This is a genomic window from Alkalimonas sp. NCh-2 (assembly GCF_039631345.1).
GTDB lineage: Bacteria > Pseudomonadota > Gammaproteobacteria > Enterobacterales > Alteromonadaceae > Alkalimonas > Alkalimonas mucilaginosa.
This window is the reverse complement of record NZ_JBDIUV010000005.1, coordinates 230,686-288,356: the sequence shown is the minus strand read 5'-3', so window position 1 is coordinate 288,356 and position 57,671 is coordinate 230,686. Positions and strand designations below refer to the sequence as shown.

General features: G+C 47.9%; 54 protein-coding genes and 1 pseudogene (1 of these 55 running past the window's edge). 43 read left to right on the top strand and 12 right to left on the bottom strand.

Annotation, left to right across the window (positions count from 1 at the left end; all coding sequences use genetic code 11):
* The 6 genes from yidD to ABC502_RS14140 all read left to right on the top strand — a co-directional run.
* Positions 1 to 172: the 3' portion of a membrane protein insertion efficiency factor YidD gene (gene yidD, locus ABC502_RS14165; protein WP_228612074.1), read on the top strand. The gene continues 80 nt to the left of window position 1, outside the view; 172 of the gene's 252 nt are visible here — the last part of the coding sequence; its start codon lies off the left edge, out of view; it ends in the stop codon at positions 170 to 172.
* 3 nt (positions 173 to 175) lie between these two features.
* On the top strand, positions 176 to 1,837 hold the full coding sequence (yidC, locus tag ABC502_RS14160) for a membrane protein insertase YidC (RefSeq protein ID WP_345916320.1): 1,662 nt from the start codon (positions 176 to 178) through the stop codon (positions 1,835 to 1,837).
* 69 nt (positions 1,838 to 1,906) lie between these two features.
* A complete protein-coding gene (gene mnmE / locus ABC502_RS14155) occupies positions 1,907 to 3,271 on the top strand; it encodes a tRNA uridine-5-carboxymethylaminomethyl(34) synthesis GTPase MnmE (RefSeq protein ID WP_345916319.1) in 1,365 nt (454 codons plus the stop codon).
* Positions 3,272 to 3,447: 176 nt separating this feature from the next.
* The gene (locus ABC502_RS14150) at positions 3,448 to 4,587 is read left to right on the top strand and encodes a site-specific integrase (RefSeq protein ID WP_345916318.1); all 1,140 of its coding nucleotides are present in this window, start codon (positions 3,448 to 3,450) and stop codon (positions 4,585 to 4,587) included.
* 650 nt (positions 4,588 to 5,237) lie between these two features.
* On the top strand, positions 5,238 to 9,473 hold the full coding sequence (locus tag ABC502_RS14145; RefSeq protein WP_345916317.1) for an ATP-binding protein: 4,236 nt from the start codon (positions 5,238 to 5,240) through the stop codon (positions 9,471 to 9,473).
* A 528-nt stretch (positions 9,474 to 10,001) separates the two neighbouring features.
* On the top strand, positions 10,002 to 10,865 hold the full coding sequence (locus ABC502_RS14140) for a phage integrase N-terminal domain-containing protein (protein WP_345916316.1): 864 nt from the start codon (positions 10,002 to 10,004) through the stop codon (positions 10,863 to 10,865).
* A gap of 443 nt (positions 10,866 to 11,308) precedes the next feature.
* Here ABC502_RS14140 and ABC502_RS14135 read toward each other — a convergent pair whose 3' ends face one another.
* Entirely contained in the window at positions 11,309 to 11,578 is a 270-nt protein-coding gene (locus ABC502_RS14135) for a helix-turn-helix transcriptional regulator (protein WP_345916315.1), read from the bottom strand.
* 124 nt (positions 11,579 to 11,702) lie between these two features.
* Here ABC502_RS14135 and ABC502_RS14130 point away from each other — a divergent pair, with 124 nt between their 5' ends.
* Together ABC502_RS14130 and ABC502_RS14125 are read left to right on the top strand one after the other, a co-directional pair.
* On the top strand, positions 11,703 to 12,476 hold the full coding sequence (locus ABC502_RS14130) for a hypothetical protein (protein WP_345916313.1): 774 nt from the start codon (positions 11,703 to 11,705) through the stop codon (positions 12,474 to 12,476).
* A 57-nt stretch (positions 12,477 to 12,533) separates the two neighbouring features.
* Positions 12,534 to 12,740 carry a hypothetical protein gene (locus ABC502_RS14125; RefSeq protein WP_345916312.1) on the top strand — a complete coding sequence of 69 codons (207 nt, stop codon included), beginning with the start codon at positions 12,534 to 12,536 and terminating at the stop codon, positions 12,738 to 12,740.
* 83 nt (positions 12,741 to 12,823) lie between these two features.
* Here the strand turns inward: ABC502_RS14125 and ABC502_RS14120 are convergent, their stop codons facing one another.
* Complete coding sequence (locus tag ABC502_RS14120; RefSeq protein ID WP_345916356.1) at positions 12,824 to 13,753, bottom strand: WYL domain-containing protein; 930 nt, start codon at positions 13,751 to 13,753, stop codon at positions 12,824 to 12,826.
* 207 nt (positions 13,754 to 13,960) lie between these two features.
* Here ABC502_RS14120 and ABC502_RS14115 point away from each other — a divergent pair, with 207 nt between their 5' ends.
* The 6 genes from ABC502_RS14115 to ABC502_RS14090 all read left to right on the top strand — a co-directional run bounded on the left by ABC502_RS14115 (position 13,961) and on the right by ABC502_RS14090 (position 18,577).
* Positions 13,961 to 14,134 carry a hypothetical protein gene (locus ABC502_RS14115; RefSeq protein WP_345916311.1) on the top strand — a complete coding sequence of 58 codons (174 nt, stop codon included), beginning with the start codon at positions 13,961 to 13,963 and terminating at the stop codon, positions 14,132 to 14,134.
* 449 nt (positions 14,135 to 14,583) lie between these two features.
* Positions 14,584 to 14,961 (top strand): hypothetical protein, encoded by a 378-nt coding sequence (locus ABC502_RS14110; protein ID WP_345916310.1) that lies wholly within the window; start codon positions 14,584 to 14,586, stop codon positions 14,959 to 14,961.
* A 166-nt stretch (positions 14,962 to 15,127) separates the two neighbouring features.
* Positions 15,128 to 16,822, top strand: a complete 1,695-nt coding sequence (locus tag ABC502_RS14105; protein WP_345916308.1) for a DUF927 domain-containing protein — start codon at positions 15,128 to 15,130, stop codon at positions 16,820 to 16,822.
* 49 nt (positions 16,823 to 16,871) lie between these two features.
* Complete coding sequence (locus ABC502_RS14100) at positions 16,872 to 17,201, top strand: helix-turn-helix domain-containing protein (RefSeq protein WP_345916307.1); 330 nt, start codon at positions 16,872 to 16,874, stop codon at positions 17,199 to 17,201.
* Between the two features lie 267 nt (positions 17,202 to 17,468).
* Positions 17,469 to 17,741, top strand: coding sequence for an XRE family transcriptional regulator (locus ABC502_RS14095; RefSeq protein ID WP_345916306.1), 273 nt, complete (start codon positions 17,469 to 17,471; stop codon positions 17,739 to 17,741).
* Positions 17,738 to 18,577: an 8-oxoguanine DNA glycosylase gene (locus tag ABC502_RS14090; RefSeq protein ID WP_345916305.1), complete on the top strand. Its 840-nt coding sequence runs from the start codon at positions 17,738 to 17,740 to the stop codon at positions 18,575 to 18,577. Before ABC502_RS14095 ends, ABC502_RS14090 begins: the two co-directional genes overlap by 4 nt.
* Positions 18,578 to 18,585: 8 nt before the next feature.
* Here the strand turns inward: ABC502_RS14090 and ABC502_RS14085 are convergent, their stop codons facing one another.
* From ABC502_RS14085 to ABC502_RS14075, 3 genes are read right to left on the bottom strand one after another with little or no spacing between them, the layout of a single operon-like run.
* Entirely contained in the window at positions 18,586 to 19,182 is a 597-nt protein-coding gene (locus ABC502_RS14085; protein ID WP_345916304.1) for a 7-cyano-7-deazaguanine synthase, read from the bottom strand.
* The gene (locus ABC502_RS14080) at positions 19,175 to 20,419 is read right to left on the bottom strand and encodes a PfkB family carbohydrate kinase (protein WP_345916302.1); all 1,245 of its coding nucleotides are present in this window, start codon (positions 20,417 to 20,419) and stop codon (positions 19,175 to 19,177) included. Before ABC502_RS14080 ends, ABC502_RS14085 begins: the two co-directional genes overlap by 8 nt.
* Positions 20,416 to 20,769 carry a hypothetical protein gene (locus ABC502_RS14075; RefSeq protein ID WP_345916301.1) on the bottom strand — a complete coding sequence of 118 codons (354 nt, stop codon included), beginning with the start codon at positions 20,767 to 20,769 and terminating at the stop codon, positions 20,416 to 20,418. The genes ABC502_RS14080 and ABC502_RS14075 overlap by 4 nt, the downstream gene beginning before the upstream one ends.
* Before the next feature lie 538 nt (positions 20,770 to 21,307).
* Here ABC502_RS14075 and ABC502_RS14070 point away from each other — a divergent pair.
* Positions 21,308 to 21,448 (top strand): annotated as a pseudogene (locus tag ABC502_RS14070) (IS256 family transposase); the annotation flags it as partial.
* Between the two features lie 268 nt (positions 21,449 to 21,716).
* Here the strand turns inward: ABC502_RS14070 and ABC502_RS14065 are convergent.
* Together ABC502_RS14065 and ABC502_RS14060 are read right to left on the bottom strand one after the other, a co-directional pair.
* On the bottom strand, positions 21,717 to 21,875 hold the full coding sequence (locus tag ABC502_RS14065) for a hypothetical protein (protein ID WP_156420341.1): 159 nt from the start codon (positions 21,873 to 21,875) through the stop codon (positions 21,717 to 21,719).
* On the bottom strand, positions 21,868 to 23,394 hold the full coding sequence (locus ABC502_RS14060) for an anti-phage dCTP deaminase (RefSeq protein ID WP_345916300.1): 1,527 nt from the start codon (positions 23,392 to 23,394) through the stop codon (positions 21,868 to 21,870). The genes ABC502_RS14065 and ABC502_RS14060 overlap by 8 nt, the downstream gene beginning before the upstream one ends.
* A gap of 451 nt (positions 23,395 to 23,845) precedes the next feature.
* Between ABC502_RS14060 and ABC502_RS14055 the strand changes: the two genes are divergently transcribed.
* A complete protein-coding gene (locus tag ABC502_RS14055) occupies positions 23,846 to 24,319 on the top strand; it encodes a hypothetical protein (RefSeq protein ID WP_345916299.1) in 474 nt (157 codons plus the stop codon).
* A gap of 50 nt (positions 24,320 to 24,369) precedes the next feature.
* The gene (locus ABC502_RS14050) at positions 24,370 to 24,699 is read left to right on the top strand and encodes a helix-turn-helix domain-containing protein (RefSeq protein WP_345916298.1); all 330 of its coding nucleotides are present in this window, start codon (positions 24,370 to 24,372) and stop codon (positions 24,697 to 24,699) included.
* A 59-nt stretch (positions 24,700 to 24,758) separates the two neighbouring features.
* On the opposite strand, the gene ABC502_RS14045 is transcribed toward ABC502_RS14050, so the two are convergent.
* On the bottom strand, positions 24,759 to 25,421 hold the full coding sequence (locus ABC502_RS14045) for a hypothetical protein (RefSeq protein ID WP_345916297.1): 663 nt from the start codon (positions 25,419 to 25,421) through the stop codon (positions 24,759 to 24,761).
* A 229-nt stretch (positions 25,422 to 25,650) separates the two neighbouring features.
* Between ABC502_RS14045 and ABC502_RS14040 the strand changes: the two genes are divergently transcribed.
* Positions 25,651 to 25,842 (top strand): hypothetical protein, encoded by a 192-nt coding sequence (locus tag ABC502_RS14040; protein ID WP_345916296.1) that lies wholly within the window; start codon positions 25,651 to 25,653, stop codon positions 25,840 to 25,842.
* Between the two features lie 97 nt (positions 25,843 to 25,939).
* Here the strand turns inward: ABC502_RS14040 and corA are convergent, their stop codons facing one another.
* Both corA and ABC502_RS14030 read right to left on the bottom strand, forming a co-directional pair.
* Positions 25,940 to 27,001, bottom strand: coding sequence for a magnesium/cobalt transporter CorA (corA, locus tag ABC502_RS14035; protein WP_345916295.1), 1,062 nt, complete (start codon positions 26,999 to 27,001; stop codon positions 25,940 to 25,942).
* A 95-nt stretch (positions 27,002 to 27,096) separates the two neighbouring features.
* Positions 27,097 to 28,308 carry a hypothetical protein gene (locus tag ABC502_RS14030; RefSeq protein WP_345916294.1) on the bottom strand — a complete coding sequence of 404 codons (1,212 nt, stop codon included), beginning with the start codon at positions 28,306 to 28,308 and terminating at the stop codon, positions 27,097 to 27,099.
* A 126-nt stretch (positions 28,309 to 28,434) separates the two neighbouring features.
* Here ABC502_RS14030 and ABC502_RS14025 point away from each other — a divergent pair, with 126 nt between their 5' ends.
* On the top strand, positions 28,435 to 29,745 hold the full coding sequence (locus ABC502_RS14025) for a DASH family cryptochrome (protein WP_345916293.1): 1,311 nt from the start codon (positions 28,435 to 28,437) through the stop codon (positions 29,743 to 29,745).
* A 141-nt stretch (positions 29,746 to 29,886) separates the two neighbouring features.
* Positions 29,887 to 33,066, top strand: coding sequence for a DEAD/DEAH box helicase (locus tag ABC502_RS14020; RefSeq protein ID WP_345916292.1), 3,180 nt, complete (start codon positions 29,887 to 29,889; stop codon positions 33,064 to 33,066).
* Here the strand turns inward: ABC502_RS14020 and trxC are convergent.
* Both trxC and ABC502_RS14010 read right to left on the bottom strand, forming a co-directional pair.
* A complete protein-coding gene (trxC, locus tag ABC502_RS14015) occupies positions 33,063 to 33,488 on the bottom strand; it encodes a thioredoxin TrxC (RefSeq protein WP_345916291.1) in 426 nt (141 codons plus the stop codon). The two genes, ABC502_RS14020 and trxC, sit on opposite strands and share 4 nt — an antisense overlap.
* A 106-nt stretch (positions 33,489 to 33,594) precedes the next feature.
* A complete protein-coding gene (locus tag ABC502_RS14010) occupies positions 33,595 to 35,358 on the bottom strand; it encodes a DEAD/DEAH box helicase (RefSeq protein WP_345916290.1) in 1,764 nt (587 codons plus the stop codon).
* A gap of 295 nt (positions 35,359 to 35,653) precedes the next feature.
* Here ABC502_RS14010 and mioC point away from each other — a divergent pair, with 295 nt between their 5' ends.
* From mioC to ABC502_RS13895, 23 genes are all read left to right on the top strand, one after another.
* The gene (gene mioC / locus ABC502_RS14005; RefSeq protein ID WP_345916289.1) at positions 35,654 to 36,091 is read left to right on the top strand and encodes an FMN-binding protein MioC; all 438 of its coding nucleotides are present in this window, start codon (positions 35,654 to 35,656) and stop codon (positions 36,089 to 36,091) included.
* A 434-nt stretch (positions 36,092 to 36,525) separates the two neighbouring features.
* Positions 36,526 to 38,415, top strand: a complete 1,890-nt coding sequence (gene mnmG / locus ABC502_RS14000; RefSeq protein WP_345916288.1) for a tRNA uridine-5-carboxymethylaminomethyl(34) synthesis enzyme MnmG — start codon at positions 36,526 to 36,528, stop codon at positions 38,413 to 38,415.
* Entirely contained in the window at positions 38,415 to 39,050 is a 636-nt protein-coding gene (gene rsmG / locus ABC502_RS13995) for a 16S rRNA (guanine(527)-N(7))-methyltransferase RsmG (protein ID WP_345916287.1), read from the top strand. The genes mnmG and rsmG overlap by 1 nt, the downstream gene beginning before the upstream one ends.
* Positions 39,051 to 39,073: 23 nt before the next feature.
* Positions 39,074 to 39,880, top strand: a complete 807-nt coding sequence (locus ABC502_RS13990) for a ParA family protein (RefSeq protein WP_330087759.1) — start codon at positions 39,074 to 39,076, stop codon at positions 39,878 to 39,880.
* A 14-nt stretch (positions 39,881 to 39,894) separates the two neighbouring features.
* The gene (locus ABC502_RS13985; protein WP_345916286.1) at positions 39,895 to 40,773 is read left to right on the top strand and encodes a ParB/RepB/Spo0J family partition protein; all 879 of its coding nucleotides are present in this window, start codon (positions 39,895 to 39,897) and stop codon (positions 40,771 to 40,773) included.
* Positions 40,774 to 40,899: 126 nt separating this feature from the next.
* Positions 40,900 to 41,277 (top strand): ATP synthase subunit I, encoded by a 378-nt coding sequence (locus ABC502_RS13980; RefSeq protein WP_091342748.1) that lies wholly within the window; start codon positions 40,900 to 40,902, stop codon positions 41,275 to 41,277.
* A gap of 15 nt (positions 41,278 to 41,292) precedes the next feature.
* A complete protein-coding gene (gene atpB, locus ABC502_RS13975; protein WP_345916285.1) occupies positions 41,293 to 42,135 on the top strand; it encodes a F0F1 ATP synthase subunit A in 843 nt (280 codons plus the stop codon).
* Positions 42,136 to 42,193: 58 nt separating this feature from the next.
* The gene (gene atpE, locus ABC502_RS13970) at positions 42,194 to 42,433 is read left to right on the top strand and encodes a F0F1 ATP synthase subunit C (RefSeq protein WP_091342752.1); all 240 of its coding nucleotides are present in this window, start codon (positions 42,194 to 42,196) and stop codon (positions 42,431 to 42,433) included.
* Positions 42,434 to 42,470: 37 nt separating this feature from the next.
* On the top strand, positions 42,471 to 42,941 hold the full coding sequence (gene atpF / locus ABC502_RS13965; RefSeq protein ID WP_330087755.1) for a F0F1 ATP synthase subunit B: 471 nt from the start codon (positions 42,471 to 42,473) through the stop codon (positions 42,939 to 42,941).
* A 12-nt stretch (positions 42,942 to 42,953) separates the two neighbouring features.
* Complete coding sequence (atpH, locus tag ABC502_RS13960) at positions 42,954 to 43,487, top strand: F0F1 ATP synthase subunit delta (protein WP_330087754.1); 534 nt, start codon at positions 42,954 to 42,956, stop codon at positions 43,485 to 43,487.
* Positions 43,488 to 43,501: 14 nt separating this feature from the next.
* Positions 43,502 to 45,043 carry a F0F1 ATP synthase subunit alpha gene (gene atpA, locus ABC502_RS13955; RefSeq protein ID WP_330087753.1) on the top strand — a complete coding sequence of 514 codons (1,542 nt, stop codon included), beginning with the start codon at positions 43,502 to 43,504 and terminating at the stop codon, positions 45,041 to 45,043.
* A 56-nt stretch (positions 45,044 to 45,099) separates the two neighbouring features.
* Positions 45,100 to 45,963: a F0F1 ATP synthase subunit gamma gene (atpG, locus tag ABC502_RS13950; RefSeq protein ID WP_345916283.1), complete on the top strand. Its 864-nt coding sequence runs from the start codon at positions 45,100 to 45,102 to the stop codon at positions 45,961 to 45,963.
* 32 nt (positions 45,964 to 45,995) lie between these two features.
* Entirely contained in the window at positions 45,996 to 47,384 is a 1,389-nt protein-coding gene (gene atpD / locus ABC502_RS13945) for a F0F1 ATP synthase subunit beta (RefSeq protein ID WP_330087751.1), read from the top strand.
* A gap of 17 nt (positions 47,385 to 47,401) precedes the next feature.
* Positions 47,402 to 47,821 carry a F0F1 ATP synthase subunit epsilon gene (locus ABC502_RS13940; protein WP_330087750.1) on the top strand — a complete coding sequence of 140 codons (420 nt, stop codon included), beginning with the start codon at positions 47,402 to 47,404 and terminating at the stop codon, positions 47,819 to 47,821.
* 202 nt (positions 47,822 to 48,023) lie between these two features.
* Positions 48,024 to 50,897 carry an insulinase family protein gene (locus ABC502_RS13935; RefSeq protein ID WP_345916282.1) on the top strand — a complete coding sequence of 958 codons (2,874 nt, stop codon included), beginning with the start codon at positions 48,024 to 48,026 and terminating at the stop codon, positions 50,895 to 50,897.
* 114 nt (positions 50,898 to 51,011) lie between these two features.
* Entirely contained in the window at positions 51,012 to 53,180 is a 2,169-nt protein-coding gene (locus ABC502_RS13930) for a winged helix-turn-helix domain-containing protein (protein WP_345916281.1), read from the top strand.
* 162 nt (positions 53,181 to 53,342) lie between these two features.
* A complete protein-coding gene (locus tag ABC502_RS13925) occupies positions 53,343 to 53,597 on the top strand; it encodes a hypothetical protein (RefSeq protein ID WP_345916280.1) in 255 nt (84 codons plus the stop codon).
* A gap of 27 nt (positions 53,598 to 53,624) precedes the next feature.
* On the top strand, positions 53,625 to 53,759 hold the full coding sequence (locus ABC502_RS13920; RefSeq protein WP_281248658.1) for a hypothetical protein: 135 nt from the start codon (positions 53,625 to 53,627) through the stop codon (positions 53,757 to 53,759).
* Positions 53,760 to 53,775: 16 nt separating this feature from the next.
* Positions 53,776 to 54,561, top strand: coding sequence for a CPBP family intramembrane glutamic endopeptidase (locus tag ABC502_RS13915; protein WP_345916279.1), 786 nt, complete (start codon positions 53,776 to 53,778; stop codon positions 54,559 to 54,561).
* Positions 54,554 to 54,928 carry a hypothetical protein gene (locus ABC502_RS13910; RefSeq protein WP_345916278.1) on the top strand — a complete coding sequence of 125 codons (375 nt, stop codon included), beginning with the start codon at positions 54,554 to 54,556 and terminating at the stop codon, positions 54,926 to 54,928. Before ABC502_RS13915 ends, ABC502_RS13910 begins: the two co-directional genes overlap by 8 nt.
* A 64-nt stretch (positions 54,929 to 54,992) precedes the next feature.
* Entirely contained in the window at positions 54,993 to 56,366 is a 1,374-nt protein-coding gene (glmU, locus tag ABC502_RS13905; protein WP_345916276.1) for a bifunctional UDP-N-acetylglucosamine diphosphorylase/glucosamine-1-phosphate N-acetyltransferase GlmU, read from the top strand.
* Between the two features lie 116 nt (positions 56,367 to 56,482).
* Positions 56,483 to 57,055 carry a winged helix-turn-helix domain-containing protein gene (locus tag ABC502_RS13900; protein ID WP_345916275.1) on the top strand — a complete coding sequence of 191 codons (573 nt, stop codon included), beginning with the start codon at positions 56,483 to 56,485 and terminating at the stop codon, positions 57,053 to 57,055.
* Between the two features lie 142 nt (positions 57,056 to 57,197).
* Entirely contained in the window at positions 57,198 to 57,575 is a 378-nt protein-coding gene (locus ABC502_RS13895) for a hypothetical protein (RefSeq protein ID WP_345916274.1), read from the top strand.
* Positions 57,576 to 57,671 lie beyond the last annotated feature (96 nt).

Sequence of the window (57,671 nt, the reverse complement as noted above, 5' to 3'; positions counted from 1 at the left end):
TGGACCTAGTTGTCGGTTTCATCCCAGTTGCTCCCACTACGCCATTGAGGCCATCACCCGCTTTGGGGTGCTCAAAGGGACTTGGTTAGCAGCGAAACGTCTATTAAAATGTCACCCCTTACACCCAGGGGGTCACGATCCCGTTCCTGAAAAGCACAATGAGAAAAGCTAACCTATGGACTCGCAACGTAGTATTTTAATCATCGCGCTCGCTTTCGTCAGTTTTTTGCTATGGAAACAATGGCATCAAGACTATGGACCAGAGCCTGTCACTCAACAGCCGCAGGCTGAGCAACTGGATCATTCCGGCGATCTGCAACTCTCTGCTGATGCGTTTGGTCCCCAACCAACAGCCACAACGCCTGTAACAAGCCAGGCTACAGCTCAGTCAGAGCAAGTGGTGCGGGTTGAAACCGATGTACTTCAGGTAGAAATCAGCACTCGGGGCGGTGATATTATTGGCCTGAAACTCTCTGAGTACGAGCTGACCAAAGACAGCCAAACCCCTTATGTCATGATGCGCCGCCAAACCGGTTTTGATTTTATTGCCGAATCCGGTTTGATTGGTCGGCATGGTCCGGATGACAAGAACAATACCGATGGGCGTCCACTGTATCAGGTCAGTCAATCAAACTTTAAGCTGACTGCAGACCAACAAGAGTTGATCGTACCGCTGCAATATCAGCATCAGGGCTTGCAGATTGAAAAACGTTTTATCTTCCGGCCAGGCCAATACGATGTTGGCGTTGAATACCATATCAGCAACCAAAGCGATGAAGTACGGGTGGTGCAAAACTACCAGCACTTGCTGCAAACCATTGATGGTGGCAAAGACAGCAGCTTCTTTATGCCTATCTACCGCGGTGGAGCTTATGGTACCGACGCCGATCGGTATAAAAAATATAAGTTTAAAGACATGCAAAAGCGCAACCTGTCGATCCCAACTCAGGGTGGCTGGGCTGCGATGCTGGAGCATTATTTTGTAACTGCCTGGATACCGGATCAACAGGCCGATAATAAGTTATACAGTCTGATTGACCGTGGTCGAGGCGTTATAGGTGTGCTGGGCCCAGTTATGCAGTTGCAACCGGGCGAGCAGACTGTGATCGCAACAACTTTCTATGCAGGTCCGAAAATCCAGGATAACCTGGCCGAGCTGGCCAATGGCTTGGATTTGACCGTCGACTATGGTTTCCTGTTTTTTATATCCCAGCCACTGTTCTGGTTACTGACCTTGATCCAGGGCTTTGTGGGCAATTGGGGTCTGGCCATTATTTTGATCACCATCATTGTAAAAGGGGTGATGTACCCGCTGACCAAAATTCAGTACGAGTCGATGGCGAAGATGCGCAACCTCAAGCCTAAAATTGAGGATCTGCAGGCCCGTTACAAAGATGATCGGCAAAAGCTTGGCCCAGCCATGATGGAGCTGTACCGCAAAGAGAAAGTGAACCCAATGGGTGGCTGCTTGCCATTGCTGCTGCAAATGCCAATTTTCCTGGCACTGTACTGGGTCTTTGTCGAAAGTGTTGAGCTGCGCCACGCGCCCTTTATGCTGTGGCTGCAGGATTTGTCGGCGCCGGATCCATGGTTTGTGCTGCCAGTATTGTTTGGTGCCAGCATGTTTATGATGCAAAAACTGACACCTATGACGGTGACCGATCCGATGCAGCGCAAGCTGATGATGTGGATGCCAGTCGCTTTCTCGGTGTTCTTTATCTGGTTCCCAAGCGGTCTGGTACTGTACTGGCTGGTCAGTAACCTGATCTCACTGGCCCAAATGCTCTATATTTACCGGGGCATGGAGAAAAAAGGCCTGCATAGCCGGAAGGCGTAAGCCAAGCAATGCAGAAAAAAGCCTGTGATTCACAGGCTTTTTTTATAACTCTTTGTGAGGATACTCAGCATGTACAGCACCGATACCATAACCGCTATCGCCACTGCGACCGGCCGCGCCGGAGTGGGCATTATCCGTATTTCCGGCCCGGCGGCCAGCCAGGTTGCCAAGGCAGTGCTTGGCAAAATCCCGAAAGCCCGCTATGCCGATTATCTGCCATTTTTGGACAGTGATGGTTCGGTGCTGGATCAGGGCATCGCACTGTATTTCCCGGGGCCTAACTCCTTTACCGGTGAGGATGTGCTGGAGCTGCAAGGCCATGGTGGCCCGGTATTGCTGGATATGCTGCTACGTCGTGTCATTGCCCTGCCCCAGGTCCGCATTGCCCGGCCAGGCGAGTTCAGCGAGCGCGCCTTTTTAAACGACAAACTGGATCTGGCTCAGGCCGAGGCCATCGCCGATCTGATTGATGCCAGCTCCGAGCAGGCGGCCCGCTCCGCCATGCATTCCTTGCAGGGCGAGTTCTCTGCCCGTATTCATGCGCTGGTGGAAAAAGTCATTCATCTGCGGATCTATGTCGAAGCCGCCATTGATTTTCCGGATGAAGAAATTGATTTTCTGTCCGATGGCAAAGTGGCAACCGATTTGGCCGACATCATTGATGACTTGGCGAAAATACGCCGTGAAGCCAACCAGGGCAGTATTTTGCGTGAAGGCATGCGGGTGGTCATTGCCGGACGGCCCAATGCCGGTAAATCCAGCCTGCTGAACGCTTTGGCTGGCCGTGAAGCCGCCATTGTCACCGATATTGCCGGCACCACCCGGGATGTGTTGCGTGAACACATTCATATTGATGGCATGCCACTGCATATCATCGATACCGCCGGCCTGCGAGAAGCCAGCGATCAGGTGGAGCAAATTGGCATTGAGCGTGCCTGGCAGGAAATTGAGCAAGCCGACCGGGTGCTCTTTATGGTGGATGGCACCACCACAGCAGCGACCGACCCCCACACCATCTGGCCGGATTTTATCGACCGGCTGCCAGCCAAACTGGGCATCACTGTCATTCGAAACAAAGCCGATCTGACCGGCGAGCCGATGCAAGCCGAGCTGAACCAGGCGGTGCCGGTCTTTCGGTTATCGGCCAAAACCGGTGCTGGTATCGAGGCACTGCGGGAGCATTTAAAGCAATGCATGGGCTTCGAAGGCACCACCGAAGGCAGCTTCCTGGCCCGTCGCCGCCACCTGGATGCACTAGAGCGCGCCCATGAGCACCTGCTAACAGGTAAGGAGCAACTGCACAGCTTTATCGCCGGTGAGATCCTGGCCGAAGAGCTGCGCTTAACCCAGCAACACCTGAATGAAATCACCGGTGAATTCAGCTCCGATGATTTATTGGGACGGATTTTTTCCAGTTTCTGTATCGGTAAATAGCGCGGTAAAACAAAGGAAAGAATCATCCAATAAAAGGAAATATTTCTAATATATTCATTAATTTAGGATAGCTTAAACCTTTCTTTACTTTCCGATAGTTGCTAAAAGTGGGCCTTGGATGGCCCACCAGCTGTGTTTGCTAGGGCCACCAGTGGCCCACTACACAGGAGTAACGCATGAAGTTATCTATTGAGAAAAAACCAGCAGACCGTGCCGGTCGTCAACAACTGCTGTTAACCCGTAACTATGGTTCCTATACCGACGAATCGGGCAAGCGTATTAAAAAGCGTAAACGCCAATCCCTAAATCTTTTTATCTATGCCACGCCAAAAGATAAGGCTCAGCGAGATTACAATAAAAAGACATTAGAACTGGCTGAGCGGATCCAAGCCCAAGCCATTATTGACCTGGCCAATAACAAATATCACTTTGAAGACGAGGCCAAGCAACAACAAAGCTTCATCGACTACATGCAGCAAATTATCGAGGAGAAGAGGAAAACTGACAGCAAATCAAACGTGTCCATTTGGGAGTCAGTGCTGATTCACTTACAGCGATTTTCTGATGGCTACCAGCTATCGTTTGTCAACTTTAACGCAGGATTGTTGCAGGACTTCCGTATTTACCTGACAACGACAGCCACTACCAAGTCAGGTAAAGCTCTGTCATCTAATACCGCATCTTCGTACTTTAACAAAGTAAGAGCGGCACTAAACCAGGCATTTCACGAGGGCATCATTCGCAGAAACCCGGTAAATGAAGTTAAAAGTATTAAGCCAGAGCAAAATAAGAGAGAGTATTTACTTGAGGATGAACTGAAAGCCGCGTATCAGGCCGAATGTCGGTACGACGTGCTAAAACGGGCTTTTCTGTTTGGATGTACCACAGGTCTGCGCTGGAGTGATATCCAAAAACTTAAATGGCAGGATGTCTATTTAAGCGACGGTATAAACAGGATCATATTTAACCACAAAAAAACCAGCAAACTTCAATATCTGGATCTGCCGCATGATGCTATTAAGCTTATGGGTGAACGGCAAACACCTCAGGAGAGAGTATTCAAATCGCTCAGATATTCATCCTACACAAACGTAGCTCTCTTGCAGTGGATGATGCGCGCTGGCATAACCAAGCACATTACGTTTCACTGTGCCCGCCATACTTTTGCGGTAAGGCTACTGACTAACGGTGCTGATATCTATACCGTATCAAAGCTCCTGGGGCACTCTGAGCTTAAAACCACCCAGGTATATGCCGACATCATTGAGAGTAAACGAAAAGCGGCCATGGAGTCGCTACCCAGCCTATGGCATTAACAATCAAATTGGGAAAATAGGGAAACAGGGAAGCATTTTAAATATCAGTAATTTAAGAACTCTATATCTGTCTTCCCTTCCCATTAATTGGCTTAGATTACCACACAAAAACTTGATTTCAGCGTTGAAGTTACCATACAAAGCTTTTCGTTTCGGGTGATCCAGAATTGACGCTTTTCGCCAGACTGAACTAAGTAGCATTGGTCTGTACTTAGTACCTGATTTAGCAGTACCTGGCTGACAGGCTGCTCATTCCTGGCAATTTGGCCAAAACTCGTCTTTCTAGCTCTTTTCATAAACTCAGATTTTGTCATGTTAGCCCCTTATGGATATGTGGTTGGTGAGCCTATAGGCGCTTGTCGCCTACAGGCCCGCCATACCACATGGCCAACATGCACTGCGCAGAGAAATGCCAGTCAAGCTATAAATCGCCCGAAGGGTTGCGCAGCAAGGGGGCCCCACCGCGTGGGGTTCCGATTTATGGCTTTACTGGATTTGAACGGAGTGGTTTAGGGAGATTAATTAAGCAAAGTTTTTTGACGTGAAAGATAGCTTCACTAAAAATCTATGGTAAAAATGGCTATTAGCTTGAACATATAATCAATTGATCTCATTCAAGCTCTATTGCAGCTTCAAAGGGAATAAAAATAATGGCAATAAACTGGAACAACATACGTCCACTTGAGAACTCACAAAATGAAGGCTTTGAAGAAATTGTCTGCCAACTAGCACGCAATGAAATTGCGCCAAATAAAAAAAAATTCGTGCGAAAAGGTAAGCCAGATGCTGGAGTTGAATGCTTTTGGATCTTTGAGAACAATGATGAATGGGCTTGGCAAGCAAAATATTTCACATCGAGCTTGGACAATAGTCAGTGGGTGCAACTAGACAAGTCAGTAAAAACGGTTTTAAGCAAACACCCAAACCTTACAAAATACTACATTGCCATACCCAATGACCCTCCTGATGCTAAGCTTTCAGGTCAAAGCTCCATGCTGGACAAATGGAATAAACGAGTTAAAAAGTGGGAAGGCTGGGCTTCTGATGAAGGGTTAAGTGTCGAGTTTGTTGCGTGGTGGAGCTCAGATTTAATCGCAAGGCTTAGCAAGCCTGAAAATCAAGGATTAATATTCTTTTGGTTTAATCAAGAAGAGTTTACCGATAGTTGGTTCATAAATAATACTGAACAATCCATAGCAGATTTGGGCAAAAGGTATACACCAAATTTTTATGAAAACTTAAATGTAAATCTGGATATATCAAAGATTTTTATTGGGCTAGAAAGAGGCGAAAAGCTAAAAAGTCATATTGAAGCAGCCATTGATGAGCTTCTCCAACTTGGAAGAAAGGCCATTCCATCTGACGAACTGTTGAAAGATGAAAAAAGGAAGCTAGTTCAATCACTTGATGACCTAGAACAATTATTTGTTTCGGTAGAGTTTGATGGTATCGAAGCGATTCCGCAGAAAAGCTTTAAACTTTTAATCGAAGAAGCAAAACTTGTTCTGAATAGAATCAGTGAATTTTATTATGCCGAAGAAGATAAAATAAGGCATAAAACACCTGACCCTCACAACAGATTTCAAAAATACGACTCAGAGATACACTATGTATCTAGGGCCGAACATGCTATTTACGCAGCCCTACAAGTGATATCAAGCGACGAGCTGACTCTGGCTAATAACCCTTACTTGATACTAAAAGGTGAAGCAGGAGTCGGTAAATCACATTTATTGGCCGATGTTATCACTAGAAGAAACGAAGCAGGATCTCAAAGCTTGTTTTTACTGGGTCAACACTTTGTAACGGATGAGGACCCGTGGACTCAAATAAAGAAAAAATTAGATGTTAATTGTTCGTCACATCAATTCTTTGGTGCACTTAGTGCTAAAGCCGAAGCGAGCAAACAACGAATAATTTTGTTTATAGATGCTATAAACGAAGGCAAAGGCCGTTATTTTTGGCCTGAACATATCCGTGGTTTCGTACAAAAAATAAAAAAGTATCCATGGCTTGGGTTGGTGCTGTCTGTTCGTTCAACGTATGCAGATTTACTGGTATCAGAAGAGTTACTGCCAGAGGATGAGTTTATTTGTGTTACTCATTTCGGATTTACAAATGTAGAGTACGAAGCCTCAAGAATATTCTTTGATAACTTCGGCATTGAGCTACCGTCAATTCCATTGCTTCATCCAGAGTTTCAGAATCCATTATTTCTATTATTATTTTGCGAGGGGTTAAGTAAAGCTGGTTATTCAAGAATACCAAAAATACAGGGGCTAACGGATATCATTGGTTTTTTTATAAACAGCATTAACATTAAACTGTCAAAACCGAATCAGCATAATTATTCAACTAACTTAAACGTAGTAGATAAAGCTATTAATGCAATAATTTCTAAAAAATTTGATGCGCCTGACAAAGTCATAACTTATGAAGAGGCGTTTATTGAATTAAATATGCTCTCGCAAAAGTACGGGATCAAATCTGGACTGCTGGATAGCTTAATATCCGAGGGGGTCTTTTCTAAAAATATATTTTGGATCAGCGAGCTGAAAGGCTACCAAGAAGGAATTTACTTGTCATATGAGAGATTTGAAGACCATATGATGGCAAAGTTCTTACTTGAAAAATACCCAAATGTTGAAGAGGAATTTAGAGAAGGCGGCATTTATTATCAGCTTTTTAGCGATCACCACGCTTGCTTCCAGAACAAAGGGATGTTAGAAGCTTTATCGATTCAAATTCCTGAATTAACTGGCATAGAGCTATACTCGTATGCTCAACACATCAAAGGGGAGCTTCCGGTCGTTGAGAGCTTTGTTCAAAGCCTGCTATGGAGAAATTTAAAGCATACTGATCAAAGTATGCTTGACTATATAAACAAAGAAGTTTTTTCGTTTAATGGAACAAAAAATCTATTTTTGGATACCATTATTTCTCTTGGCTCAAACCCAGAAAGTGTGTTTAATGCTTATTTTTTACACAATAACCTTTATAAAAAATCTTTAGCTGAAAGAGATAGCTGGTGGACTGTATACCTCAGAGATGTTTATGAGGACAACAGTTCAATTAGAAGACTAGTCGACTGGGCGTGGAGTAACTGTGATAAAACACATATATCAAATGAATCAATAAAGTTGTCTTCCATAACTATTGCTTGGTTATTTACCAGTACTGACCGAAAATTACGTGACGAGGCCACTAAATCTTTGGTATGTCTCTTGAAAGGGAACGTCGAGATATTAGTTGAAGTATTAAGGGATTTTGAAGAAGTTAACGACCCTTATGTTTATGAAAGACTCTTTGCAGCAGCCTATGGCTGCTCTTTACTAACAAACGATCATTCTTCTCTAAAACCATTGGCAAACTATGTGTATGAAACAATTTTTGATGTCGGAGATGAGGATGTATACCCACATATTTTACTTCGAGACTATGCGCGTGGTGTAATTGAGTATACACACCAAGTAGTTGGAGGCTTAGATTTCGACATTAATATGTGCCGCCCTCCTTACAAAAGCGAATTCCCTACTAAATTTCCAACCAATGAAGAGCTAGATCAAAAATATAAAGTCGAATTTGATAAAGAGAAAAATTACCTTTATTCACAAAGCAGAATTTTAAGTTCGATGACCACAGAGTATGGTCGAGGCACATGCAACTATGGAGACTTTGGACGTTATACATTTCAATCAGCACTTAGCTCATGGGATGTTAACGCTGATGAGCTAAGTAATGTGGCTGTTGAGTGGATATTTGAAAGATATGGATATGACGCGGAATTACACGGTGAGTTTGATAGAACCGTGGGCTCTGGTAGAGCTAGAGCTTCTCGTAGCGAACGCATTGGTAAAAAGTATCAATGGATTGCACTACACGAGGTTTTAGCACGGGTTTCTGATAATTTTGATATGAAGTCAGAGCAAGATTGGCAAAGTAAAAAAACAGAGCCATACCAAGGTACTTGGCAGCCAAATGTTCGAGATATCGACCCATCAATGCTTTTTAGATATTCAGAAGGAGAAAGTAAAGGAGCTCCTGAAGATATGTGGTGGTTCAGTGAGAAAAATGAAAGCTGGCATTTAAGTAACAAAGAATGGATTCAAGATACTAACGGCTTACCTTACCCTGAATCCCTTATTTCAGTAATTGATGATAAGAATGAAGAATGGTTGGTACTCGAAGGATACCCTGAATGGGTAGAGCCTAAAAAAATAGGTAAAAAGCAGTGGAATCACCCCCACAAAAAAATGTGGTATCAAGTTAAAAGCTATATCGTTTCAGAAGATGGATATCAAAGCTTATTTGAGTGGGCAAAAAAGCAAGATTTTATGGGCAGATGGATGCCTGAGGCATCAGATAGGTATCAAGTGTTTGACCGTGAATACTATTGGTCTCCAGCTCATAAATATTTTGACAACTATTACTATGGTGGCGTAGAACACCACAAGATAAATTTAAAAGATCCTGATGACAGAAAAATTGAAGTTACATTAACAACATGCAATTACTCTTGGGAAAAAGGACGTGACGGTTCAATCGAAGGATCATTTAATATATTGAAGCCATCTACTTTCATTTATCATGGTATGGGGTTAAAGCCTACGAGCAATGTATCTGAGTTTGTTAACGGTAATCAAGAGCGATGCTGCTTTAGCCCATCATTAGGCAAAAGGGATAGCGCATTCTTGTTGGTTAACAAAAAGCTTTTTTTAGAGTATTTAGAAGCTCATAAACTTAAGGTTATTTGGACGATTCTAGGTGAAAAAAATATAATTGGCGGCCATAGTAATAAGGGGCATTCTGGTCGCTTAGAAATTAGCGGAGCGTATAAGCTTAGTAATGATGGTTTTGAAGGAATAATAAATACAAAATCAATGTAACTTTGATGAAAAAACGCTTCAATTAGGGAACGAGTCGTCCCTACTGCCAAGGTAGGGACGACTCGGAGAGTCGCTACGCAAGGCCCTTGCTCATGATGCCTTGCAACAGAATCTGCTCTATAACGATCTTGGGCCAGAAGAGGGACGTTGATTTTTCCTGTTGCAATCGCTGATCAATATGATATCTTTTGAATTGTACTCGCTCGCCAAGAGCAAAAAGAAAAAGGGCGCTTCAGCTGCCCGCAACACGCCTCCAGAAGTGCTACGTCCGTAGCAACGGGTCGCAAGACCAAACCCCAATATCTACAAAACCACCGTAGTCTGGTATTGCCTTCAACAGAAGCCATCCAGCTCAGCTTGTATTGCTTTAGATCAGTTAGCCCTTGTGTCTCTGTGACAACATTCCCGGTTGCGACCGTGCATGTGGCTTCAAAACTTACCTATTCTTGGTTAACACCCCCTGATCTTCGGTTTTGATTTTTTCTCTCGCTTTAAAGCACTTTCGTTAATCAATTAGAGGAAAAAAACATGAGCCAATTAGGTTATCGTTTGCATCAAATGGTCAATGTCCAACACAAAGAGGGCAGCTATGGTACCCGCAACAGCCGGGGAAAAATCTTAGATATGGCGGCAAAACAGCTGCTTACAGGTGGCTTTAAGCTGCGAGACCCTGGAGGGTTAAAAACTAAACATGTCGATTTTCTGGTATCGAAGTGGCAAAGCGATGGCATTGCCGATAAAACAATTAAAAATCGCTTAGCGGCCGTTCGGTGGTGGGCGGATAAAATCGGTAAACGCAACATCGTCGCTCGTGACAATGATAGCTATGGTATTGCTACAATTCGCAATAACCCGCTAGGTAAATCCAGGCAGCTGGATATGGAGAAACACGCCAAGGTCAGTTGCAGTCTGATTAAACTATCACTCAGGCTTCAGCAGGAGTTTGGCCTTCGCCGTGAGGAAGCCATTAAATTTAATCTCTCCTATGGATGGCAAAATGATTATATCCGGTTAAAAGGTTCCTGGACCAAAGGTGGCAAATATCGGGAAATCGCTATTACCAATCAATCACAGCTAGCACTATTGAAAGAAATTGCCACAACGACCAAATCAGCACTAATACCGGCAAGCAACAATTACGCTCAGCAACTTGGACGGTATGAACGGGAGACATCCCGTGTTGGTTTAAGCAAGAACCATGGGTTACGCCATCATTATGCCAGGCAGCGATTTTTGGCGCTCACTGGCTGGCAATGCCCAGCAGACGGTGGCCCTAAAAGAAACACTTTAAATGCTGAGCAGCATGAGCTTGATACATCAGCGCGACTACAGATCAGCAAAGAGCTTGGGCATGAAAGGCTAAGCATCACATATTCTTATTTGGGCAGCTAAATTTGGCATGCCAAATTAATTTGGGTACGCGAATTTAGGTTTATCATTGATGAAATAATTACATCAATGAGGAAATATAGATGATTTACAACAATCCAGATGAAGTGGCAATTCAGCGGTATCACAAAACTATCAATAACTTAGGAGGGGCTATTAGCATTGGTTCGGGGTTAACAGTGCTGACTGCAGATATAAACCCTGTTGCATGGGCATGGCTAATTTCCGCTGTAATAATGCTTTGGTGTGCATGCCAGGGTAGAGATGTTCGACAGCTAAAAAAGCGAAGCCCAAAGCTGCCAATTCTATGGAGCAGTTTCGTCCAAAATTGCTTGTTATTGCATTTTGGTATGGCACTACTAGCTATGATAGGTCTGGAGCTACTCTAAGTTTAACTCGCGAATCAACATAGTGTTCGGAAGCTAAAAATTAGGCATGCCTAATTTTTAGCTGTTACCTTTCCAATCAATGATAGCAGCAGCTAGCTCATCTTCAATGCAGTAAAAGAAGGCTGTAGGCACATTCAGTACCTTACTTAAAGCAATCACCGTCTTGAAATCAGGCGAGTGAACACCACGCTCATACTGGTTCATTCTGGCTGAAGCAGCAAAACGATCCATACCGGCCAAAATACCCAGTTGCTTCTGAGATAGCCCTTTCCGTTTTCTTGCCTGCTTTAACCGCTCAGGGAGCGGCGAACCATCGTTAGTATTCAATCTTAGTGTAAGACATTGGCTATTGAAAACTAAGATTGTCTTAGCTTTAATAGAGGCTGGATACTAAGGAATCCTTAGCAAATTTGGCATGCCAAATTTTTTAGAGCGAAAACGAGGGCTATGAATGAAAATTACCTTATTAAGCTTAACCTGTGCGGCATTGCTGGCAGGCTGTGTCACGGTAACCAACAGCAAAGGCGAGCGATACGAGCTAACCAGGGGCGGTTTAAATACTATCGGCCCAACAAATACGAATCGGTATGCACAAGCTAAATTTTGTACCGGGCAAGTTGGATTAGAGCAAGTACAAACTAACCCTCAATTTACAGATGGAGCGTATGTAGGCTATTACAACGAGCATAACAATGCAGGTATCAGCCTGGATGAGTTTATCAATGCAAAAACCGCGAGAATGAATGAGTTCGACCGAGCACGAAGTGAGCGTGCTTACCTGGAGTACTATAACGAGCGCCAGTACATTCGGGAGTATTACCTTACAGGATTTGCAGAACTCGGTGAGTATGACTTTGATAAAGAGACCTTCCCTCTTCACTTTTACAATCGTTATGAGATTGACCTTGGAGCAATGGGAGAGCATATATTCTGGTTACAGTTGGAGAAATTTGCAGAGCTAAATGTGCCCACCAAACATGCTGAGGATTTCCTAAAGCAATTCACTAAAAAACGGCTTGGCCAATACGAGATTGATCCATCCTTATCGGTTGCCCTGGGTGGCCGAAGCAACCAACAAGCCAACTCGAATAGACGGGTCCGATACTATGCGTCTTTTTCACAAGCGGAAATGCAGGATAGCGAACTGCATTTTAAACCAACCAAAGTGATCATCGAAAATATCGTTGGCGATTGCAGCTATGCATTACCACAAGCAAAAAACTAAGTAATTCTTAGTAAAAAATTTGGCATGCCAAATTTTTTTGATAAATCGGAGGCAGGAATGTGGGGTAAAGTATTAAAAGTAACTGGCTTGGTGGCCCTTGGCGTCCTTGATGTTGTGCTATCAAGCGATGATAGTGACGATCAACACCAGCTGGATATGCTTAACGATGGTATGGGTAATATTCATGCTGATGGTGAAAGTATGACCCGGCAAGAGGCGGAGGATAAACAAGCCCTTGGTGAGCTGTACGATACCTACTATTGATTTGAGATGGCGAAAATTTTCACCTGAAAACTAAAACCTACAACCAGTTTTCAGGTGAAAAGCATATAGAGGAGATGAAAACACTAAGCTTTAAACACATTTTCCATACATTTGAGATGCTGAAGCATCTCCCCATTTTTCAAAAGAAAGTTAAATGCCTTAACTCTTTCTGGCTCTATGGCCTGAACATCAATCTTCCATAAATGTACCAAGTAGAAGAATAAGACGGCCTTGACGTTAATGACAAAGCTGTTAGTGCTTTCGTCTATATCGAACTCATAACGAAGCCTAGATTTATCTGCCTCACTTAGACCTGGGTGAAGCTCCAAATGTATTGGCGTCGTGATATGCCAATCTGCATCTTGCTCAATCTTTTCATTAGTTGCTGCCGGTAATGAAGTAAGCTCCTCGACCGAAGCTACTCTAGAAAAATCGAAACACTTAAAACTCCCGCCATTACCGCTCATATCTTTATGGTAAGCCCTAAACATCCAGTTGTTACCATCGTAAAAAAAAGCTGTTGGGAAGAGTAGCCTTTCGCTATGTTTGCCACTTCCTGACAAGTAGTGGCATTTGATCGCAATCTTCTCACTAATCGCGCGGGTAACTTTAGAGACGATATTTACATCAAGCCTTTTAGGCCTCAAGCCAACTCTTGCAAAAGGCAGTAAAGGCACATCTTTTAACTTATTTTTATTAAATCCGCTTGCTAGCATGCTCAACGCTACCTCGGCATCCCAAGTAATTAATGGCTGGTATGTAGCTCTTAAAATGACATTTTTTGCTGGTCGTCTATCGTACTCAACATTTTTAGGACGAATAGAGCGGTACTCTGTTATGGCTTGTGACGCTGCAGCCTCTTTAAGTCCAAAGAACTCGAAAAGCTCTCCTCGACTAAGACCACCTTTAAAAAACAACAAAAAATCTATATAGGCCAATCGCTCAGCCATTTGAACGCCTTTCTCTCTGACTAAGTGATCATAGGTGAAGTTTTCCATCATCGCCGCCCCCATTTCTTCCAACTCATACCCATACTACTCGATTTATCAACCCTGGCAAAGATGATTAATATTCATCGAGATCAAGCTTGCCATCTATGGCACATACGATTATTATACATGCAAGGTCACAAAACGACCTTAGGCACTATATATAGGATTCAAGAGGTAGTGATGAACTATATATAGATTTTCAAACTTTAGTTTTTTATGGAGGTGGCAATGGCTACCAATGGTATTTCAGGTGATAACAGACGACATGGGGCTGTGCGTAAAAGATCTCAAACTCAAACCCAAAGTGGACATTGGGTAAAACGAGATTCAAACACTGGTCGATTTATGGATGTCAAAACTTCAAGCAAAACCCCATTTAAGGGGGTAAGAAAAGAAAAATAGGCATTAGCTTCACACTAATGCCTACTCTGTGGAACTGGAAAATTGTATTTCGCACATACAACTTTCGGACTCTATATCGGAGGTCTCAAGTCTCTCAGATATAATGTCAACTCTACTAAAATCGAGCTTGATATCTTATCTGGGCTTGTTCCACATTACAAGAGATTCCTCCCTCACGAGTATGAGGATTTGATCATGGCAAAAGCTAAAGTTGTCCATGTTACAAATTATCCACGATTCCGCTTTGGACGCTGGGAGCAAGTTTGTTCCCATTGGCGCTCGTTGCCTTCGTAGGATAGCTTTCTAATTCAGGTGCCCAACTTAAGGGCACCTTTACGAAAAGATGTCCTTATAAATCAGAAAGCTAAGGTCTTTCTTAAGTTAAAATTTGGCATGCCAAATTCCTTTCTTAGTTAGAAATGCGAAGCCGACCAAAACTTGGAGTTAGAATGAACCTTGAAGACCTGCAACAAGTTGCTGAATTAAGGCCTTTTATTCCGGCTATTAAAGAGTTACGGCAGCGAATGGAAGGCATTGAGCTGTACAGGGAGCCATTGGCATTTCAGCTGGCCAATAGCTATCAGAGGGAAGAACAGCTTTATTTAGACCTGATGAAGCAAAAAATCTTTGCTTTTCAGGTCAGCAATGAACGAAATGAACATTGGGATATCTTGAAGGAATCATTTAATCAATTCGCTAGCAGAAGCACTGAGCTAATCTTTGCTGCCAAAGGTGCATCCTCGGACAGGCTGCAGGCCATCAATCAATGGCTGATCGATTTGTGCGACTGGGGGCAAACTGGCTTCTCGAATATCACCCGCCATTAGCCTCACACATCAATTGAAACGCACAACACAAAAATTTGGCATGCCAAATTTTTGTGTTAAAAAACACGATCCTAAAAACCCCCTTCAACTCGACCTAGTTTTTCTCTGAAAAAAATATTTCCTAGCGCTACCGTAGATATATCGGAAGCAATCGGAAATCAAAAGCATGTATGAATCATTAAGTAGTGGGCTGTATATCAATCAACAAGATGGTGAATCGAAATTTCTCTGTGGTCCGATTCGGGTACTGGGAATTACTCGCGATTCTGATAATCGCAGAAACTATGGCCTATTTATTGAGTGGATAAATCTGGATAACAAAACCATTCGCCAAGTTTTTCCCCGCAAGCAAATCATCAGCGAAAATGGCAGGCAACTGAAAGAAGTTCTTGTAGATACCGGGCTTGCAGTATCAAACAGAGCCCGTACTTGGGAACAAATTATTACTTTCCTGAATCAATCCATCCCGAAAGCTCGTCTGATCAGTTCATCGCGGACAGGTTGGCTGAATCGAAGTTTCATTACGCCAGATTGGTGCATTAGCAAAGAACATGAGCCCGTTATTTATTCTGGTAGCCGAACAGAGCTAATGTCTTCAAAAGGCTCACTTGAAAGTTGGCAAACTTCTGTCGCCCCACTGTGTTTGAACAATCCTATGCTAATTTTTAGTATTTGTTCAGGATTAGCCGCACCACTACTTTATTGGCTGAACTGGCCTAGCTGTGGTGTACACCTATTTGGCAAATCAAAAATAGCAAAAACTACCGTACTTAACCTCGCGGCCAGTTTGTATTCAAATCAAGACTATGTAAACAGCTGGCGGTCAACGGCCAACGGCTTAGAGATAATTGCGTCAACCCACAACGATATGTTGCTTTGCCTGGATGAACTGCACCAGGTGAATGCTGAAGATGTCGATCAGTCTATCTACATGTTGGCAAATGGGATGTCGAAAACCCGCAGTAACCAAGACGGCACCCTCGGAGAAAAGAGAAAATGGAGGCTTCTATATCTCAGCACAGGTGAAGTTGGGTTAGAGGAAAAACTATCCGCTATTCAGAAAAACCTTAAAGCGGGCCAAGAGATTCGTTTTCTGGAAGTGCCGGCAACCAGAAAGTTCGGTATTTATGACGATCTCCATGGCTACTACTCTATTCATGAACTCTCCCAAGCCATTTGGAATGGTATCAGCCTTAATCACGGGTCCGTATTCAAAGCATGGGTCGAATATCTTAGCAAAACTGAAAATCTGCCATTGCTCCTAAGCAACCAAATAACCCAAATGCTTAATCAATGGCAACAAGCCGGTGACGGCAATCAGGTAACCGAAGCAGCAAAACGGTTTGCCCTACATGCGGTAGCTGGTGAGCTGGCTATTTCTGCTGGTTTGCTTCCGTGGCCAACAGGCACCGCGGAAGAAGCCGCGCAAATTGCTTTTGAGGCTTGGCCGGATACCAGGGGTAGCAATGTTGACTCGGAGGACAAAAAAATAGAAAAACACCTGCCAATAGCATTAAAACGTTGGCGTAAAAAACTGCTGCCTGAAGGCCGACCATTACAAGATCAATATGGCTACATCATTCAGGAAAAGAATATTCAGGCTTGGTACCTGACACGTGATGCCTTTAAAGAAGGGCTTGAACTCAACTTCAAAAACCAAGTTTCTCAATCAGTGCAGTACATGGCCAGCCAGGGCTGGATGGAAACCAGTGAAGGCAGAGACACATTCAAACGTGTGATTCCTGGTGGCCCAGCTGGAGGCAGATATTTCAAAGTGCTACCTCACAAGATAGTGAGCGATTTAGCGCTAGACGAAATACTTTCCCAACCAATATTCCCAAGTTATGGACATGATTCATAAGGGGTTTCCCTTATTCCCTATTTCCCACGAGATTTAAAGGAACCCGACAATGACAGAAAAGAATGAAAATTTTGCTTTACGTGATAACACCCAACGAAATAATTCAAACACTGCTGTGGAGGTAATGATGCACGGTAACTTAAATAACAAAGCAGTATTAAATGTAGCTGAGTGTTCAGCTTTCACTGGGTTGAGTGTCAGCTATATCTACAAGCTAACGCATACCGGTAAAATTCCTCACTCTAAACCCAATGGCAAGTTAGTTTTTTTCGACCGGAAAAAGGTTGAGGAATGGCTACTCAGCAATCCTATCGAAACTGAGGCCGACAGATCTCATGTAATCACACAGAAAATCAATTATCTAAAGCTAAGAACATGATGAGATTTCTGGCAGATTTATTAGGTAGCTGCGAATAAATCTGCCCATTTATTGCCTTTATCCTGAGTAAGGATTCGTTATCCATATCAACCCCAGTAGAACAACTAACAGCCTGTTAAAACTGTCCGAACCAACAATGCTAGTGATCCATTCTTTAGCAACTTTGAGCTTAACCCTGTTGAAATCAGACCAGAAAAACACATTAAAATATGTACTATACACATTAATTTATGTATTTATCCATTGTAAGTGGTATCATGCTCCTCGATGAGATACGAAGAATTTAAACGGCAAATTGCGAAAGCAGGACTTACAGTTCGCGCTTTTGCAGAACTGATAAAGCAATCACCTAACTCGATTACAAACTACGCAGGTACAGACAAAGTTCCAGCGCACTTATCAATCATTGTGGTATTACTTGCTGAAATGAAAGAGGCAGGTATCGAGTATAAAACGGCTATTCAGAAGCTCGATTTACAAACAAATAAGCCACGTGGTCGCAGTATCAACAAAAAGAAAAAAATTGGAGAGCGGGAGTGATTAATCAAATAGTTAGTTACTGGATTGAAAATAAACACTACATCCGCGAAATACCTCCCGCAGATTATGAAGTGATGCCAGGATTAAGATGGGGAAGTCATGGAAACATTTTCACACCCGCATATTGGCTATCTCAGTATTGGATGGCCAAACTGGATGAAGCTGAGTTCTCACCTTACAAAACAGAAACCAACATTCTGGACGAGATAGTATTTTGTATGCTGGGTGGCTTTGGGGTTACAGCAGAATTATCAATGGCGGCCTTTCAGCATTGTAAATCGGAAGGACTAATTGACAACAAGGTCACTGACGTGTCGGAGTGGGAAAGAACCTTGAGTGAGAAATTAAATCTCAATGGACGTCTTGTTAAGTACCGCTATCCAAAGCAAAAGTCGAAATACCTTGCATCAGCGATGCAATTTATTAGCAATAATGATGTTGTGTCATTCCGAGGCAAGCAACTTAGAGATGAGCTATTAAAAATTAATGGTGTTGGCTACAAAACTGCCGGTTGGATAGCGCGAAACTTCTCTGATGCTGATGATGTAGCGATACTTGATATTCACTTGGTTAGAGCTGGCGTAATCTGTGGTTTCTTCGATAAAGAACAACGTGTAGAACGTGATTACATGGCTATGGAAGAGCAGTTTATAAATTTCTGCAATGCCATTGGAGCACGACCATCTGTACTTGACTGTCTTGTTTGGGATCAGATGAGAGATTTTGGTGACTTTGCTCTCGAGATATATAATTCAGTTATGAACACAAAAACAACTGTGGTAAAACCGTTGCAAAATAAACCAAGTCAGCTTCAACTATTTTCAAATGTAATGTGAATTTGGCATTACCTCAACACACCAAACTGAGATAGCACTCCTGAATGTTTGTAACAGCCCTGACACTGGCCACAACTCAAATCTGCTTTGTGACATGAATGTGACCACCCTAAAATATCCATAGGTATTTTGGAGCTCTCAATTAGCTCAGCTGTTGTCATATGTAAGGCTGGAGCAATAACAGACAATTCACCTTCTTGAATCTTTAGTAGGTGGTTCATTGCTTCAACAAACTCTAAACTACCATCTTTGTGCCGAAAGTCAGTAGCAACACTACCTATAAGGATACGTTTCAACCCCATTTTTATTGCAACCATGGATGCAATGGTTATTAAGTATTGGTTCCGGTATGGCCAAAATTCTGGATGCTCAGATTGATTAGTGTATTTATTATTCGGCGCCATATCGCCAAAACCGAATTCACTAATGTCAGCTTGATAAGCTAAATGTTTCAAACCTAACAAATGACATATTTTAGTTGCAGAGTTGAGTTCAGCCCTTGCAGCTCGTTGCCCATAGTCAATTGTTAAACAAAGGTCTGGTTTACAAAGAGCAGCTAACGCTGTCGAATCCAGTCCACCAGACATCAAGAGTAAGTCAGACATCGCCCATCAAGTGCCAGCAGGTAGAGTAAATTGCCGTTGCAAAATCATCAGTCACTTCACAGCCCGAACCTATTATCATGGTCAGATCTGACGCAGAAACATTTTCAGCAGCAACAACTACTGGAATTTCTAATGCACGAGCATAACCTATTTCAAAAATTGTTCCAGGATCCAAACCATCAAGCAGCGCGATAACAATACCTGACTCCTGTAATGCTTTAAGATCGGCAGAAGCAACAGCATTGACATCTCCCTCTCCTACATCATGGATAGGTGAGAAAACATTAAAGCCAAAGTCCCTTAATATACTTCGAGCTTCATCAATTAACCATTGCTGGGCAGTATTGAAAAATGGACCTGCAAGGTAAATTTGAGTGCTGGGGATTGCTCGAATACCCTTTTGAGAACGACTTACTTGGCTTTGCAATGATTCAACCAGCATGTCATCCAATAAAGCAGGTGAAATAATGTCTATTCCTGTTTCTACGTATTTAGAAACAGCATAAGAGGAAAACCATGCAGCATCGAAGGGATCTACATTCTTCAGCAACCAAGCATAACCAAATGAGGCAGTGAAAATATCACCGGAACCAATTTTGAAAACTCTTTTAGACGGAAAAGGTGAAATCCATTGGCTTTGTGTTTTCGTTGCAACTAACGCACCTTGAGCTCCGCATTTGATAATCACAACATCCGCTGTTTTAAGTAATTTTGAAACTATTTTTTCAGGTTCGGACTCGCCTGTTAAAGCAATACCTTCAGAAAGTGATGCAACTATCGCCAAAGACTCAGCTGAAGAGCCATTAATATCGAATGGATCAGCATTGCATCCGTCTTGAGGATCATAAACGACCTTTTGACCGTGCAATACTGGACGGCCCTCTAGCATGCCAAATACTATTGCCTTAGTTGAATGAATTTCAGTGGTTTTTTTACAACTGGAGGGGGAAGATTTATTAAGTTTGAATATCCGTGGGGTTGATAATGGATGTCGATATCTGAACCAACAGTCATACTCTGCGGACGAGTAATTAAGCTGAAATTTAAACGTTTCGGATAGTCTTCGAAACTCTGATTCAAATTGCGTACCTAAATGAGAGTTTAATGTTACTGAAACGCCTCCACTGGCCAAAAATATAGAGGCTCTACCGCCACTACCTCGAGTCAATGTTACCCGAGGATAGCCGCACTCCTCGCCATAAACGCCTCCAACCACTGTGAGCTGATTCGCATTCATATAGAGTGAACCTGTACAGTACAAAGGCCACCATTTAACGCCACAACATCGGCTTCAAAAATAAAACCTTGCATCATACATTGTATTAAACGAGGTACATTAGGCCCAGTCAAAGTACCAACAATACTTGCTTGATTCAACACATGTACAGATGGAGAAGCACCCTGAATCAGGCTTAACGAAAGCTTTTGACCCACTTGCAATGAGCTAATAGTTGCTGGTTGCGGTGAGGCAATATCCGCACGAAATGCCAATCTCTCGCATGGATTACTAGGTGCAGTAGGTGTCCAACCACCACCAGATCCGCCCATAAAACTCTCCTTGTTAAAAAATTGAACAGTAATCAACATATCTGATTTAGGTAATAACTACAACTCTATATATGAACAAGTATTTTCATACAGATAAGTTGCGGAAAAGTTTAACATTATGATTGAATAGGAATTCTCGAATGGACACTTGCACAATTTTTTTTAATGCGAAAGCAGCCCACTGATGGGCCACCAAAAAAATCATTAGTTATTGATAAATAAATATTTTTTACTTTATGTATCGGGGAAGTAACAAAGCACAACAAACGTATTACTTCTAAAATCCTCGGACGGCATCCTATTGTGCTGCTGAGTCACTGATTTCAAACAATACTGAACTGATGATTTACCTTACTGAACCATGTAACACCTCTCTTTGATTAGTACCTGAGTTAGTGGTACCTGGCTGACGAGCTGCTCAATCCTGACTATTTGGTCAAAACTCGACTTTCTAGTTCTTTTAAAAAATTCAGATTTTGTAATTTTAGAACCTTATGTATATGTCGTTGGTCAGCATATAAGCGCTTGTTGCCAAAAGGCTTACCATATGAAGCCATACTACATGGCCAACATGCATTTCCCAAGTGATGATGCAGTACTCAAATTGCTGTATCTGGCTTTACACCAGATTGCTAAAAAGTGGACAATGCCACTGCGAGATTGGAAGCCAGCCATGACGCAGTTTATGATTATGAACGGTTACCAAGTATCGTTATGATAAACAGCCACTTACACAAAAGATTTTATAGTCTCGGGTTAAACGTTTCAATTAATGCCCTTCGAAATTTGGCATGCCAAATTCCTATCTAAAATACGAATATCATTATCTGTTTTACTATGTGAGCAATCACGTTGTTTTGCCCGCTCCTGTAAAGCAGTACCTGACTCCGAATGTTTACGTCCCATGTTACTAAATACTTGAGAGGTTGGATAAAACCGAAGATAAAAAAAGCTGCATCAAGCAGCTTTTTTTAAAACCTCTCCAATCAAGCGCTTTCTGCAACAAGTTTTTTCTCATTTGTGCTTTTTTGAGGAGATGAGACTTTGGCTCTAAAAATCTGCTGTTGCCACTGCGGCCATACTGAGACCTTTTGGCTAACAAGCTCCATATGCTCAGCTAAGGTTCTATTGTCTTTTTTAGTCATTTTTTTCCTCTCCGCTCACCTTCATATAACTCTTTAGATGTGCATTTGCTATCGCCGTTGCAAACTCCTCTCGAGCAATATATTGCAACTCGTCAGGAGTAAGTCTCAGTGTAGCGGATTCTCGAGACCAGTCTACAGTTTCGCCATTAGATTTTTTTCGTTTTATCTCCCGACCATTACCCAATTTTAGCGAAAATAAATTCAAAAAACTGCGGGGACCAACTCCCACAAATGGTTCAAACGATAACTTACCATCGGATGCTCCCTCAGAAATCGCATCGTCGTGAAAATCAAAAGCTTTACTTTTAGAGTAAGGTTCAACATACACAACTCGAGCGACACCCGCAGCAATAATATGTTTCGCACAGTTATGACAAGGAAACGTAGTGCAATAAAGCGTAGTTCCAATAGTACTGTTATTTGACCTTCCACAAGAGAGTATTGCTTCCATTTCTGCGTGCACGACTCGGCCATACTCAGTGATATCACTAAGCTTTGTGCGTTTAAACTTATTACGCACTTCGACCGAGTCTTCTAAACCTAATTTTAAGATCAGGTCATCGACAATATCTTGGATTTCACGTTTGTTAGCATCAAATCCCCGCTTGTAATCCCGCCCCTGATCAACATCCACGATCTCTGACTGAGATAAAATAGGCCAATACAAGCCGCCCATCGGCTTCGGTACATCATTTGCTCCAGTAGAGATAATATTTTTGTCTTTAGCGAGCACCGCTCCAACCTGTCGAGATAAATCAGCAGAACGAGTAGAGGCAGAAAATGCCATGTACATTGCATACTCGTCAAATGTTGGAGTAAGGAACGGAAAACCAAAAATCAGCTTAAAGACCCTTTCTACATCCGCTTTATTCTTATCCATATTTTGATCTTCATCTATGAAAAAGTCTGACAGATGAAAGGTATCCCGAGTATGTTGCCCATGACCACTATCAGGGCCTTCGTCAGCATCTCTCGCTATAAGTTGCTCTACTAATGTCTTAGGTTCCGCTTGCCTTAACTTTTTACAAAGTGTCTGATACCTCTTTTCGTAACTAGCATGAATACCTATTACAAACAAACTATTACCATAAGTTTCTCTCAGTGCTTTGACTTCTTCAGGATGCTTTAATGAGCGAATTACCCACGCCTTCTTACTTAACGGTCGAGGCTCCTCTCCTTCCAAGATACTTGCTCTTCTTTTAGAAATTTCTGCAATAGCAGAATAGGCTAATGCAGCATTGTTTTCAGTAATATCTCTGTATTTGTTCCCAACTTCCATATAGTGCTGTATGGTTTTTATTCTAGAAAGGCCAGTGGGCTTTTTGTTTAACTCGTTCAATATATTTTCTGAGACTCGTATAACATCAGGCTTGAAGTCATATAACTCCAACTCTTCGGTGATCATGGTAATAAATCTATTAAGATCAGTACCTACAGCACACACGAGTGCAATGACAACTTCAGAAAACTCATCAGATTCAGGGCTAACTTTGGAAATGTTAGATTTCTTATCTTTCATACTCGTTCCATCTTTTAAACCGTTCTCTTTAACTGAATCTAACAGTAATACTTTGACCAATCTAGAATATATTGTGCAAATTCAACTGCCAAACGATAAAAAATGCGGCTGGCCACCAAGCAACTTACTTAAAGCAAAGGCAGTTTTAAATCTGCTGTATTTACTCAGCACTCATACTGGTTCATCCAGGCAGAGGCAGAAAACTAATTCATTTCTGCCAGAATGCCCTACTGCTTTTGTCATAAGACACGTATCAGCCTTAATCACGGGTCCGTATTCAAAGTATTGGTCGAATATCTTAGCAAAACTGAAAATCTGCGCCGCCCTAAGCAACCAAATAACCCAAATGCTAAATCAATGACAACAAGCCGGTGACGGCAATCAGGTAACCGAAGCAGCAAAACGGTTTGCCCTACATGCGGTAGCTGGTGAGCTGGCTATTTCTGCTGGTTTGCTTCCGTGGCCAACAGGCACCGCGGAAGAAGCCGCGCAAATTGCTTTTGAGGCTTGGCCGGATACCAGGGGTAGCAATGTTGACTCGGAGGACAAAAAAATAGAAAAACACCTGCCAATAGCATTAAAACGTTGGCGTAAAAAACTGCTGCCTGAAGGCCGACCATTACAAGATCAATATGGCTACATCATTCAGGAAAAGAATATTCAGGCTTGGTACCTGACACGTGATGCCTTTAAAGAAGGGCTTGAACTCAACTTCAAAAACCAAGTTTCTCAATCAGTGCAGTACATGGCCAGCCAGGGCTGGATGGAAACCAGTGAAGGCAGAGACACATTCAAACGTGTGATTCCTGGTGGCCCAGCTGGAGGCAGATATTTCAAAGTGCTACCTCATAATATAGTGAGCGATTTAGCGCTAGACGAAATACTTTCCCAACCAATATTACCAAATTATGGGCATGATTCATAAGGGGTTTCCCTTATTCCCTATTTCCCAAAGAGATTAAAGAACCCATAATAATGGCAGTAAAAAACAATAATTATGCTTCATCAGATAATAACCCTTCAGAGAAATCTAGATCCGCTACGGAGGTAATGATGCAAAGCAACTTGAATAACAAGGCAGTATTGAATGTAGCGGAATGCTCAGCTTTCACCGGGTTGAGTGTCAGCTATATCTACAAACTGACGCATACAGGTAAAATTCCTCACTCTAAACCCAATGGCAAGTTAGTTTTTTTCGACCCGAAAAAGGTTGAAGAATGGCTTCTAAGTAACCCGATTGAAACTGAAGCTGACAGTAATAATTTTATTGCCACGCAAGTAAGAGCTCAGAAGCTAAGGCCATGATGTCAAATCGGGGCAGATTTAGCGGTTTCAAACTGCCATATCTGCCCAGCCTATCAGGATTAATACCTAAATCCGACTACATTTCCATTGCTATCTCTCGTAGGTAATGAGTGAGTATCGATTAGGCAACCTCGATATAACATCATATTTGGTAACCAGAAACACCTGTCTTGGACTATCTTCAAAGCCTGTTTAAGTGATCGGAAATATACACTGGGGGCAACTCGATAAAAGTCCATACCTTCAACTTCATCAGATATAAACAAATCCAACTCCGAAGCTGTATGAGTATCTTTCATAAGCAATCTATCTTCACTATCTTCATCTATGAGCTGGCCATATAGTTTTCTTAGCTCTTGCTCAAACAGGTATGCAAACGCTGAACGATCAATTTCAATAATTGAACCATCGTCAATATCAACTTGCTCACCAGAGTCAAAAGCCATAACACAACCCTTGTGAAAAGCCCATTCAATTTCTTCAGACTTTTCACGCCAAGATAATAAATGTTTCCAATGATTAAATTTCATCTGAACAGCAATAGCATCTAATGCCTGCTGGTGAGAGATCTTTTTTTCTCGTTTAATTTTTCTAGCTTGCTGCTTAAATTTCTCTATGTCTATCTTGGATATGACAAAACTTGTGAAGTATTCGACTGGAATTGAATCAAAATTAAAGCTGGATAGATTTACGCCTTTAGGGGGCTTAACGTGAAATAACATAGTCTGTGCTCCGTTACACGAGCAGACCGGTGCCCACTGCCAGATAGCTCATGAATGATCACAAACTTTAAATTGAATTGATAAACCGTCCCGTCCGGGTTCGCCAAGGTGGGCAGCAAGCGCCGGTAGCGCTCTGTTTCAAAATAGCCAACTAAATAGATATGTGTCAATATCTAATCCCTAATATCTGTAGTATTGGGGATTAAAAGTTAATTTTTTTGAGGTGAAAATGAGCGAAGCGATAAAAGTCAGTCCAGACACCAAGGATAATGGTTTATTCTGCGTAATTAAAAATGGTACGCCATTTCAATGCGGATTGAGTCATAAAGATGCACTAGATTTAGCAGCGCATTTGAAGAAAATAGAATTTGATACACAACAGGCTGATGAGCCAGCACTTTCACCTCCAATGAAACCATGATAATTTTTAATCCGAGGCTGGCCCTTAACTGGGCCACCTAAAACAAGCTTAACTACTGTTTTATAATGAAATTTCACTTTCTGTATCGGTAAATAACCTACCACCACCCTTTTCTACGGAAATACCACAGCAGGCCGCCGGCGATGGCGGCCATCAGACCAAGGATCAAGGCATAGCCATATTGCCAGCTGAGCTCTGGCATGATTTCAAAGTTCATGCCGTAAATACCAGCAATAAACGTCAGCGGAATAAAGATGCTGGCCATCATGGTCAGAACTTTCATCACTTCGTTGGTGCGGTTACTGACGCTGGTCAGATACAGGTCCAGCAAACCGCCCAGCACATCGCGCAACGTTTCCATGGTATCGATGATATGCACGCAGTGGTCGTAGACATCACGCAGGAAAATACGGGTTTCTGGCTTAATCAGAGCATACTCATCGCGCAGCAGGCTGCTGAGCAACTCCCGCAGTGGCCAAACCGCTTTACGCAGCATCAGCATTTCACGTTTAAAGTGGTGAATTTTAGCCAACACAGCGGTGGAGGGCGCTGTCATTAGCTCATTTTCCAGTTGCTCTATATGATCACCGCACTGCTCAAGCAGAACAAAATAATGATCCACGACCGAATCCAGCAACGCATAGGCCAGGTAATCGGCGCCAAACCCCCGCAAACGCCGACCTGCCTGCAGTCGCTGCAATACCCCTTCAAATACATTCCCCGGCCTCTCCTGCAAACTAATCACTGTGTTATCAAACAAAATCAGACTGATTTGTTCGGCGCGGATCTCGCGGTTATCCGGATGAAAGTGCAGCATTTTAAAGACAATAAACAGATAGTCAGGATGCGCCTCAACCTTAGGCCTGTGATCGGTATTGAGCATATCTTCCAGCACCAACGGATGCAGGTTGAACTGTTTTCCCAGCTGTTCTACTGGTGCAATGCCCGCTAAGCCACATAGATTCAACCAACGCACCATGCCAACAGGTTGTGACGGAAGTTGCTGAAGATCTGTCAGGGTATCGTCCTGCAACAGATTGCTGTTATATTGGACCAGTTGCCAGCTGACATCCTGACTGGATGCGTTACCGGTATACACCAGAGTCCCGGGTGCAGAACCTGCTTTTTTGCCTTTTTTACGAACCAGTCTGCCTGCCATTACACGAATCCTTTTGCAAAATACCAGCTGCATGTTAAGCAACGCTCTCGTTGAAGCAACCCCGGTTTGGATAACCGGGTATCAGTATGCAGCCATTAAAACGGAATATGCACCTGTACATTGCCGCCGCCAAACGACAGATTGTGCAGCTCGATGGTTGGGTTTATCCGGATCATAGCACCACTTTGCTGATGCAAGTGCAGCTCGACCACCGGCACCAGCTTGGCCAGAATACCACTAAAGTCGAGTGGATCTTCATCATCCGGCCGGGCACCCTGGATATCGGCATAGCTTAGCATCAGAGCTGGCTTGAGACGGATCCAGGGACGCCAATGCCAAGCCATGCCGGCGTAGAGCGTCCATTCATTCCGGTGTTCTAACAGTGCCTGCCCGGCGGCCATAGTTTGATCGCGCTCACGCAGGGTCAAATAGCGCAGCCCCCCCCAATAATCCACCGCCTGAGCACCACGCGATTGCAACTCCAGACTGGTGTCACTAAATTGCCGCAGCAGCTCAAATGCCAGTGCATCGCCCTGCCACTGTTGCCGCAGACCATAAAGCCCCTGTGTCTGCAGCCCAAGTTGCCAGCTGCTGCTCACAGGATACAACCAGCCCAGGCCCGCCGAGTACTGTTTGTCGGTCCATTGCTGCGCCAGATCCGGCTGATGGTATTCCATTTGCCGGTTCACATTGGTAAAGCCATACAGCTGCTGGCCAGCAGAAAAGGTGCTACCGGCTGCCAGATGCACGGTTAAAGGCTTCTGCTGATAAAAGCTGCTGTCGTAGGTTTTGCTGTTGTACATCGCATCCGGCGACACCAGGGTCAAGCGCCACCACTGCCGATCAGTCGGTTGCCAAAAAGCTTCCAGCTGCAGATCGATTTCATCTTTACCACCACGCACATCACCCCAGATCCCCAGCTCCACACTGCCATCGGCATTGGTATAGCCACTGCCGAACAGGGTGCGATCAAAACGGCCGTCTAAATCTTCATCGCGGCGAAAACGCACCCCGACAAACATAGGAACATCGAATTGCACCCGCTTTTGCAGATGCGATTGCACAAAGAACTCGCGGCTCCGGGTACTGCCGGCAGTGCCATACCAGCCGTCTTCAGCCCAGCTATCGTGCATTTTTACCACTGGCATCGACTGAAAACTGGCTCGGTGTAGAAAGCTTTCCTCAGTCAAGGTAAAACTACGGCCATCCAATCGTTCCAGCCGAAATGGCTCGGGTCCACCCCAGCCATAAGCCAGCACAGAACTACTAAGAACAAGGGTCGTGAGAGCCGCCAGTTTACAGTGCATGCATCTATCCTTTTGCAAAATTGAACGCTGTAACAGCCTAGCATAGCAACCAGCACAGAGGCGATTACAACTGGTCTGATAGCATCAACTAAACGTACCATAATGCCTTACCTGCAGGAGAGAACTATGCATCGGCTGGGATTATTTTGGTTTCAACAGGATTTACGACTGAGCGATCAACCGGCGCTGACACAGGCCTGCGCCGAGTGCGAGCAGTTAATTCTGCTGTACTGCGCAGAGCCTGGCTGGTTTAGCCCCGGCCGTTATGCCAGCAAACGCATGGGCATGCAGCGCTGGCGCTTTGTATTGGATAGCCTGCAGGAGCTCAGCCATCAGTTGCAACCCTATAAGCAGCAGTTAGTGCTGCGATTCCAGTCACCGGTTGAAGCCATCAGCCAGCTGATCAGCCAATACAAAGTCGATGCCATTTACCAAAGCCGTCAGCCCGGCTATTACGAAGCACGGCAATGGCAGCAACTGCAGCAGCGCTTTCCTTATCTTAGCTTTCAAAACCCGGACAGCAATACACTGTTTACCGAACAGCAATTACCCTTTGCGCTGACAGAGCTACCCGCTAGCTTTAGTCAATTTCGTAAGCAGGTTGAGCAGTTACCTCTGGCTGCAGCCATAGCAGCGCCACAGCACATTCCGCCTGCGCCAACAGGCGTGCAGAGTGAGCCATTGCCTGGCTATCCAAGCTGGCTTAGCTCATTATTCTCTGGTGGCGAATACAGTGGGCAACAGCATCTAAAGCGCTACTTTAACAGTACCCTGCCCGGTTTTTATAAGGAGGTACGCAATGCGCTGGATGGTTTTGATAATTCCACCAAATTTTCGCCCTGGCTGGCGGCCGGTTGCGTATCTGCCCGCCAGGTGGTCACAGCTCTGCATGGCTATGAAGCACGGCATGGCCGCAACGACTCCAGTTACTGGATCTACTTTGAACTGCTATGGCGTGAGTATTTTCATTGGTACAGCCACCGTCATGGCAACGCTTTGTTTCTGCGCCAGGGCATTAAACAAAGTGCGCCACTGACCAGCTTTTACCCGCAACGCTTTCGCGCCTGGTGCGAGGGCACCACCCCTTACCCGCTGACCAATGCCTGCATGCGCCAGCTCAATCAAACCGGCTACCTTTCCAACCGGGGCCGTCAGCTGGTCGCCAGTTGCTTTGTGCACGAGCTGCAACTGGACTGGCGCTATGGCGCTGCCTGGTTCGAGCAGCAGTTGATCGATTACGATGTCGCCATCAACTGGGGCAACTGGCAATATCTGGCCGGGGTTGGCGCCGATCCCCGTGGCCATCGCCAGTTTAATCTGGAAAAACAACAGCAACTGTACGATCCGGATGGCAGTTACATCCGTCAGTGGCAGGGCGATAGCCGTGTACTGGCGCTGGACAGTGTCGATGCTGCCGACTGGCCTGTGCTGGGCTAACCGGTTTTGCTGGCAACAGTGCTTTTCAGTGCAATAGATGATGCAACTCAACTTTGGTGGCAATAACCGCTAAAGCGCTGGGGAAATCAACGCAAAACCGTTACAATAGTCGTTTGCAAAAAATTCGTGGACCCTTGTTTCATGCCCGATCCCCAGACTCAGCTGTTCCCACTGTCGGATTACGAACTCAAACTGCGTTATGGTGCCGCCGTCTATCAGCGTGCGCAGCCCTATCTGGAGCAAAACAAGGTATTTAGGCTGGACGTAGCCGATGACTACAGCCGGATTGATGCCCAGGTCTGGGGCAATTCGCTGATCCCCTACCGCCAAACCATCCGACTGCTTCGTCAGGGCCGGGACTGGCAACTGCAGGCACGCTGCAGCTGCCCGGTGGCGGTTAATTGCAAACACACCCTGGCGGTGCTGCTTAAGGTTATTCAGTTGCAACAGCAACAACATCAGCAACAGCAAGACAAAGTCCAGCTCTGGCTCAATAGCTTGCAGCAGTTGGAGCAACAGCCGGTCGAGCTGGAATACAAAGATCGGGTGTTGTTTTTACTGGATCTGACCGAGCAAGGCCTTAGTGTCAGTCCGCGCCGGGCCAGACGACTGAAAAAAGGTGGCTTTGGTCAGGGCAGCCTGCTTAGCGAGCACGATTACCGCCAGGGCTATATCCCGCACTGGGGCTGCAGCGAAGATTTTCGCCTGCTCGGCCTTATCAGCAGCCAGAATCGCTTTGGGCAGATGCTGTTAAAAGAGCGCTGGGGCGCACTGGCGCTGCAAAGCATGCTGCAAAGTGGCCGCTGTTTCTGGCAAAAAGTACAGCAAGAAGTAAAACCAGGCCCGGGCCGGCAACTCCAGCTCAGCTGGCAGCAACAAGATGAACACCATCTGTTGCAGTTAACACTGGAAGGCTTACCAAACTGGCGGTTAATTGATACCACACCCCCGATGTACCTGGATGAAAGCCGCTTCGAAATGGGTCCCATCCACACCCGGTTAAGCGGCGAACAGCTGCAGCACCTGCTGAATATTCCCAAGGTACCGGAAGCAGAGCTGGCTCAGCTTTGGCTGGGCATGCAACAGGCGTTGCCAACCGAGCAATTACCACCACCGGCCGATATCCAGATTGAAAGCATTCAGCAAGCGCCTCAAGCAGTGCTGAAGCTTGGTATGCAGCAAAAAGGCCGGCGTAACCTGCCGGTGGCAGAGCTTTGTTTTCGCTATGGCCCGGTAGAACTGGCGGCCATGGCAGTCGATGCGCCCAAACTCCATCACCACTGCCAGGGCCAGCAACATTTCGCCATTGAGCGCCAGCCCGAACAGGAACAGGCTGCGATTGAACAATTACAAGACACTCAGCTGTACCCTGAACACGCCCACCACAGTGCGGTGCGTTATTTTTCGGTAGTAGACGACAGCCCGGTCGCCTGGCTGGAATGGCTGGAACGAGACAAACCCTGGTTGCAACAGCAGGGTTGGACTATCCAGCAAAGTGCCGACTTTGATCTGGGCATCATTGAAGCCGACACCGAATTTGAGGTGCACAGCGATCAACCGGGTTGGTTCCAACTGGATATGCATGTGCAACTGGGGGATGAACGGCTGCCGATGCTGCCATTGGTGCAGCAGTGGCTGCAGCAGCACGGAGAACCCGAACCAGACAGCATCCTCTGGCTACCCTTACCGGATGGCCGCACCCTGAAGCTGCCAGCCAATCAACTGCAACCGTTATTTAGTACCTTGCAGGAATTTTTGCAGCAAGGCAGCGATGCCAGCAGCCTGCGCTTGCCTTCATACCGCAGTGCCCTGTTGCAGCAACTGCCTGGGGAGCAACTGAGTTTTCATCAGGCCAGTGATATCCGGGCGCTCAGTCAGAAATTACAAAACTTCCAGGGCATTGAAAACATTACGGTACCAGCAGGTTTAGCTGCCGAACTTCGCCCTTACCAACAGCAGGGCCTGAACTGGCTGGTCTTTTTGCAGCGCTACGGCTTTGGCGGCATTCTGGCCGATGATATGGGGCTGGGTAAAACCCTGCAAACGCTGGCGTTTTTGCTGCAACAAAAACAGCAAAGCCGGCTGCAGGCGCTGGTGATTTGCCCTACCAGTCTGATAGGCAACTGGCAACAGGAAGCCGAACGCTTCACGCCGGAGCTGAGTGTGCAGGTGATCCATGGTCAGCAACGTGGCAAAGCCTTACAACAACTGGCCGAAGCGGAGCTTATCATCACCACCTACCCCTTGATGGCACGGGATCTGAAGCACTATCAGCAGCATCAGTTCAGTCACATCGTACTGGATGAAGCCCAGCAGATTAAAAACAGCCGCAGCCAGACCACAGCGGCTATCCGCAAATTGCAGGGCCATTTCCGCTTGTGTTTATCCGGTACCCCGCTGGAAAACCATCTGGGCGAACTGAAATCCCTGTTCGACTTTGCCCTGCCGGGTTTGCTGGGCAGTGATGCTTTTTTTCGCAAACAATTTCGCCGGCCAATAGAGCGCGAGCAACACCCGCAGCGCGGGCTGGAATTGCAGCAACGGGTGGCGCCGTTTTTACTGCGGCGCACCAAAAGCGAAGTGATGAGCGAATTGCCAGAGAAAGTCGAAATCGACCAGTATCTGGCGATGGAAGCCGACCAACGCCAGTTGTACGACAGCATTCGCCTCAGTATGGAAAGCCATATCCGTCAGTTGTTTGCGGAAAAAGGCCTGGCCAAAAGCCAGATTGAGTTCCTGGATGCGCTGCTGAAATTACGCCAGGCCTGCTGCGATGCGCGCCTAGTTAAACTGGCCAGTGCCCAGAAAGTACAAAGCAGTGCCAAACTGGACTGGCTGACGCAAAATGTACCGGAGATGATCGAGGAAGGGCGCAAAATCATTATTTTCAGTCAGTTCACCAGTATGCTGGCGCTGATAGAAGAAGTGATGCAGCAACAGGCCATTCCTTACGCCAAACTGACCGGTCAGACCAAAAAACGTCAGCAGCAAATCGACAGTTTCCAGCAAGGCGAAGTGCCGCTGTTTTTGATCAGCTTAAAAGCCGGTGGTACCGGTTTGAATTTAACCGCTGCTGATACGGTGATTCACTATGATCCCTGGTGGAACCCGGCCGTGATGCAACAAGCCACCGACAGGGCACACCGCATAGGGCAAGACAAAAAGGTCTTTGTCTACAAACTGATCGCCAAGGATACGGTGGAGCAAAAAATACAGCTGCTGCAACAGCAAAAGCAGGCCCTGGCCGATAGCCTGTTTAGTGGCAGTCAGCAAGGCGTCTGGCAAGGCAGCGCCGACGAATTGCTGCAGCTATTTAGTTAGCGCAAATTTTGCCGTAACCACTGCAGCAGTTGCTGTTTTGGCATGGCTCCACTTTGCTGCGCCAGTACCTTGCCCTGCTGAAACAGCATTAGCGTCGGGATTGAGCGAATAGCAAAGCGACCAGCCAGAGCTTGCTGCTGCTCGGTATTGATCTTCGCCAGCCGCAGTCCAGGTTCCAGTTCGGCAGCCAAGTCGGCAAAAACCGGGGCAAACTGCACGCAAGGCCCGCACCAGGGCGCCCAAAAATCAATCAGCAAAGGCAGCTCGGATTTTTCCGCATGCTGCGTAAAGTTAGCCGAAGTCAGTTCCACAACCTGGCCGGTAAAAAGCGGTTGCTTGCACTGGCCACAACTGGGCTGAGCGTTCAGGCGCTCCTTAGGCAGGCGGTTTAAACGATGGCAATGTGGGCAGGCCAGGATCATAGCAAACTCCATCAAAAGGGTATGGACTGGATCTATGGGGCCAAACGGTATTTTTCAATAAAAAAAACCTGCCACGAAGAGCAGGTTTTCAGACAAAAAAGCGCGATTATGATTGCGAGCGGCGTTTAGGCGCAGCTCCAGGGCGCGGACCTGCGCCCGGACGAGGCCCTGGACCACTTCGGCGCTCGCCAGCACCCGAATCGACCGAGATATTCAGCTTTTGCTTGCGCACATACACCTTCTTCAGGTGCTGGAAAATCTCCTGCGGCATGCTGGCTGGCAGCTCAACGGTACTGAACTGATCAAACAATTTAATGTTACCAATGAACTGGCTGTCGATATTGGCTTCATTGGCAATAGCACCAACGATATCGCCGGCACGCACCCCGTGCTCTTTACCTACTTCAATGCGGTAGGTGGTGTAGTCGCCTTTCATCTCACGACGCTGACGAGGGCCACGCTCCGCGCGATCAGGCCGGTCACCGCGCTCGCGTACCGGGCGATCACTGCGCTCACGATCGCGTTTGCTGCTTGGTTCACGCAGCGCCGGGAACTGAGCGGCTACATTCAGTGGCTGATCTTTTTGCGCCATATAAAGCAGAGCAGCAGCCAGCTCATTGTCGCCACAATCCAGCGTTTCCTGCCACTTGGCAATCAACTCCTGGAAGAAAGTAAGATCCTGGGTTTCAATCGACTGCGCCAATTCCGCCCGGAAATTTTGGATCCGGCGCTGTTCAATCACGGCGCCGGTAGGCAGTGTCATCTGCTCAATCGGCTGACGGGTCGCCTGCTCAATGCTGCGCAATAAACGACGCTCGCGCGGCGAAACAAACAAAATCGCCTTACCTTCACGGCCAGCACGGCCGGTCCGGCCAATCCGGTGGACATAGGCTTCACTGTCGTACGGAATATCGTAGTTGACCACCAGGCTGATGCGCTCCACATCCAGACCGCGGGCAGCAACATCGGTCGCTACAATCACATCCAACTGACCATCCTTGATTCGACGGATGGTTTGTTCACGGTGGGTCTGGTTCATATCGCCATTTAAACTGGCCACTGCGTAGCCGCGGGCACCCAGTTTTACCGCAATTTCTTCGGTGGCACTTTTGGTCCGCACAAAGACGATACTGGCATCGTAATCTTCGCCTTCCAGCAAACGGGTCAACGCATCCAGTTTTTGATTGTTCTCCAGCAGCACAAAACGCTGGGTAATACGCTCTACTGTGCTGGTTTTAGTTACAATTTTGATCTCATACGCATTGCTTAAATGCTTCTGCGCAATGGCACGGATTTGCGTTGGCATGGTCGCCGAGAACATCGCCACCTGACGACCTGGCGGTGTTTGATCCATGATGGTCTGCACATCATCGATAAAGCCCATTCGCAGCATTTCGTCAGCTTCATCCAGCACGATGGCTTTTAGTTTATCCAGTACCAGGGTACCACGCTCCAAATGGTCCATAATACGGCCTGGCGTGCCCACCACCACCTGACAACCACGTTTTAATGAACGCAACTGGTTGCTGTAGCTCTGGCCACCATAAATCGGCAGTACATGAAATTGTGGCAGGTACTTGGCGTAGGACTGAAACGCTTCTGCCACCTGGATCGCCAGCTCACGGGTAGGTGCCAGCACCAGAATTTGTGGCTCACGTTGGCCAGCTTCAAGCCGAGCTAACAGAGGCAAAGCAAAAGCTGCTGTTTTACCAGTACCTGTTTGCGCTTGGCCAAGCAAATCATTGCCCGCCAAAAGTTTTGGGATCGACTCCGCCTGAATCGGCGATGGCGTTTCATAACCCAGTTCAGCCACAGCTTTTAATACTGCTTCGGGCAGATCCAGTTCAGCAAAAGATGTCACTTCAGACATAAATAATAAAACCTCAATACACAGGCAGGCAGCATGGTTGTGCTATTCTGGTCTTTACCTTGCCTGCCAGGCAGTAAAAACACCAAAAATCCGGCAATGCCCAGTGCACCGCCAAATCATCTTCCAATGGCATACCCAATGGATTTCTAAATGCGCGTAGGTGGCAAGACCGTTCATCCCCATGAGCTTAGCAGTACTAAGTGATTGGGGTGAACGATCGCAGCCAACACCCGTGCATTTTGAAAGACGACGGGTATAGTATAGTCAAACATTCAACAAACCTAAGGACAGATCAATGATCAAAATCCTTGTCGGCAGCCAGATGGGTGCAGCGGAATATGTGGCAGAACAGGTTGCGGAAACCATGGCTTTAGGAGGCTTTGAAGCGCAGCTTCAGTTAACTCCTGAATTGGATCAACTCAACGACAGCAATAGCTGGCTGGTGATCACGTCCACTTATGGCGCAGGGGATCTGCCTGATAATATTCAACCCTTCGCGGATCGATTAGCACAAGATCAGCCGGATCTTACCACAATTTCCTTTGCTGTGATCACTTTAGGTGATTCCAGCTACGATACTTTTTGTCAGGCCGGCCGAACCATGGCAACTTTATTGCAGCAATTGGGGGCCAGACAACTGCTGCCAGCACTGGAAATTGATGTGCTAACTGAGGAGTTACCCGAAGATCAAGCCTTGAACTGGCTGCCAAATTATCTGGCAACACTCAGTTAGCAGGATCCTTTGATCACTGCTTACACGCAAGTTATAAACAGCTTTAGCCTATTAAAAATAATATTGTGAATAAGTAAGGTATAACATCAGGTATAAACTGTAGTTATCCTCTTTATAGAAATCATGAAACCTTAGCCTGTGGATAAAAACCATGGTTATCCATAGGTTGGATCCGATCGGATCCTGGCTTGATCACAGGATCCGATCGGATCTAACGCAATGATCTTCCGTAGTAAATTTACCTTACACACTGAAAACAAGCTGCTTAGTAGTAACAGTAATAAAAGATCTTTAAAAAGATCCTTTAATTAGATCCTTAGTGATCTTAAGGATCCAAGCTAATTTTCAGGTTGGTTCCATCCTGTGAAACAGGGTACAATACGTGCCCTTTTTGCTTAGTAGCGAATTAATAGCAAAATCATTTGAGGCACCCAATGCATTACCAAACCACCTTTGATGTGATCGTGATTGGCGGCGGCCATGCAGGCACTGAAGCTGCCCTTGCTTCAGCACGCATGGGCATGCAAACGCTGTTGCTGACACACAATATTGATACGCTGGGACTGATGTCCTGTAATCCGGCGATTGGTGGTATTGGTAAAGGGCACCTGGTCAAAGAAATTGATGCCTTAGGCGGGGCTATGGCTCAGGCAGCGGATCTGGCCGGGATCCAGTTTCGAACCCTGAATGCATCCAAAGGGCCGGCAGTTCGTGCCACCCGGGCACAGGCCGATCGTCAGCTTTATAAAGCCGCGATACGGCACAGATTGGAAAACCAACCCAATCTGGTTATTTTTCAGCAAGCTTGTGACGATTTGATTGTCGAGCAGGATCAGGTCAAAGGCGTGATCACTCAGATGGGCTTACGCTTTATGGCCAAAGCCGTGGTGTTAACCACAGGAACTTTCCTTGGCGGTCAGATCCATATTGGCTTGCAAAACTACAGCGGTGGACGCGCCGGCGATCCTCCGGCTATAGCCTTGGCCAAACGCTTACGAGAATTACCATTTCGGGTGGATCGGTTAAAAACCGGTACCCCGCCTCGTATTGATGCCAGAAGCATCGATTTTTCTGTGATGCAACCACAGCCTGGTGATACACCTTTGCCGGTGTTTTCCTACATTGGCTCGGTCGAGCAGCATCCAAGGCAGATCCCTTGTTACATTACCTACACCAATCAGCACACCCATGATGTGATCCGCGGTGGTTTGGATCGTTCACCGATGTATTCCGGTGTGATTGAAGGCATTGGCCCCCGTTATTGCCCGTCAATTGAAGATAAGATCATGCGCTTTGCTGATAAAGATCAGCATCAGATCTTTGTTGAGCCAGAAGGACTGACGACGCACGAAGTCTATCCAAACGGCATTTCCACCAGCTTGCCGTTTGATGTACAAATCGAGCTGGTACGCTCTATCAAAGGCTTTGAAAACGCCCACATCACCCGGCCTGGCTACGCTATTGAATACGATTTCTTCGATCCGCGTGATCTGAAACACTCGCTGGAAACCAAATTTATCCGTGGTTTGTTCTTTGCCGGCCAAATCAATGGCACTACCGGCTACGAAGAAGCCGGCGCCCAGGGGTTATTAGCAGGGTTGAACGCTGCCTTGCAGGTACAAGGCAAAGACAGCTGGGCTCCGGGGCGTGAACAGGCTTATTTAGGCGTGTTGGTAGATGATCTCACCACTTTAGGAACCAAAGAGCCCTACCGCATGTTTACCAGCCGGGCGGAATACCGGCTAATGCTGCGGGAAGACAACGCCGATGCCCGTTTAACCGCCAAAGGCCGTGAGCTTGGCCTGGTGGATGATCTGCGCTGGGCCCGGTTTAATGAAAAAATGGAGCAGATTGCGCTCGAGCGGCAACGGTTGCAGCAGCAATGGATCCATCCGCAGCATCCGGCCCTTGAAAAGGTCAATGCCCTGCTGAAAACACCACTCAGCCGTGAAGCCAGCCTGGAAGAATTGATCCGCCGTCCTGAAGTGACTTATCACGATCTGGTAGCGATCGAAGGACTGGCTGCAGCCAGCATTGATCCGTTAGCCGCTGAGCAGGTCGAGATCCAGATCAAATACCAGGGCTACATTGAACGGCAGCAGGACGAAATAGACAAACAAAAACGCCACGAACAAACCCGCTTACCAGCTCAATTTGATTACAGCCAGGTGAAAGGGCTGTCGAACGAAGTAGTGGCAAAATTAAATCAGACCCAACCGGAAACGGTCGGTCAGGCGACCCGCATTTCCGGGATCACGCCGGCTGCCATCTCGTTGCTGCTGGTGTACTTGAAAAAACAGGGTTTGCTAAGGAAAACGGCCTGATGCTGCGTGCTGAACTCGATCGTTTGCTGGCGCAAACCAGCCTGAGTGTCAGTGAGCTGCAGCGTGAGCAACTGATCGGTTTTTTGCAGTTACTGCACAAATGGAATAAAGCCTACAACCTGACCTCAGTGCGTGAGCCAATGCAGATGGTTGGTCGGCATTTGTTGGATAGTCTGGTGGTGGGACCCTTTCTGCATCAACCCGACTGTCAGCGCATCATTGATGTTGGGACAGGTCCGGGCTTACCTGGGGTACCGCTGGCAATTTTATTTCCTGAAAAACACTTTGTGTTGCTCGACAGCCTGGGCAAGCGCATTCGCTTTTTAAATGAAGTGAAACGTCAGCTCGGGTTAAGCAATATCGAGCCATTGCAAAGCCGGGTGGAAGAACATCAACCGCAGCCAGGGTACGATGCTGTATTGAGCCGCGCCTTTGCCAGTTTGAATGATATGCTGCACTGGTGCCGGCATTTGCCCGCTGAAAATGGCCGTTTTCTGGCCATGAAAGGCGCTGCGGTGGAAGAAGAAATTGCAGCTTTAGCGGATTTTGTTAGAGTAACGGCTGTGCATACACTGAAACTGCCAGAGCAGGATGCGGAGCGCTATCTGGTGGAACTGAAAAAAATTACCGCCTGACAGCAGGCATACAAGGGGTTGGTGTGGGAAAAGTCATCGCAATTGCTAACCAGAAAGGTGGGGTTGGAAAAACCACTACGGCGGTGAATCTTGCTGCGTCGATGGCAGCAACCAAGCGCAAGGTATTGCTGATCGATTTGGATCCTCAAGGCAATGCCACCATGGGCAGTGGCGTCGATAAATACGAGGTACCTGCTAGCGCCTACGAGTTGTTGGTGGACGAAAAACCATTGGATCAGGTGGTGGTCAAAGAAACCAGCGGTGGTTACCATTTGGTGGCTGCGAACTCCGATGTGACTGCTGCAGAAGTACGGCTGATGGATGTGTTTGCCCGTGAACTCCGGCTGCGCAATGCCCTGAAACCCTGGCGCAATAGTTACGACTTTGTTTTTATCGATTGCCCGCCTTCTTTGAATATGCTGACGGTTAATGCCATGGCTGCCGCCGATTCGGTGCTGGTGCCGATGCAGTGTGAGTATTATGCGCTGGAAGGCTTAACCGCATTAATGGACACCATTCGTCAACTGGCTGCTGTGGTCAATGCCGATTTGAAAATTGAAGGCATTTTGCGCACCATGTACGATCCACGCAACCGGCTGGCCAATGATGTCTCCGAGCAGTTAAAGCAGCATTTTTCAGACAAAGTGTATCGCACCGTGATCCCACGCAATATCCGGCTGGCAGAAGCGCCAAGTTTTGGCTCACCAGTGATGTATTACGACAAAAGCTCAACCGGTGCCAAAGCCTATCTGGCACTGGCTGGAGAACTATTGCGCCGGGCTGATAGCAATACCAGCCAACAGCCGAAAAGCACACTGACAGAATCATAAGGAATGACAAACCGATGGTGGTAAAAAAACGAGGGCTTGGCCGGGGATTGGACGCACTTTTAACTGCCAGTCAGCCAGTCGAGCAGGGCAACCGCAGCAACAGCACTGAACTGCAAAAGCTGGCCATCGAGTTTCTGCATCCTGGCAAGTACCAACCGCGTAAAGACATGTCGCAACAGGCGCTGGAAGACTTGGCACTGTCCATTCGTGCCCAGGGCGTGATTCAACCCATAGTAGTGCGTAAAGTTGCGAACGACAGCTATGAAATCATTGCCGGGGAACGTCGCTGGCGCGCATCCCAGCTGGCGCAACTCAGTGAAGTGCCCTGTATTGTGCGCGATGTTCCTGATGAAGCTGCGGTTGCCATTGCTCTGATTGAAAATATTCAACGTGAAGATCTCAATGCGATGGAAGAGGCTGTGGCGTTGGAACGGCTACTGACCGAATTTGAACTGACTCATCAGCAAGTGGCGGATGCGGTGGGCAAATCCCGTACCAGCATCACCAATTTATTGCGCCTGAATCAACTGAATGATGAGGTCAAAGTACTGCTGGAGCATGGTGATATCGATATGGGCCATGCCCGGGCGCTGCTGGCTCTGGATGGCGAGCAGCAATCGGAGGCCGGCCGTCTGGTGGCCGCTAAACAACTAACTGTGCGCGAAACGGAAAATCTGGTGCGCCGTTTGTTGCAACCACCGGCAGAAAAAACCGTTGTACGAAAAGATCCGGATGTAGCGGCGCTGGAAACCCGGCTTAGCGAGCATCTGGCGGCGCCGGTGCAGATTGATTACAACCGCAAAGGCAAAGGCAAAATGGTGATTGCCTATTCCAGCCTGGCAGAGCTGGAGCAAATACTCAGTAAAATGCAATGGCAAGGCCAGACAGATTAAGGCGTACAGGCTTTGTGCTTATCCTCGGGACTACGCCGCTTTTGGTTGCAAATTAAGGCGAGATAAGTATACTTACGCAGGTTTTTTACCCCTGAAACCAGTACTGTGGTCAACAATGGAGCCAGGATGCAGCCGACAGCACGTCAGGTACGAGTTTCTGCCTACCAATTGATTGCTGCACAGGTGCTGGTGGCAGCCTTAATGTCGCTGCTTTTTTTGCTGTTGCAGGGGGCTCAGGCGGCTTATTCCGCCTTGCAGGGTGGCCTGATTGCTGCCTTGCCGAATTTAGTATTTGCACTCTTTGCGTTTCGCTACTTAACGCAAGGCAGTGCCGATCAGGCCCGCACATCGTTTATGCGTGGTCATGCGCTAAAAATTTTGCTGACGATTGGTTTATTTATCGGGGTAATGCGACAGGATGATGTGGTGGCCTCTGCACTACTCACCAGTTACATCGTCACCCTGCTAGCGCAATGGTCGGCCGTTTTTTTCTTTAAACATTGATAATTAGGATGAAACATGGCTGATAGTAACATTTCAGTCCAGGGTTACATTAAGCACCACTTAACCGATCTCACCATAGGGGAAGGCTTTTGGGCCGTGAACCTGGGTGCGTTGGGCTGGTCCTTGATCCTGGGCTCACTCTTCATCATTTCCTTTGCCTGGGTTGGTCGCAAGGCCACTACAGGGGTGCCTGGTAAATTTCAGTGTCTGGTGGAAATGATCATCGAGTTCGTCGGTAACTCCGTGAAAGAAGCCTTTCACGTCAAAGACAAGTTGATAGCCCCTATCGCCCTGACCATCTTTATGTGGATCTTCCTGATGAACCTGATGAAACTGGTTCCGGTAGATTGGTTCCCGGCAGTGGCTGGCATGGCTGGCATGGCATTTAACAGTGGCGCTATGCCGGAATATGCTGCCGATTACAGTTTCCTTGAGCGCGTAATGGCGCATCCATGGAGCTATCTGACCATAGCACCGACCACCGATCTGAACATCACCATGGGCATGGCCTTGGGTGTTTTTATTCTGATCCTGGGCTACTCCATTTATTACAAAGGCTTAGGTGGTTTTGCCAAAGAGTTGTCTTTTACCCCGTTCAATCATTGGGCGCTGGTGCCATTCAACCTGGTATTGGAGTTGGTGACCTTACTGGCCAAGCCGTTGTCACTGGGTCTACGTTTGTTTGGCAACCTGTATGCCGGTGAAGTTATCTTTATTCTGATTGCATTGGTTGGCCTGGCGCAGTTGCCGCTGCACTTTGCCTGGGCGGTGTTCCATATCCTGGTTATTTTGTTGCAAGCCTTTATTTTTATGATGCTGACCATTGTTTATTTAAGTATGGCGGCTGAGAAGCACTGATTTTAGTTGTTTTAACCTTTAATTTTTAACCTTAACTTTTGAAAACTGGAGAAACTCAATGAGTATTGAAACTGCAACTTTATTCGCTGTAGCTATTATTCTGTCTACTGCGGCTTTGGCTACTGCAATCGCTTTCGCCCTGATGGGTGGTAAGTTCCTGGAAGCCAGTGCGCGTCAGCCGGAAATGGCTCCTCAACTGCAAACCAAAATGTTTATCCTTGCAGGTCTGATCGATGCGATCTCCATGATTGGTGTGGGTGTTGCTCTGTTGCTGTTGTTCGCTAACCCGTTTGCTTAAGAGTCCCCCGATAACCAACTTTTAAAGGAGGCTCGTTGTGGATATTAACGCAACCCTTATAGGTCAGTCGATTGCGATGGCTGTCTTCGTGTGGTTCACACTGAAATTTGTGTGGCCACCGATCAACGCAGCGATTGAAGAGCGCCAGAAAAAAATCGCCGAAGGTCTGGCACATACTGATCGGGCAGAAAAAGATCTGCACATCGCTCAGGATAAAGCCAAAGACATTATTCGCGACGCGAAAGAGCAGGCCGCTGCCATCATCGAGCAAGCACGTAAGCGTGAAGGCAAGATGATCGACGAAGCAACCAGCAAAGCCAACGAAGAGCGGGATCATATCCTGACTCAAGCGCGGGCTGAAGTGGATGCCGAGCGTAGCCGCTTACGCGAAGACTTGCGCAAGCAAGTGGCGGCTCTGGCGGTTGCAGGTGCTGAGCGCATTCTGCAGCGCGAAATTGATGACGCTGCGCATAGCGACATTCTGGAAAAACTGGTTCAGGAATTGTAACGGGAGCGAGCCATGTCAAACTTGACGAATATTGCTCGTCCTTACGCAAAAGCCGCTTTTGAGTACGCGCGTGACAACAACGCCCTCAGTGGCTGGCAACAGATGCTGGCTTTTGCTGCTGAAGTAGCGAAAGACCAGCAGATGGCTGCTTTTTTGCTAAGCAACAGTACTGCTGAAACACAGGCATCGCTGTTTAATCAGGTGTGTGCCGATCAGCTGGATCAACCGGCACAAAACTTGGTTCGGATGATGGCTGAAAATCAGCGTTTGCTGGCACTGCCTGAAGTATTTGCCCAGTTTACCGAGCTGAAAGATGAACACGAGCGTGAAATCAACGTGGATGTGATCGCGGCAACTGAACTAAATGCCGCTCAGCAGGAAAAACTGGCTGCTGCGTTATCCAAGCGTCTGGCGCGTAATGTGAAATTGAACTGTAGCGTTGATCCGAATGTGGTCGGCGGTATGTTAATGAAAGCGGGTGACATGGTCATCGATGGTTCGATCCGTGGCAAGCTGGATCGCCTGATCACCACGCTGCAGTCCTAATTGGGGAACAGAGTATGCAACTGAATTCCACTGAAATAGCCGAACTGATCAAGCAACGTATTGCTCAGTTCGATGTGGTCAGTGAAGCTCGCAATGAAGGTACCATCGTGCAGGTCACGGACGGTATCATTCGGATCAACGGCCTTGCGGATTGTATGCAGGGTGAGATGATTGAGCTTCCTGGCAGCCGTTATGCGATTGCGCTGAACTTAGAGCGCAACTCGGTCGGTGCCGTCGTTATGGGTCCGTACGCGGATTTAACCGAAGGCACCAAAGTTAAAAGCACTGGCCGTATCTTAGAAGTTCCGGTAGGTGAAGCTCTGCTGGGCCGCGTAGTGAACACCCTGGGTGCTCCTATCGATGGCAAAGGCAGCATTGACGCCGCTCGTTTTGAGCCGGTTGAAAAAATTGCCCCTGGTGTTATCGACCGTCAATCGGTTGATCAGCCACTGCAAACCGGTTACAAATCAGTCGACTCGATGATCCCAATCGGCCGTGGCCAGCGTGAGCTGGTGATCGGTGACCGTCAGACCGGTAAAACCGCACTGGCCATCGATGCCATCATCAACCAGAAAGGCACTGGCGTTAAGTGTATCTATGTGGCGGTTGGTCAAAAAGCATCGACCATTGCCAACGTAGTGCGCAAGCTGGAAGAGCATGGCGCCCTGGCGCACACCATAGTGGTGGTTGCTTCGGCTTCTGAAGCCGCAGCGCTGCAGTTCCTGGCACCTTATGCCGGCTGTACCATGGGTGAATACTTCCGTGACCGCGGTGAAGATGCACTGATCGTGTACGATGATTTGTCGAAGCAAGCTGTTGCTTATCGTCAAATCTCCTTGCTGTTACGTCGTCCGCCAGGCCGTGAAGCTTACCCGGGTGATGTGTTCTATTTGCACTCCCGTTTGCTGGAGCGTGCATCGCGCGTCAACGCCGACTACGTCGAGCGTCTGACCAATGGCGAAGTGAAAGGCAAAACCGGTTCACTGACCGCTCTGCCGATCATCGAAACCCAGGCCGGTGACGTTTCTGCTTTCGTACCAACCAACGTGATCTCGATCACCGATGGTCAGATCTTCCTGGAAACCGATTTGTTCAACGCCGGTATTCGCCCTGCGGTGAATGCGGGTATCTCGGTATCGCGGGTGGGTGGTGCAGCACAAACCAAAGCCATTAAGAAATTGGGTGGTGGTATTCGTCTGGCGCTGGCTCAGTACACTGAATTGGCTGCCTTTGCTCAGTTTGCCTCCGATCTGGACGACGCGACCCGCGCCCAGCTGGAGCACGGTCAGAAAGTGACCGAGCTGATGAAGCAGCTGCAGTACGCGCCAATGAGCGTAGCGGATATGACGCTGTCGATTTTTGCCATTGAAAAAGGCTTTATGAAAGACGTAGCAACCGACAAGATTGGCGACTTTGAAGCTGCCTTGTTGTCGTATGCCAAGTCTGAGCATGCTGGTCTGATGGCGGAAATCAACAAAACCGGTAACTACAACGACGAGATTGAAGCAGGTTTGAAAAACGTGGTTGAGACTTTCAAGTCCACCCAAACCTGGTAATCAGACGTGGGTGGCTGCGGCCACCCTTCGTCGTTGAATGAAACGGAGACAACGTCATGGCCGGTGGTAAAGAGATAAAAAGCAAGATTGGGAGTATTAACAATACTCGCAAGATCACCAGCGCTATGGAAAAGGTTGCGGTTAGCAAAATGCGCCGCGCGCAGGAGCGAGTCGCTGCATCCCGCCCATACGCTGAAGGTATGCGCAAAGTGATCGGTAACATGGCCGGTGGTAACCTGGATTATCGTCACCCTTATATGGTGGAACGTGAAACGGGTACCGTTGGCTACATCATTATCTCAACCGATCGTGGACTTTGTGGTGGCCTGAACAGCAATGAATTTAAAGCTGTGGTTCAGGAGCTAAAAAGTTGGAAAGAAAAGGGAGTGTCTGCTGAGTTTGCCTTAGTTGGTAACAAAGCCACTGCTTTTTTCCGTCGTTTTGGTGGCAAAGTACTGGCCCAGCAAGCCGGTTCGGGTGAAAACCCGAAGCTCGCGGATATCATTGGTACCGTGCAGGTCATGCTGAAAGCCTATCTGGAAGGTCGTATTGATCGCCTTTATCTGGTGTACAACCAGTTTGTCAACACCATGAAACAAGAGCCAACGATCGAGCAACTGTTGCCTTTGCCAACCCAGGATGCGCCCAAGCGTAAATACAAGTGGGATTACATTTACGAGCCGAAGCCAGAGCCGATTATCGACATGCTGATGGATCGGTACATTGAGTCGCTGGTGTATCAGGGGCTGGTGGAAAACGCCGCCTGTGAACACGCTGCCCGTATGGTCGCGATGAAAGCGGCCACCGACAATGCCGGCAACCTGATGGATGAGCTGAAGTTGGTGTACAACAAAGCCCGTCAGGCCGCCATCACTCAGGAACTGAGTGAGATTGTATCGGGTGCAGCTGCGGTTGGTTAAGTGAACAGTTTTGAGACATTTGAGGAAACAACATGAGTCAAGGTAAGGTAGTCCAAATTATTGGCGCCGTTGTGGATATCGATTTTCCACAAGATGCGGTACCTGGTATCTATGACGCGTTGAACGTAACTGACGGTGACCTCTCAGGTCTGGTGCTGGAAGTACAGCAGCAGCTGGGTGGTGGCACAGTGCGTACCATCGCTCTGGGCACAACTGATGGTCTGCGCCGTGGCGCTGCCGTCAGCAATACCGGTAAAGCCATTCAGGTTCCGGTGGGTAAAGCCACACTGGGCCGTATTATGAACGTACTGGGTGAGCCAATCGACGAAGCTGGCCCTATCGGTGAAGAAGAGCGTTGGTCCATCCACCGTGAAGCACCAAGCTATGAAGATCAGGCAGCTTCTAACGCCCTGCTGGAAACTGGTATCAAGGTTATCGACCTGGTTTGTCCGTTTGCTAAGGGTGGTAAAGTTGGTCTGTTCGGTGGTGCCGGTGTTGGTAAAACCGTGAACATGATGGAGCTGATCCGTAACATCGCGATCGAGCACAGCGGTTACTCGGTATTTGCCGGTGTGGGTGAGCGTACCCGTGAAGGTAACGACTTCTACCACGAGATGAAAGATTCCAACGTACTGGATAAAGTATCGCTGGTGTATGGTCAGATGAACGAACCACCAGGCAACCGTCTGCGTGTGGCGCTGACCGGTCTGACCATGGCGGAAAAATTCCGTGATGAAGGCCGCGACGTACTGTTCTTCGTGGATAACATCTACCGTTACACCCTGGCCGGTACCGAAGTATCAGCCCTGTTGGGTCGTATGCCTTCAGCAGTTGGTTATCAGCCAACACTGGCTGAAGAAATGGGTGTGTTGCAAGAGCGTATCACCTCTACCAAGACCGGTTCCATCACCTCCATTCAGGCCGTTTACGTGCCTGCGGATGACTTGACCGATCCATCGCCAGCAACTACCTTCTCGCACTTAGATGCGACGGTGGTACTGAGCCGGAACATCGCTTCTTTGGGTATCTACCCGGCGATTGATCCGCTGGATTCGACCTCACGTCAGCTGGATCCACTGGTGATTGGTAAAGAGCACTACGAAGTAGCCCGTGGCGTACAAACCGTACTGCAACGCTACAAAGAGCTGAAAGACATCATCGCCATCCTGGGTATGGACGAGCTGTCGGATGAAGACAAAACCACGGTATTCCGGGCTCGGAAAATCCAGCGTTTCCTGTCTCAGCCGTTCTTCGTGGCGGAAGTATTTACCGGTTCACCAGGTAAGTACGTGTCACTGAAAGATACCATCCGTGGCTTTAAAGGCATCCTGGATGGTGAGTTTGACCATTTGCCAGAGCAGGCTTTCTACATGGTTGGTTCCATCGAAGAAGCCATCGAGAAAGCGAAGAAGCTGAAATAATCAGCTGAGGAGGCAAGATGGCGATGACAGTGCATCTGGACGTAGTCAGTGCAGAAGATAAAATCTTCTCCGGCCTGGTCGAGTATGTCGAAGTGAGTGGTGCGGATGGTGAGCTGGGTATTTTGCCCTTTCACACCCCGCTGCTGACGACAATCAAGCCTGGCATGGTGCGCATCGTCAAGCAATTTGGTGAAGAGCACTTCATCTACGTTGCTGGCGGCGTGCTGGAAGTGCAGCCGGATGGCGTCACCGTTTTGGCCGATGTGGCTAAACGGGCAGAAGATCTGGATGAGCAGGCGATTCTTGAAGCACAAAACCGTGCCAAAGAAGCCATGCAACATGCCAGCGCCGACTTCGACTACGCGGAAGCCGCGGCTCAATTGGCAGAGGCCATTGCGCAGCTGCAATTGATCCGTAAATTGCGCAAAACCAAATAAGCAGGCCCTGCGCCTTGCCAAAAAGCCACCTTCGGGTGGCTTTTTTTTATTGGTCAGTTTTATTTTAAGTTTTTGATTTTATTTATAGTTACACCTTGGTTATAACGAAATCATCACTTCATCCGCTGTCTGTTATCGGTGCAACTGGTTATGCGGGTTAGGCTTGCAGCCAATGAGAAAACACCAAAAAAAGGATGCAACAATGAACAAAAAACTATTTCGATTAAAAGCAGTCAGTTTGGCTTTATTGGCTGCCAGCAGCAGCGGTTGGTTGCTCAGTGGTTGCAGCAGCACAGCGACCCAAACGATTGCGGCGGAGCAGCCTGCTGCTCAGTCCATTATCACCAGCCCGAACGATGCACGTCAGTATAAAGCCATTACTCTGCCCAACCAGCTGCAGGTAGTGTTGGTGTCGGACCCTGCAGCGGAAAAATCGTCCGCAGCTCTAAGTGTCGATGTAGGCTGGCTGAACGATCCCAAGGAACAACAGGGACTGGCGCACTTTTTGGAGCACATGCTCTTTATGGGCACCGAGCGTTTTCCAGACCCGGATGGTTTTATCAATTTTATGAGCCAGCATGGTGGGACCTACAACGCTTTTACCAATCAGCTCACCAATTACATGTTTGAAATCAACTACAGTCATTTTGATGAAGCCTTGGATCGTTTTTCCGATTTTTTCAAATCGCCGCTGTTGCTGCCGGATTACATTGAAAAAGAACGCCATGCGGTGCATTCCGAGTGGTCGATGATGCGGACTCAGGATGGCTGGGCCATGCTGGCCTTGGCTGCCAAGTTGCTGGGTGACCATCCATCCAATCAGTTTTGGGTCGGCAATCTGGACACCTTAAGCGATAAAGAAGGCAGCAAACTGCATGATGAGCTGCTGGCGTTTTACCAGAATTACTACTCAGCCAATCGCATGCAGCTGGTGTTGATTAGCCCGCAGCCACTGCCTGATATGCAGTTGCTGGCGCAGCGCTTTTTCGCCGACATAGAGAACAAGGATCTTGCGAGCCCCCGCCCAAGCCACTGCATCAACTTCGAACAGCACGGGCCGCGTTTGGTGCACTTTGTCCCCAACACTGAAATGCAACAGGTTCGATTGGGCTTTACCATCAAAAACAATCTGGAGCAGTTTGCCAGCAAGCCAAACGAGTTTTTAGCGCATCTTATCCGCTCGGAAATGCCAGGCACGCCGGCACAACAGTTAAAAGCCATGGGCTTGGTGGATGCTGTGTCAGTCGACTATGATCCGAAGTTTTATGGCAACTACGGCCATTTCAATATCAACATTGCTTTAACGGCGGCTGGTATGCAGCAACGGGATGCTATTACCGCAATTTTTATGCAGTACCTGGAGCTAATTCGGCAACAAGGCGTGAATGAACGTTATTACCAGGAAATCCGCACCTCGTTGCAAAACCAGTTTCACTTCCTGGAAAAGCGCGATGGTTTTGGCTATGCCGCTCAGTTAAGTAGTGCCATGCAGTATTACCCGGTAACCTCTGTGGTCAGCGCACCTTTTCAGTACGATGGTTTTGATGCCGAAGCCATCAATACCTTGCTAGCGCAGCTGGTACCGGAACGTTTGACAGTCTGGCACATCAGTCAGCAGGAGCCCGCCGAGCAAGAGCTCACGTTCTTTCAAGCGCGCTATTCGGTGCAGCCGATTGGCGAAGAGCAACTGCAGGCCTGGCAGCAACCGCTGTTGCCACTGAGTTTGCCAGCGCTGAATCGCTTTCAGCCGGAAAGCTTTGCGGTGCAGCACAGTGACTACAGCCAGCCGACGCAGGTATTGAATGAAGACGGTGTTGAGACCTGGTTAATGGGCAGCGAACATTTTTCCGACCAGCCGCGGGGTCATTTACTGATGCAATGGCATCAACCTACGGCGAAAACTACAGCGAAAGACGCCGTGATGCATGGTTTGTGGCAATTGATCTTCATGATCACCAATCAGGCATTACTGCAAGAGGCCAGTGCCGCGGGCATGCAGTTGCAGCCAGAAAGCGAAGAGTACGATCTGGTCTGGCGCCTGGCCGGCTTTACCGATAAACAACCGGAATTGGTGCAGGAAATTGGCCGCTTACTGGCCAGCGAGGTGAATGCGCAGCAATTTGCTCAAGGCATGGACTTGTTGCAGCGGCAATTGCGCTCTTTTGAGCAGCAAATGCAAGTGCGTCAGGCCAGTGAATGGATGAGAACCACCATGCTCGGCGGCCGTTTTGAGCTAAGTGCCATGCTGGAGGCCAGCAACCAGGTTAGCCTGGAGCAGCTGAATGCGTACATTCAACAGACGTTGGCGGCAAGCCAGTTGCGCGTGCTGGCGCAAGGCAATTACAGCCAAGCCGATGTCATTGCTATGGCGCAGTCGCTGCGCGGCAGTCAGCAAACGGAGCGCTCCTACCAAGTTTCACCGCGTTGGCAGCCCGAAGCCGGCGAGCGTCTGCTGGTGCTTCGCAGCAATCCACAAGACGATAGCAGCCTGGTGCGTACCCAGTTGCTGCCTAATGCTGGTGTCAGCGGACAGGCCGCAGCCAAAGTACTGTCGGGTCATCTGCATCAGGCTTTCTTCAACCAGCTACGGACTGAAGAAGGCTTAGGCTATGTGGTGCAAGCGGGTGAGTTGCCATACAACGAGCATGCTGGGGTAGTGTTTTATATCCAGAGCCCGGTATTGTCGGCCGAGCAACTGCAGCAGCGGGTTGAGCGTTTTTTGCAGGAGTACAGTGCGCAAGTGGCGGCATTAACCGAAGAGGAGTTTAATCGCTTAAAAGAGTCTCAATTGCTAGAGCTGCGCCGGGCCCCAAACAATCTGACCGAAGAGTTTGCCTCGATGCGAACGGATTGGCTGCGCAACCGGCTGGGCTTTGACAGCAAGGCGCGCTTAACCGCAGCGGTTGAAGCCCTGACACTGCCAGAGTTGCAACACTTCTATCAGCAGGTAGCCTTATCGGAGCAAGCGGCCGCCTTGCAGGTGATTTTGCAAGGCCAGTCGCAGGAGCAGGATTTTACGCCACTGCCTGGCTTTAAGGCGCTGGATGACCTGGCGGAGTTTCATCAAGGCTTCTAAGGTGCTGTAATAACCTTAATCCAAGCCCCTGCCTGTCAGGGGCTTTTTCATCTGTCATTTTTGTGGTCAAACTGTATAATCGGTGCAACAAATAACCACAGCGGTTTGCTTTTAGTGTCAACCAATCTCCCTTCGAAACTCCAACTCAACGACATCGTGCTCGACACCGTGCAGCAAGCGCTGCGCCGTGGTGATGAGGAAGTTCAGCTGGAGCCGCGGGTGTTTGATGTGCTGTGTTATTTGCTGGCGCACCGTGAGCGCTATGTCAGCTTGCAGGAGTTACATCAGCAGGTCTGGGCTGGGCGGGTGGTGTCGGATACCGCAGTCAGGCGCACCATCAGTAAGCTGCGGGCTCAGCTGCAGGATACCAATCTGGAGCAGCCGGTCTTTATTCGCTCGGGCATGAAGCGCGGTTATCAGTGGCTGGTCGAGCCGGTGGCTTTCACGCCTGGCGCCGATCAATCCAGTGCGGCAACGCTGCCGGAGGCGGCTCCCTCAGCCAGCCCAGCCAGGCATCGCTTTGTCATCGGCGACGAGCCAGCAATACCGTCCCCAAACACCTTTAGCCGCACACTCTTTGCGGTGGCTCACCGCCGCTGGTTATGGCTGCTAAGCCTGGCGGTACTGCTTGCCGTGGTGCTGTGGGCTGTTACAAACCAAAGCCCTGACACCGAGCCAGCAATCGAGCCATTGGCGCTGCCGCACCAGGTGCTGCTGGATGTTCCAGGCGAAAAACACATCCTGGCTGTCAGTGACGATGGCCAGTGGCTGTCGTTTATTGGTGCTCTGGATGGCACGCAAGGCCTGTTTTTGCAGCACACTGAAACAGGGCGACTGCACAAAGTGGAGGCTGCAGCAGGTAGCGTCTATGGTGCCGAATTTGTTCAACAAGGCGATGCCCTTCTTTATGGTACAGTGGATTTGGACAGTAGCGGCTTGTATATCCAGGATATGAACGATTTACATCTACCAGCAAAAAAAATAAGTTTGGACAACCTTCTATCACCAGTAACCTTTTTGAATCTTGGCACTAATCAGGTGCTGATTAGCGCACAAACAGAACTTACAGCACCGCATACGTACTATCTCTACGATTTAGCTCAGCAAAGCTGGCAGCCCTTTAGCTTTAGCCCGGATGCCAACACCATTGATGCTTGGGCGCGTTTATCACCCAATGGCCAGCAGGTAGCGCTGCTTCGTACCTCCCGATTAAGCAGTGTCACCCTGATTTTGGTGTTTGATCTGCAGAGCAAAGAATTGGTGCAGCAGATCCCGCTGAGTGAAAATATTCGCGTTTTAGAGTGGCAGGATGACAACCATTTACTGCTCACCCATCGCCTAGGTAAGCCCATTCTCTATCGGGTGAATCTGGTCAGTCAGGCCATAGAGGAGCTTGCTACCACTGAGCCCTGGTGGCAACTTATGCGCAGCGAAAACAATCAGTGGTTTGGTATCAGCCGCCCGACAAATCGTTCTGCCCGTTTTTTTCAAACGGCTGTCACGCTGGAGCAAGCGCCAGAGCGACTGTTTAATGTGCCCGCCACAGCGAAGGAGCTGGCACTAAGTCATACCGCCGGCTGGTACTTTCTGGTGGAGCAGCAGCCGGATTCTTGGACCCTGGCACACTTTGATGCCAGCAGTGGGCAGCGGGTCGAGCTTTATGCAACGAAAGATCCCATCCGTTTTATTCAGGCCCACCCCAGCCAGCCTTTGGTATTGCTTGGGGTGCAAGGGCGTTTGGCCTTGCTGGACACCACCTCAGGTGTGCTGCAATGGGTCACCAATTCGCAGCAACAGGTCGCCTATAACAGCAGTTACCTCAGCCAGGAAGCGCTGTACTATGCCGAAGAGCGTGCCGGCCGTTGGCAGGTGACACGTTATGATGTGGCCAGCGGGCAGCAAGGTGCGGTGGTGGGCTATCGGTTTCTGGCTCCCTGGCAGCAAGAGTATCTGGCGATGGATACCGATGGCCAGTTCTGGCGGTTAAGCGCTGAGCTGGAGCCTTTGCAGTCACTGCCTTTAAAGCTGCCGCTGTATATGGTTCCCGCCAGAGTTTGGTTGGACGCTGATCAGCTCATCGCGGTGGCAAGGCGGTCTGCCTGGGGTTTTGATCTGCATCGGCTCGATTTACACACACAACAAGCAACTACCCAGATACTACCCCAAGGCACATTGTTTGGTTTACGCTACCTGAACGTGGTGAATGGTACTCTGGTGTACCGGGATTCACCGCCCGAGAATAGTAAAATTGTGCATTTTGAAGGTTCGCCTTTCGTGCATTGATAATAGGTAGTTTATTGATTTTATTTAGTTTATTTTTGGTTATAACCCGGTTATAACCAGTCGCATCACTCTGTCACAGCAAAGTCCTGCCACCGTTATCGTCTTTGTGCCCTGCTCTGCCTAAGCTGGCGTTGTCTTAATCAAACGCCATTGGAGGCACTTATGAAAACATCACTAAAACGCTATATCGCTGCTATCGCCATCTTATCTGTGAGCAGCTTACCTTTGACTGCTGCGGAACTAACCGGGCAAGACGATGCTTTGCCGGAACTGACACAATACATTCAGCAGGATTTACGACAACAACTGCAAGACCAACTGGAAGTGCTAAAGCAAAGCACGAAACAGCAATTGCAGCAGCAAGTAAAACAGTTGTTGCAGCAGTCCATCCAGCTGGTGTTGCCAGAGCGCAACTAAAGAATAAAACATGGCAGGTAGCGCTTTATGAAACCAGTGATCGATAAATGCATGCCCGTTTTGAGCTATGGCTGTTGGTTGTTGTTGTGCCTGGCTCTGCAGCAGGGGCTGATTGCGCTGCTCAATACCATGGTGCCATTGGGCTGGTACCTGCCGCTTTGATGAAAAGGAATACAACATGACAACTCAGACACTGAACGAAGCGCCGGCTGCTGAAGCCATTGAGCAGCCGCAAACATCGACAAAGGCTCAACCTTTTAGCCGTTCCATCAAGTTTTTGCTGGCCATGGTGGTGACTTACTTTGTAGCGGCATTTGTGTATGGAATTGGTGCTGTGATTTATGGTACAGCCACTCAGCCGGATTTGTCACAGGCAGAGAGCCAGGCCTGGATAAGTGCGCATTTGATCAGCCCCAATGGCATCACCTGGATGTATTTGGTGACCGCCATCCCTGTGCTGCTGGTGTTGCTTAAAGCAGCCAGCTTGCCGCAGCAGCGCTGGACACAAACCTTGGCGTTAACACCGGTCGCGGCCAAGCGCTACTTGCCATGGCTGGGTGCTTTTGCGCTGTATTACGCGTCGGCCTGGCTGATCAACTGGCTGTGGCCGGTAGAGTCGGGTGAATTTATTGAATCCCTGGTAGGGGTGCGTCATCTGGGGCTTTTTGTCACCATGGTGTTGGTGGCTCCGGTGGTAGAGGAACTGGTGTTTCGTGGTTACTTCTTTCAAGCCTGGCGCAACAGTTCTCTGGGTTTGTGGGGCACCTTGTTGCTGACCTCGATGCTGTTCACCTTGGTTCACGCTGGCCAGTACCCGCTGCTAATGATGGCGATGCTGTTTAGCTTTAGCTTAATCCTGGGATTGGCGCGGGAAAAAACCGGTTCGGTCTATGTGCCGATGGCAATGCATGCGGCGAATAATCTGCTGGCATTTATCCTGATCAACTGGCTAGGTTATGTCTAAGCGGCGCCTGTGCATCGCCTTGCTGTTGGGAAGCCCGGTGTTGAGCCTGGTTTCCCTGCATGGCTGGCAGTGGTATCAAACGCCCAGAGTGACGTTAAGCCCGGAGTTGTGGCAACCGACTTCTTCAACCAACACGGCTGTCGTGGATCTTAGCTTCTGGACCCAAAAGCGTCATGCCCACCAGTTGCAACTGTCGAAAGACTTTGTGTTGCAAAGCCGCAGCGGCAGCATTGGCATCCGCTTAACCTCGCTTAGTTACCCCAGTTTGTATCCGTCCAAGGTTCGGGTTGGCTTTGAGCTGCTCGAGCCGGAGGATTTTGAGGTGCTTAGTCAACAGCAGAACTTTGTGCTGCGTCCACAAGGGTAAATGCTCTGTCATCGGGCGGTAATTTCGGTAGAATAGAGCCATTACGAACAAAGGAAGCATCGTTATGGCATTAAATGTAGTGATACTGGCGGCCGGTAAAGGCACACGGATGAAATCGGACTTGCCCAAGGTGTTGCACCGGGTGGCGGAACGGCCGATGGTGCAGCATGTGATTGATACCGCCCGCGCTTTGGGCTCCGACCAGCCGCAGCTGGTCTATGGCTATGGTGCTGAAGCGTTACAAAGCGCCCTTGGCGAGCAGCCGCTGCACTGGGTGCTGCAGGCCGAGCAACTGGGCACCGGCCATGCGGTGGCGCAGGCGGTGCCGAATATCGCCGATGAGGATACCGTGCTGGTGTTGTACGGCGATGTGCCTTTAACCCGGCTGGATACTTTGCAGCAATTGCTGGCAGTCAAACCTGCCAATGGCCTGGCCATTCTAACCGTCAATCTGACCAACCCAACCGGTTATGGCCGCATTGTGCGTGAGAACGGCAAAGTGGTTGGAATCGTTGAGCAAAAAGACGCCACGCCCGAGCAGCTGCAAATCAACGAAGTCAACAGCGGCATCATGGCGCTGCCCGGCAAGCAGTTAAAAGACTGGTTAAGCCGTTTATCCAACAACAATGCCCAGGGTGAATACTACCTTACCGATGTGATTGCGATGGCACATGCCGAAGGCGTTGAAATTGCCACCGCTCAGCCGCAAGATCCGATGGAAGTAGAAGGTGCCAACAATCGGGTGCAATTAGCCGCGTTAGAGCGCGCCTATCAGCAACGCCAAGCCGAAGCATTAATGCTGGCCGGTGCCAACCTGCGTGATCCGGCGCGTATTGATGTGCGTGGTACGGTTGAAGTAGGGAATGACGTAATGATCGACATCAATGTCATTTTTGAAGGCCGCGTGGTGCTGGGTAAAGGCGTGACCATCGGCGCTAACTGTATTCTAAAAGACTGTACTATCGGTGATAACACCGAAATTAAACCCAACTCAATGATTGAAAAAGCTACTGTCGGCGCTGATTGCTCGGTGGGCCCTTATGCACGGCTGCGGCCAGACAGCGTGATGCTGGACGACAGCCATGTTGGCAACTTTGTTGAGATGAAAAAAACCACCCTTGGCAAAGGCTCCAAAGCCAATCATCTGACTTACTTAGGCGATGCGGTCATCGGTAATAAAGTCAATGTCGGTGCCGGTACCATTACCTGCAACTACGACGGCGCCAATAAGTTTGTTACCACCATCAAAGATGGCGCCTTTATTGGCTCCAACAGCGCCCTGGTGGCACCGGTCACGGTCGGTGAAAATGCCACCATAGCCGCCGGCTCGGTGCTGACCAAAGACGCCGGTGACCACGAACTGGTTGTCGCCCGCGCCAAACAGCGCCATATCACCGACTGGCAGCGACCGGTGAAGCTGAGCTCCGGTAAAAAATAATGAAGTGGCTTGCTGTACTTCTAGTGTTGCTTTCAACAGGTGCTCAGGCACATTGCTTTCGTTTGGCAGAGGCTGTTAGCTTCGGTTCTTGTGGCGTAGGCGGCACGGTTTACCCGTTGACTTGGGTTTTTATCCTTTGGTTGTTTGTGGTGATTACCTTTGGGCTGCTGCTTTTTAACCCCAGGGTGCATCTGCTGATAAAAGTGGGGCTCTTTATGTTGGCCTTGCCGGTAAGTCCGGTATTGCTGCCATTGCTGTTTGCTTTGCAGTGGTTGCAGCAGCGTTTGGGGTGGTTGCAGCCTTTGGCTGCCCCAAAGCAGCAAGCGCAAGAGCCCGCCATGGCCGTTGCCGGAGCGGGTAGCGATGGGCAAACGGCCTTGCCAACACCATTGCTGCAGCTTGGGCAGTGGCAGCTGAACCCGGTGACACACCAGCTTGGGGGGGAAGGCGAGTGGCAAACGCTGGAGCCAAAAGTGTATCAATTGCTCGCCTATTTCATCGAGCATCAGGGGCGGGTGATCAGTCTGGAGGAGCTACATCAAAATATCTGGACCGGTCAGGTGGTCACCGATACGGCGGTGCGGCGCAGCATCAGCAAATTACGCCACGCCTTAGGGGATACGGATGCGAAAAACCCGCGTTTTATCCACTCGGTGATGAAACGTGGCTATCGCTTTATTGTAGATTAACTCATTGAAAGTAATTAAGGTTATAACTTGGTAGCAACTCGTTCCATGCTAAGTGCACCCTTGGTTGTCGTGATTATCAAGCGCTGGGGGTAGCCTGCTGGCATCGGCTGACACAGGGTCAGTCAGAGCAGGAGGACTACCCATGGATATCTTAACCCTCATCAACATCAGTGCTGAATTGGGCACTATCGTCACCAGCAGCCTTGAAACCGCCAGCAGCACACAAGTTGTCACAACAACTGAGCCAGCAGCAAGCGGCCCTTGCTATCGACAGGGCAGCTTTGGCTTTGGCAATTGCAGTATGTCTGAAGCCGCAACATCGGCTGGCGCCAACAGCTTTAGTTGGCTGTGGCTGAATGTACTCTTTGCCATGATGTTGTTACGGCGTGATATTCACCGCTTTTGGAAAGTCGCTACCTTCTTGTTTGGCTTACCGGGTACCGCTCTGATAGCGGGCTTCTTGTGGTTAATGGGTCGAAGTCGTGCTGCAACGGATTCCGATAAGCGACTTACCAGTTGACGTGGCGTTGGTAATTGATAAAAAAGCGATCATAAATTTATTGTGTTCTCTCCCCTTTGCTCATACCATCAAATGTAAAAAATAATACACCATAGG

What these genes read in the sequence shown, in the direction of transcription:
- yidC (WP_345916320.1), top strand. Translation starts at nt 176, where the DNA reads ATGGACTCGCAACGTAGTATTTTAATCATCGCGCTCGCTTTCGTCAGT.
- mnmE (WP_345916319.1), top strand. Translation starts at nt 1,907, where the DNA reads ATGTACAGCACCGATACCATAACCGCTATCGCCACTGCGACCGGCCGC.
- ABC502_RS14150 (WP_345916318.1), top strand. Translation starts at nt 3,448, where the DNA reads ATGAAGTTATCTATTGAGAAAAAACCAGCAGACCGTGCCGGTCGTCAA.
- ABC502_RS14145 (WP_345916317.1), top strand. Translation starts at nt 5,238, where the DNA reads ATGGCAATAAACTGGAACAACATACGTCCACTTGAGAACTCACAAAAT.
- ABC502_RS14140 (WP_345916316.1), top strand. Translation starts at nt 10,002, where the DNA reads ATGAGCCAATTAGGTTATCGTTTGCATCAAATGGTCAATGTCCAACAC.
- ABC502_RS14130 (WP_345916313.1), top strand. Translation starts at nt 11,703, where the DNA reads ATGAAAATTACCTTATTAAGCTTAACCTGTGCGGCATTGCTGGCAGGC.
- ABC502_RS14125 (WP_345916312.1), top strand. Translation starts at nt 12,534, where the DNA reads ATGTGGGGTAAAGTATTAAAAGTAACTGGCTTGGTGGCCCTTGGCGTC.
- ABC502_RS14120 (WP_345916356.1), bottom strand. Translation starts at nt 13,753, where the DNA reads ATGGGGGCGGCGATGATGGAAAACTTCACCTATGATCACTTAGTCAGA.
- ABC502_RS14115 (WP_345916311.1), top strand. Translation starts at nt 13,961, where the DNA reads ATGGCTACCAATGGTATTTCAGGTGATAACAGACGACATGGGGCTGTG.
- ABC502_RS14110 (WP_345916310.1), top strand. Translation starts at nt 14,584, where the DNA reads ATGAACCTTGAAGACCTGCAACAAGTTGCTGAATTAAGGCCTTTTATT.
- ABC502_RS14105 (WP_345916308.1), top strand. Translation starts at nt 15,128, where the DNA reads ATGTATGAATCATTAAGTAGTGGGCTGTATATCAATCAACAAGATGGT.
- ABC502_RS14100 (WP_345916307.1), top strand. Translation starts at nt 16,872, where the DNA reads ATGACAGAAAAGAATGAAAATTTTGCTTTACGTGATAACACCCAACGA.
- ABC502_RS14095 (WP_345916306.1), top strand. Translation starts at nt 17,469, where the DNA reads ATGAGATACGAAGAATTTAAACGGCAAATTGCGAAAGCAGGACTTACA.
- ABC502_RS14085 (WP_345916304.1), bottom strand. Translation starts at nt 19,182, where the DNA reads ATGTCTGACTTACTCTTGATGTCTGGTGGACTGGATTCGACAGCGTTA.
- ABC502_RS14080 (WP_345916302.1), bottom strand. Translation starts at nt 20,419, where the DNA reads ATGAATGCGAATCAGCTCACAGTGGTTGGAGGCGTTTATGGCGAGGAG.
- ABC502_RS14075 (WP_345916301.1), bottom strand. Translation starts at nt 20,769, where the DNA reads ATGTTGATTACTGTTCAATTTTTTAACAAGGAGAGTTTTATGGGCGGA.
- ABC502_RS14065 (WP_156420341.1), bottom strand. Translation starts at nt 21,875, where the DNA reads ATGACTAAAAAAGACAATAGAACCTTAGCTGAGCATATGGAGCTTGTT.
- ABC502_RS14060 (WP_345916300.1), bottom strand. Translation starts at nt 23,394, where the DNA reads ATGAAAGATAAGAAATCTAACATTTCCAAAGTTAGCCCTGAATCTGAT.
- ABC502_RS14050 (WP_345916298.1), top strand. Translation starts at nt 24,370, where the DNA reads ATGGCAGTAAAAAACAATAATTATGCTTCATCAGATAATAACCCTTCA.
- ABC502_RS14045 (WP_345916297.1), bottom strand. Translation starts at nt 25,421, where the DNA reads ATGTTATTTCACGTTAAGCCCCCTAAAGGCGTAAATCTATCCAGCTTT.
- ABC502_RS14040 (WP_345916296.1), top strand. Translation starts at nt 25,651, where the DNA reads ATGAGCGAAGCGATAAAAGTCAGTCCAGACACCAAGGATAATGGTTTA.
- corA (WP_345916295.1), bottom strand. Translation starts at nt 27,001, where the DNA reads ATGGCAGGCAGACTGGTTCGTAAAAAAGGCAAAAAAGCAGGTTCTGCA.
- ABC502_RS14030 (WP_345916294.1), bottom strand. Translation starts at nt 28,308, where the DNA reads ATGCACTGTAAACTGGCGGCTCTCACGACCCTTGTTCTTAGTAGTTCT.
- ABC502_RS14025 (WP_345916293.1), top strand. Translation starts at nt 28,435, where the DNA reads ATGCATCGGCTGGGATTATTTTGGTTTCAACAGGATTTACGACTGAGC.
- ABC502_RS14020 (WP_345916292.1), top strand. Translation starts at nt 29,887, where the DNA reads ATGCCCGATCCCCAGACTCAGCTGTTCCCACTGTCGGATTACGAACTC.
- trxC (WP_345916291.1), bottom strand. Translation starts at nt 33,488, where the DNA reads ATGATCCTGGCCTGCCCACATTGCCATCGTTTAAACCGCCTGCCTAAG.
- ABC502_RS14010 (WP_345916290.1), bottom strand. Translation starts at nt 35,358, where the DNA reads ATGTCTGAAGTGACATCTTTTGCTGAACTGGATCTGCCCGAAGCAGTA.
- mioC (WP_345916289.1), top strand. Translation starts at nt 35,654, where the DNA reads ATGATCAAAATCCTTGTCGGCAGCCAGATGGGTGCAGCGGAATATGTG.
- mnmG (WP_345916288.1), top strand. Translation starts at nt 36,526, where the DNA reads ATGCATTACCAAACCACCTTTGATGTGATCGTGATTGGCGGCGGCCAT.
- rsmG (WP_345916287.1), top strand. Translation starts at nt 38,415, where the DNA reads ATGCTGCGTGCTGAACTCGATCGTTTGCTGGCGCAAACCAGCCTGAGT.
- ABC502_RS13985 (WP_345916286.1), top strand. Translation starts at nt 39,895, where the DNA reads ATGGTGGTAAAAAAACGAGGGCTTGGCCGGGGATTGGACGCACTTTTA.
- ABC502_RS13980 (WP_091342748.1), top strand. Translation starts at nt 40,900, where the DNA reads ATGCAGCCGACAGCACGTCAGGTACGAGTTTCTGCCTACCAATTGATT.
- atpB (WP_345916285.1), top strand. Translation starts at nt 41,293, where the DNA reads ATGGCTGATAGTAACATTTCAGTCCAGGGTTACATTAAGCACCACTTA.
- atpE (WP_091342752.1), top strand. Translation starts at nt 42,194, where the DNA reads ATGAGTATTGAAACTGCAACTTTATTCGCTGTAGCTATTATTCTGTCT.
- atpH (WP_330087754.1), top strand. Translation starts at nt 42,954, where the DNA reads ATGTCAAACTTGACGAATATTGCTCGTCCTTACGCAAAAGCCGCTTTT.
- atpA (WP_330087753.1), top strand. Translation starts at nt 43,502, where the DNA reads ATGCAACTGAATTCCACTGAAATAGCCGAACTGATCAAGCAACGTATT.
- atpG (WP_345916283.1), top strand. Translation starts at nt 45,100, where the DNA reads ATGGCCGGTGGTAAAGAGATAAAAAGCAAGATTGGGAGTATTAACAAT.
- atpD (WP_330087751.1), top strand. Translation starts at nt 45,996, where the DNA reads ATGAGTCAAGGTAAGGTAGTCCAAATTATTGGCGCCGTTGTGGATATC.
- ABC502_RS13940 (WP_330087750.1), top strand. Translation starts at nt 47,402, where the DNA reads ATGGCGATGACAGTGCATCTGGACGTAGTCAGTGCAGAAGATAAAATC.
- ABC502_RS13935 (WP_345916282.1), top strand. Translation starts at nt 48,024, where the DNA reads ATGAACAAAAAACTATTTCGATTAAAAGCAGTCAGTTTGGCTTTATTG.
- ABC502_RS13925 (WP_345916280.1), top strand. Translation starts at nt 53,343, where the DNA reads ATGAAAACATCACTAAAACGCTATATCGCTGCTATCGCCATCTTATCT.
- ABC502_RS13920 (WP_281248658.1), top strand. Translation starts at nt 53,625, where the DNA reads ATGAAACCAGTGATCGATAAATGCATGCCCGTTTTGAGCTATGGCTGT.
- ABC502_RS13915 (WP_345916279.1), top strand. Translation starts at nt 53,776, where the DNA reads ATGACAACTCAGACACTGAACGAAGCGCCGGCTGCTGAAGCCATTGAG.
- ABC502_RS13910 (WP_345916278.1), top strand. Translation starts at nt 54,554, where the DNA reads ATGTCTAAGCGGCGCCTGTGCATCGCCTTGCTGTTGGGAAGCCCGGTG.
- glmU (WP_345916276.1), top strand. Translation starts at nt 54,993, where the DNA reads ATGGCATTAAATGTAGTGATACTGGCGGCCGGTAAAGGCACACGGATG.
- ABC502_RS13895 (WP_345916274.1), top strand. Translation starts at nt 57,198, where the DNA reads ATGGATATCTTAACCCTCATCAACATCAGTGCTGAATTGGGCACTATC.